At 67.9% G+C, this 55,854-nt stretch carries 54 protein-coding genes and 2 tRNA genes (1 of these 56 running past the window's edge); 26 read left to right on the plus strand and 30 right to left on the minus strand.

Features of this window, described 5'->3' with window-relative positions; translation table 11 throughout:
* Positions 1–239 precede the first annotated feature (239 nt).
* Both RH90_RS08715 and RH90_RS08720 read left to right on the plus strand, forming a co-directional pair.
* Complete coding sequence (locus tag RH90_RS08715) at positions 240–1,172, plus strand: 50S ribosomal protein L11 methyltransferase (RefSeq protein WP_010185165.1); 933 nt, start codon at positions 240–242, stop codon at positions 1,170–1,172.
* Complete coding sequence (locus tag RH90_RS08720) at positions 1,150–2,679, plus strand: hypothetical protein (protein WP_010185167.1); 1,530 nt, start codon at positions 1,150–1,152, stop codon at positions 2,677–2,679. The genes RH90_RS08715 and RH90_RS08720 overlap by 23 nt, the downstream gene beginning before the upstream one ends.
* A 2-nt stretch (positions 2,680–2,681) precedes the next feature.
* On the opposite strand, the gene lptG is transcribed toward RH90_RS08720, so the two are convergent.
* The 10 genes from lptG to RH90_RS08770 form a co-directional block, all read right to left on the minus strand.
* Complete coding sequence (lptG, locus tag RH90_RS08725) at positions 2,682–3,779, minus strand: LPS export ABC transporter permease LptG (protein WP_010185168.1); 1,098 nt, start codon at positions 3,777–3,779, stop codon at positions 2,682–2,684.
* Positions 3,776–4,975, minus strand: coding sequence for an LPS export ABC transporter permease LptF (gene lptF / locus RH90_RS08730; protein ID WP_010185169.1), 1,200 nt, complete (start codon positions 4,973–4,975; stop codon positions 3,776–3,778). The genes lptG and lptF overlap by 4 nt, the downstream gene beginning before the upstream one ends.
* A 105-nt stretch (positions 4,976–5,080) precedes the next feature.
* On the minus strand, positions 5,081–7,030 hold the full coding sequence (locus tag RH90_RS08735) for an ATP-binding protein (protein ID WP_010185170.1): 1,950 nt from the start codon (positions 7,028–7,030) through the stop codon (positions 5,081–5,083).
* 50 nt (positions 7,031–7,080) lie between these two features.
* Positions 7,081–8,343: a serine palmitoyltransferase gene (gene spt, locus RH90_RS08740; protein ID WP_010185173.1), complete on the minus strand. Its 1,263-nt coding sequence runs from the start codon at positions 8,341–8,343 to the stop codon at positions 7,081–7,083.
* 4 nt (positions 8,344–8,347) lie between these two features.
* Positions 8,348–8,590, minus strand: coding sequence for an acyl carrier protein (locus tag RH90_RS08745; protein ID WP_010185174.1), 243 nt, complete (start codon positions 8,588–8,590; stop codon positions 8,348–8,350).
* A gap of 61 nt (positions 8,591–8,651) precedes the next feature.
* Positions 8,652–9,560, minus strand: coding sequence for an NAD-dependent epimerase/dehydratase family protein (locus tag RH90_RS08750; RefSeq protein WP_010185175.1), 909 nt, complete (start codon positions 9,558–9,560; stop codon positions 8,652–8,654).
* Positions 9,561–9,602: 42 nt separating this feature from the next.
* Positions 9,603–10,721: a glutamate 5-kinase gene (gene proB / locus RH90_RS08755; protein WP_010185176.1), complete on the minus strand. Its 1,119-nt coding sequence runs from the start codon at positions 10,719–10,721 to the stop codon at positions 9,603–9,605.
* A 43-nt stretch (positions 10,722–10,764) separates the two neighbouring features.
* On the minus strand, positions 10,765–11,322 hold the full coding sequence (locus RH90_RS08760) for a Uma2 family endonuclease (RefSeq protein ID WP_010185177.1): 558 nt from the start codon (positions 11,320–11,322) through the stop codon (positions 10,765–10,767).
* Positions 11,323–11,352: 30 nt separating this feature from the next.
* Complete coding sequence (obgE, locus tag RH90_RS08765) at positions 11,353–12,393, minus strand: GTPase ObgE (protein WP_010185178.1); 1,041 nt, start codon at positions 12,391–12,393, stop codon at positions 11,353–11,355.
* A 28-nt stretch (positions 12,394–12,421) separates the two neighbouring features.
* Positions 12,422–13,018 carry a TetR/AcrR family transcriptional regulator gene (locus tag RH90_RS08770; protein WP_010185179.1) on the minus strand — a complete coding sequence of 199 codons (597 nt, stop codon included), beginning with the start codon at positions 13,016–13,018 and terminating at the stop codon, positions 12,422–12,424.
* Positions 13,019–13,073: 55 nt separating this feature from the next.
* Between RH90_RS08770 and RH90_RS08775 the strand changes: the two genes are divergently transcribed.
* Entirely contained in the window at positions 13,074–13,934 is an 861-nt protein-coding gene (locus RH90_RS08775; RefSeq protein WP_010185180.1) for a metal-dependent hydrolase, read from the plus strand.
* 114 nt (positions 13,935–14,048) lie between these two features.
* On the opposite strand, the gene RH90_RS08780 is transcribed toward RH90_RS08775, so the two are convergent.
* The 3 genes from RH90_RS08780 to rplU form a co-directional block, all read right to left on the minus strand.
* Positions 14,049–14,594: a GNAT family N-acetyltransferase gene (locus RH90_RS08780; protein WP_010185181.1), complete on the minus strand. Its 546-nt coding sequence runs from the start codon at positions 14,592–14,594 to the stop codon at positions 14,049–14,051.
* Positions 14,595–14,761: 167 nt separating this feature from the next.
* A complete protein-coding gene (gene rpmA / locus RH90_RS08785; protein ID WP_010185182.1) occupies positions 14,762–15,034 on the minus strand; it encodes a 50S ribosomal protein L27 in 273 nt (90 codons plus the stop codon).
* A gap of 13 nt (positions 15,035–15,047) precedes the next feature.
* On the minus strand, positions 15,048–15,410 hold the full coding sequence (gene rplU / locus RH90_RS08790; RefSeq protein WP_010185183.1) for a 50S ribosomal protein L21: 363 nt from the start codon (positions 15,408–15,410) through the stop codon (positions 15,048–15,050).
* Positions 15,411–15,895: 485 nt separating this feature from the next.
* Here rplU and RH90_RS08795 point away from each other — a divergent pair, with 485 nt between their 5' ends.
* Positions 15,896–18,550, plus strand: a complete 2,655-nt coding sequence (locus RH90_RS08795; RefSeq protein WP_010185184.1) for a TonB-dependent receptor plug domain-containing protein — start codon at positions 15,896–15,898, stop codon at positions 18,548–18,550.
* Positions 18,551–18,712: 162 nt separating this feature from the next.
* Here RH90_RS08795 and hspQ read toward each other — a convergent pair whose 3' ends face one another.
* Positions 18,713–19,093 (minus strand): heat shock protein HspQ, encoded by a 381-nt coding sequence (hspQ, locus tag RH90_RS08800; protein ID WP_010185185.1) that lies wholly within the window; start codon positions 19,091–19,093, stop codon positions 18,713–18,715.
* Between the two features lie 146 nt (positions 19,094–19,239).
* On the opposite strand from hspQ, the gene RH90_RS08805 reads away from it, so the two are divergent.
* The 4 genes from RH90_RS08805 to RH90_RS08820 all read left to right on the plus strand — a co-directional run bounded on the left by RH90_RS08805 (position 19,240) and on the right by RH90_RS08820 (position 21,399).
* Positions 19,240–19,329, plus strand: a tRNA-Ser gene (locus tag RH90_RS08805).
* A 36-nt stretch (positions 19,330–19,365) separates the two neighbouring features.
* Positions 19,366–19,698: a DUF6481 family protein gene (locus RH90_RS08810; RefSeq protein ID WP_010185186.1), complete on the plus strand. Its 333-nt coding sequence runs from the start codon at positions 19,366–19,368 to the stop codon at positions 19,696–19,698.
* 136 nt (positions 19,699–19,834) lie between these two features.
* On the plus strand, positions 19,835–20,941 hold the full coding sequence (locus RH90_RS08815; RefSeq protein ID WP_010185187.1) for a histidine kinase dimerization/phosphoacceptor domain -containing protein: 1,107 nt from the start codon (positions 19,835–19,837) through the stop codon (positions 20,939–20,941).
* Positions 20,938–21,399 (plus strand): response regulator, encoded by a 462-nt coding sequence (locus tag RH90_RS08820; protein ID WP_010185188.1) that lies wholly within the window; start codon positions 20,938–20,940, stop codon positions 21,397–21,399. Before RH90_RS08815 ends, RH90_RS08820 begins: the two co-directional genes overlap by 4 nt.
* A gap of 28 nt (positions 21,400–21,427) precedes the next feature.
* On the opposite strand, the gene RH90_RS08825 is transcribed toward RH90_RS08820, so the two are convergent.
* A complete protein-coding gene (locus tag RH90_RS08825) occupies positions 21,428–23,485 on the minus strand; it encodes an NAD(+) synthase (RefSeq protein ID WP_010185189.1) in 2,058 nt (685 codons plus the stop codon).
* Between the two features lie 116 nt (positions 23,486–23,601).
* On the opposite strand from RH90_RS08825, the gene RH90_RS08830 reads away from it, so the two are divergent.
* Positions 23,602–23,988 (plus strand): winged helix-turn-helix domain-containing protein, encoded by a 387-nt coding sequence (locus RH90_RS08830; RefSeq protein WP_010185190.1) that lies wholly within the window; start codon positions 23,602–23,604, stop codon positions 23,986–23,988.
* On the opposite strand, the gene RH90_RS08835 is transcribed toward RH90_RS08830, so the two are convergent.
* From RH90_RS08835 to hpnI, 7 genes are all read right to left on the minus strand, one after another.
* A complete protein-coding gene (locus RH90_RS08835; RefSeq protein ID WP_010185191.1) occupies positions 23,972–24,490 on the minus strand; it encodes a hypothetical protein in 519 nt (172 codons plus the stop codon). The two genes, RH90_RS08830 and RH90_RS08835, sit on opposite strands and share 17 nt — an antisense overlap.
* Before the next feature lie 62 nt (positions 24,491–24,552).
* Positions 24,553–25,527, minus strand: a complete 975-nt coding sequence (locus tag RH90_RS08840; protein ID WP_010185192.1) for a lysylphosphatidylglycerol synthase domain-containing protein — start codon at positions 25,525–25,527, stop codon at positions 24,553–24,555.
* A 371-nt stretch (positions 25,528–25,898) separates the two neighbouring features.
* A complete protein-coding gene (locus tag RH90_RS08845; RefSeq protein ID WP_010185193.1) occupies positions 25,899–26,801 on the minus strand; it encodes a hypothetical protein in 903 nt (300 codons plus the stop codon).
* Positions 26,802–26,815: 14 nt separating this feature from the next.
* The gene (gene hpnK, locus RH90_RS08850; protein WP_010185195.1) at positions 26,816–27,640 is read right to left on the minus strand and encodes a hopanoid biosynthesis-associated protein HpnK; all 825 of its coding nucleotides are present in this window, start codon (positions 27,638–27,640) and stop codon (positions 26,816–26,818) included.
* The gene (locus tag RH90_RS08855; protein WP_029625165.1) at positions 27,637–27,834 is read right to left on the minus strand and encodes a hypothetical protein; all 198 of its coding nucleotides are present in this window, start codon (positions 27,832–27,834) and stop codon (positions 27,637–27,639) included. Before RH90_RS08855 ends, hpnK begins: the two co-directional genes overlap by 4 nt.
* Positions 27,835–27,928: 94 nt before the next feature.
* Positions 27,929–29,353: a hopanoid biosynthesis associated radical SAM protein HpnJ gene (gene hpnJ / locus RH90_RS08860; RefSeq protein WP_010185196.1), complete on the minus strand. Its 1,425-nt coding sequence runs from the start codon at positions 29,351–29,353 to the stop codon at positions 27,929–27,931.
* Between the two features lie 3 nt (positions 29,354–29,356).
* Positions 29,357–30,514, minus strand: a complete 1,158-nt coding sequence (gene hpnI / locus RH90_RS08865; RefSeq protein ID WP_010185197.1) for a bacteriohopanetetrol glucosamine biosynthesis glycosyltransferase HpnI — start codon at positions 30,512–30,514, stop codon at positions 29,357–29,359.
* 405 nt (positions 30,515–30,919) lie between these two features.
* On the opposite strand from hpnI, the gene hpnA reads away from it, so the two are divergent.
* The 7 genes from hpnA to RH90_RS08900 are packed head-to-tail and all read left to right on the plus strand — an operon-like array spanning position 30,920 to position 38,966.
* Positions 30,920–31,918, plus strand: coding sequence for a hopanoid-associated sugar epimerase (gene hpnA, locus RH90_RS08870; RefSeq protein WP_010185198.1), 999 nt, complete (start codon positions 30,920–30,922; stop codon positions 31,916–31,918).
* Positions 31,915–33,141: a glycosyltransferase gene (locus RH90_RS08875; protein ID WP_029625167.1), complete on the plus strand. Its 1,227-nt coding sequence runs from the start codon at positions 31,915–31,917 to the stop codon at positions 33,139–33,141. Before hpnA ends, RH90_RS08875 begins: the two co-directional genes overlap by 4 nt.
* A complete protein-coding gene (gene hpnC, locus RH90_RS08880; protein ID WP_010185201.1) occupies positions 33,138–33,986 on the plus strand; it encodes a squalene synthase HpnC in 849 nt (282 codons plus the stop codon). The genes RH90_RS08875 and hpnC overlap by 4 nt, the downstream gene beginning before the upstream one ends.
* Positions 33,983–34,822 carry a presqualene diphosphate synthase HpnD gene (gene hpnD, locus RH90_RS08885; protein WP_010185202.1) on the plus strand — a complete coding sequence of 280 codons (840 nt, stop codon included), beginning with the start codon at positions 33,983–33,985 and terminating at the stop codon, positions 34,820–34,822. Before hpnC ends, hpnD begins: the two co-directional genes overlap by 4 nt.
* A 29-nt stretch (positions 34,823–34,851) precedes the next feature.
* Positions 34,852–36,072, plus strand: coding sequence for a hydroxysqualene dehydroxylase HpnE (gene hpnE, locus RH90_RS08890; RefSeq protein ID WP_010185203.1), 1,221 nt, complete (start codon positions 34,852–34,854; stop codon positions 36,070–36,072).
* A 9-nt stretch (positions 36,073–36,081) separates the two neighbouring features.
* A complete protein-coding gene (locus RH90_RS08895; RefSeq protein ID WP_010185204.1) occupies positions 36,082–38,196 on the plus strand; it encodes a terpene cyclase/mutase family protein in 2,115 nt (704 codons plus the stop codon).
* On the plus strand, positions 38,193–38,966 hold the full coding sequence (locus RH90_RS08900) for a phosphorylase family protein (RefSeq protein WP_051124650.1): 774 nt from the start codon (positions 38,193–38,195) through the stop codon (positions 38,964–38,966). The genes RH90_RS08895 and RH90_RS08900 overlap by 4 nt, the downstream gene beginning before the upstream one ends.
* Here RH90_RS08900 and RH90_RS22555 read toward each other — a convergent pair.
* The 4 genes from RH90_RS22555 to ispH are packed head-to-tail and all read right to left on the minus strand — an operon-like array spanning position 38,938 to position 41,625.
* A complete protein-coding gene (locus RH90_RS22555; protein WP_010185206.1) occupies positions 38,938–39,276 on the minus strand; it encodes a DUF6883 domain-containing protein in 339 nt (112 codons plus the stop codon). The two genes, RH90_RS08900 and RH90_RS22555, sit on opposite strands and share 29 nt — an antisense overlap.
* The gene (locus RH90_RS08910; RefSeq protein WP_010185207.1) at positions 39,269–39,505 is read right to left on the minus strand and encodes a DUF4926 domain-containing protein; all 237 of its coding nucleotides are present in this window, start codon (positions 39,503–39,505) and stop codon (positions 39,269–39,271) included. Before RH90_RS08910 ends, RH90_RS22555 begins: the two co-directional genes overlap by 8 nt.
* Positions 39,506–39,514: 9 nt before the next feature.
* On the minus strand, positions 39,515–40,660 hold the full coding sequence (gene hpnH / locus RH90_RS08915) for an adenosyl-hopene transferase HpnH (protein ID WP_010185208.1): 1,146 nt from the start codon (positions 40,658–40,660) through the stop codon (positions 39,515–39,517).
* A gap of 8 nt (positions 40,661–40,668) precedes the next feature.
* Positions 40,669–41,625 (minus strand): 4-hydroxy-3-methylbut-2-enyl diphosphate reductase, encoded by a 957-nt coding sequence (gene ispH, locus RH90_RS08920; RefSeq protein ID WP_010185210.1) that lies wholly within the window; start codon positions 41,623–41,625, stop codon positions 40,669–40,671.
* A 283-nt stretch (positions 41,626–41,908) separates the two neighbouring features.
* Between ispH and RH90_RS08925 the strand changes: the two genes are divergently transcribed.
* Both RH90_RS08925 and RH90_RS24605 read left to right on the plus strand, forming a co-directional pair.
* Positions 41,909–42,514: an ABC transporter substrate-binding protein gene (locus tag RH90_RS08925; protein ID WP_010185211.1), complete on the plus strand. Its 606-nt coding sequence runs from the start codon at positions 41,909–41,911 to the stop codon at positions 42,512–42,514.
* A gap of 35 nt (positions 42,515–42,549) precedes the next feature.
* Positions 42,550–43,578 carry an MlaA family lipoprotein gene (locus RH90_RS24605; RefSeq protein ID WP_010185212.1) on the plus strand — a complete coding sequence of 343 codons (1,029 nt, stop codon included), beginning with the start codon at positions 42,550–42,552 and terminating at the stop codon, positions 43,576–43,578.
* Positions 43,579–43,730: 152 nt separating this feature from the next.
* Here RH90_RS24605 and RH90_RS08935 read toward each other — a convergent pair whose 3' ends face one another.
* Together RH90_RS08935 and RH90_RS08940 are read right to left on the minus strand one after the other, a co-directional pair.
* Positions 43,731–46,325 carry an MMPL family transporter gene (locus RH90_RS08935; protein WP_010185213.1) on the minus strand — a complete coding sequence of 865 codons (2,595 nt, stop codon included), beginning with the start codon at positions 46,323–46,325 and terminating at the stop codon, positions 43,731–43,733.
* Entirely contained in the window at positions 46,322–46,792 is a 471-nt protein-coding gene (locus tag RH90_RS08940) for a DUF2141 domain-containing protein (protein ID WP_010185214.1), read from the minus strand. The genes RH90_RS08935 and RH90_RS08940 overlap by 4 nt, the downstream gene beginning before the upstream one ends.
* Positions 46,793–47,007: 215 nt before the next feature.
* On the opposite strand from RH90_RS08940, the gene RH90_RS08945 reads away from it, so the two are divergent.
* From RH90_RS08945 to RH90_RS08975, 7 genes are all read left to right on the plus strand, one after another.
* Entirely contained in the window at positions 47,008–47,688 is a 681-nt protein-coding gene (locus RH90_RS08945; RefSeq protein ID WP_232280333.1) for a DUF4129 domain-containing protein, read from the plus strand.
* Positions 47,685–48,902: a hypothetical protein gene (locus tag RH90_RS08950; protein WP_029625172.1), complete on the plus strand. Its 1,218-nt coding sequence runs from the start codon at positions 47,685–47,687 to the stop codon at positions 48,900–48,902. The genes RH90_RS08945 and RH90_RS08950 overlap by 4 nt, the downstream gene beginning before the upstream one ends.
* The gene (locus RH90_RS08955; RefSeq protein WP_029625173.1) at positions 48,884–49,864 is read left to right on the plus strand and encodes an AAA family ATPase; all 981 of its coding nucleotides are present in this window, start codon (positions 48,884–48,886) and stop codon (positions 49,862–49,864) included. The genes RH90_RS08950 and RH90_RS08955 overlap by 19 nt, the downstream gene beginning before the upstream one ends.
* A 121-nt stretch (positions 49,865–49,985) precedes the next feature.
* Positions 49,986–51,296 (plus strand): DUF58 domain-containing protein, encoded by a 1,311-nt coding sequence (locus RH90_RS08960; protein WP_010185218.1) that lies wholly within the window; start codon positions 49,986–49,988, stop codon positions 51,294–51,296.
* Positions 51,296–52,333, plus strand: a complete 1,038-nt coding sequence (locus tag RH90_RS08965) for a stage II sporulation protein M (RefSeq protein WP_010185219.1) — start codon at positions 51,296–51,298, stop codon at positions 52,331–52,333. Before RH90_RS08960 ends, RH90_RS08965 begins: the two co-directional genes overlap by 1 nt.
* Positions 52,317–53,171 (plus strand): RDD family protein, encoded by an 855-nt coding sequence (locus RH90_RS08970; protein WP_010185220.1) that lies wholly within the window; start codon positions 52,317–52,319, stop codon positions 53,169–53,171. Before RH90_RS08965 ends, RH90_RS08970 begins: the two co-directional genes overlap by 17 nt.
* 44 nt (positions 53,172–53,215) lie before the next feature.
* The gene (locus RH90_RS08975; protein ID WP_010185221.1) at positions 53,216–54,214 is read left to right on the plus strand and encodes an MBL fold metallo-hydrolase; all 999 of its coding nucleotides are present in this window, start codon (positions 53,216–53,218) and stop codon (positions 54,212–54,214) included.
* Between the two features lie 8 nt (positions 54,215–54,222).
* Here RH90_RS08975 and RH90_RS08980 read toward each other — a convergent pair.
* Positions 54,223–54,299 (minus strand) — tRNA-Arg (locus RH90_RS08980).
* Between the two features lie 82 nt (positions 54,300–54,381).
* Here RH90_RS08980 and RH90_RS08985 point away from each other — a divergent pair.
* Positions 54,382–55,146, plus strand: a complete 765-nt coding sequence (locus RH90_RS08985) for a queuosine precursor transporter (protein ID WP_010185222.1) — start codon at positions 54,382–54,384, stop codon at positions 55,144–55,146.
* A 130-nt stretch (positions 55,147–55,276) separates the two neighbouring features.
* Here RH90_RS08985 and purQ read toward each other — a convergent pair whose 3' ends face one another.
* Positions 55,277–55,854, minus strand: partial view of a phosphoribosylformylglycinamidine synthase subunit PurQ gene (gene purQ / locus RH90_RS08990; protein ID WP_010185223.1) — the 3' portion only. The gene runs 94 nt beyond the window's last position; only the last 578 of its 672 coding nucleotides appear in the window; its start codon lies off the right edge, out of view; it ends in the stop codon at positions 55,277–55,279.

A 55,854-nucleotide genomic window follows, 5' to 3' on the forward strand; every position in this document is an offset into this window, starting at 1 on the left:
CCTCCCCTCCCTGAAAGGGAGGGGATCGAGGGGTGGGTCGGCCTCAATGGGAACGTCCGCCCGACTACGGGCCGACCCACCCCCAGCCCAGCGTCAGGTCGGTCATCCCCCCGGGATGACTTGAACCATGCGGGGCATGGTTCACCTGACGCTCTTCCAGGGAGGGAGTCGCGTTGCGTAGGGCGCGCCCGACAATCGGGCGCTTGCGCCGGGAGAGGGCGGCGGGCAGGACGCTGCGAATGACCAGCTGGAAAGTGACGCTCCCCTGCACCCGCGCCGAGGCCGAGGCGATCGATGCCGCCGATGATCTGGCCGAGGGCATGGTGCTGATGACCACCGAGCTCGAGGAGGACGATCGCGAGCATTGGCGGCTCGACGCCTATCTCGAAGCCGAACCGACGCCCGAGACGATCGCCGCGATCCGCGCACTCGCACCGAGTGCGGGCGAGGCCAGGCCCGAAATCGTGCAGCTCCCCGACGAGGATTGGGTGACGCGCAGCCAGGACGGGCTCGAGCCGATCGCCGAAGGGCGCTTCCTCGTCCATACCAGCGCGCATCCGGTCGCCGCGCCCGAGGGGGGCCGCGCCTTCCTGATCGAGGCGGGGCAGGCGTTCGGGACCGGGCATCATGCCACCACCTCGGGTTGTCTCGCGATGCTCGACCGGCTCGCCGAGCGGGCGTTCACGCGGATCATCGATATCGGGACGGGCACCGGGCTGCTCGCCTTCGCCGCGCAGCATCTGTGGCCGGCGGCAGAAATCGTCGCGACCGATATCGACCCGCGCGCGATCGTCGTCACGCGCGAGAATGCCGCGCTCAACGGCCTCGACGGGATCGCGCTGATCGTCGCCGACGGTGCGCTCGACGATACGATCACCGCGCGTGCGCCGTACGATCTGGTGATCGCCAACATCCTGGCAGGGCCGCTCGTGTCGATGGCGCCCGAACTCGCCGCGATCGCCGCGCCCGGCGCGACGATCGTGCTCGCCGGTCTGCTCGAGACGCAGCGCGGCGACGTCGTCGCGGCGTTTGCCGACTGTGGCTGCGCGCTTGCCGAAAGCGATCGGCGCGGCGACTGGACGATCCTGCGGCTGGTGGCGGGGGACGCACGCTACGTGCCGAGCCGGCCGATAGATCCGAAGGGGCGCGATGGCTGGGCGCTCGACCTCTAGCCACCCGCACGAACCGCGCATCGCGCTGTGGCTCGGGGCAATGGCGCTGCTCGCGCTGCTGCCCTTCGCCGTGGCGCAGACTCCATCGATGACCGACTGGGCGGGGCATGTCGGGCGCTATCACGTGATGCTCGCGGCCGGGCACTCGCCGTGGCTCAACCGGTTCTATGCGTTCGACTGGCATCTGGTCGGCAATCTCGGGGTCGATCTGCTCGTCTGGTGGATCGGCCCGTGGCTCGGCGTCGAGCGCGCTGCCTGGGCGATCGCCGCCTTGCTGCCGGTGCTGACGATCGCGGGGATCGCGGCGGTCGCGCGCGCCGCTTATGGGCGCGTCGGGCCCGGCGCGGTGATCGCCGGATGCTGCGTGTTCGGCAATGCGATGCTGTTCGGCTTCCTCAATTTCTGCCTCGCTCAGGCGCTCGCCTTGCTCGCCTTCGCGGCCTGGATCGCGCTGCGCGAGCGCACCTGGTGGGTACATCTCGCGCTGCTCGCGCCGATTGGGGTCGTCGTTTGGCTGGCGCATACGATGGGATGGGGGGTGCTCGTCCTGCTCGCGATCGGCTTCGAACTCGAACGGCTATGGCGCCGCCGTGTGGCGCGGCTGCCCGCGCTCGGCGATGCCGCGCTGCGCGGGCTGGCGCTGGCACCGCCGCTCGTGCTGACGCTGCTGTGGCGCAGTGGCGGTGCGGGGGCGTCGTTCGGGTATGGCGCCGACCTGCTCCAGCGCAAGCTGATGAATTGGGTGGTCGTGCTCCGCGGTGGGTCGCCGCTGCTCGATATCGGCAGCGTGCTGTTGCTCGGCGCGCTCGTCGTGCTGCTCGCGTGGCGCGGAAAATGGCGAGTCGACTGGCGGATCGGCAATGGCGCGGTGCTGCTCGTGCTGGCGTGCCTGCTGATGCCCTCGACGGTGTTCAACAGCTGGGGCGCGGACGAGCGCCTCGCCCCGCTCGCAGTCCTGGTCGCGGCGTTGGCGCTTCGCTGGCGGGGAAGTGCGTTCGGCGCGGCGCGACTGGCGCTGCTCGCGACGCTGCTGTTCGCTGTCCGCATCGGCGTCATCGCGTGGGGCTGGCACGCACTCGACATGCAATATCGCTCGAACCTCGCCGCGCTCGACCTTGTGCCGCGCGGTAGCCGGATCGAGGCGATGGTGCTGACCAACGGCTGCCATGCCGGCTGGCGCAAGACCGCCTACCCGCATCTCCCCGCGCTCGCGATCGTGCGGCGCGATGCGTTCGTCAACGCCGAATGGCCGATCGTCGGCGCGCCGTTGCTGCGCGTCACCTATCCGGTGCCCGATGCGCTGCGCTACGATCCGTCGCAGATGATCGACGCGTTCGATTGCGCCGGGCGGCCGACCACCGCTGCGATCACTGCACGGTTGGCGCAGCTCAGCCCGCAAAAGTTCGACTTCGTCTGGGTGCTCGACACGCATGGCCGAACCGACCTGTGGCCCGGCCATACCCCACTCTATCGCGATGCGAGCAGCGCGCTCTATCGGATGCGCTGAGCCTATTCCTCGGTGCGGATCAGCACCGCTTCGCCGATCATCAGGAACAGCAGGAACGGCGCCCAGGCGGCGAGGAAGGGCGGGTAGGCGCCGAGATTGCCCATCGCCAGCGCGAAATTGTCGGCGACGAAGTAGAAGAAGCCGAGCATCATCCCGATCACCGCGCGGACGAACAATTTGCCCGAGCGCGCCAGCCCGAATGCCGCGACCGCGCCGAGCAGCGGCATCAGCATCGACGAGAGCGGGCCGGATAGCTTGTGCCACATCGCGCCCTCGAGCGCCTTGGTCGGACGGCCCCCCGCCTTAAGATCAGCGATCGCAGCGTGGAGCCCGCCGAACGACAGGCCGTTGGCGTCGATCGAGGCGAGCGTGAACTGGTCGGGCCGTACGTCGCGGCCGATGACGATCGAAGCGAAGTGCGTCAGCTTGCCGCTCGCGACGTCGAAGCGTGTCGCCGGACCGATCTTCCACCCTTGGGGATCGCGCACGCCGGTCTTGGCCGAGACGATCGCGATCAGGCTGCCGCCCTCGCGGTCGAACAGCGTGATCCCGCCGAGCTTGGCGGCGTCGCCGTGGCCGCGGACCTGTTCGACCTGGATCAGATCGTCGCCGTCGCGCACCCACACATTGGCGCGGTCGCCGCGGTCGATCGGCAGCGGGCCGTAATCGACCTTCTGCCACTGGTTGAGCGTCGCGGTCGCGCGGCTGACGATCCGGTCGTTGAAGCTGAACGAGATGATCGCGACGCCGAGGCTCGCGACGAGCAACGGCGCGAGGATCTGGTGCGCCGACAGGCCCGAGGCCTTGAGCGCGATGACCTCGCTGTTCTGGTTGAGCGTCGAGAGCGTGATGATCGTGCCGAGCAAGACCGAGAAGGGCAGGAAGGTCGCGATGATCTCGGGGATGCGCAGCGTCAGATAGCGCGTGATCTCGGCCTGGCCGTTACCGGCATAGGCGAGGATGTGCCCACTCTCGCTCAGCAGATCGAGCGCCTGGAGCACGAGCACGAACATCGCCAGCACCGCGAAGGTGCGGATCAGGAACATCTTGCCCATGTAGAGCGAGACGGTGCGCGACGGGAACAGCTCGAACGAGATCATGCCTTGGCGCCCTTGTCGCGACGGCCCGGGAGCAGCTTGCGGACGGCCTTGGCAAGCACCGAGAAGACCCGCTCGAGCGCGCCGATCGGCTGGCCGCCGGGGACATAGGCGATCGTGTAGAACATCCACAGCGTAAGGCCCGCGAACACCGTGAACGGGATCCAGATCGCCATGACCGGATCGATCTTGCCCAGGCCGCCGACTGCCTGCGCATATTCGTTCACCTTGTGATAGGCGACGATCATGATGATCGCGAGGAACACGCCGAGCGCCGAGGTCGAGCGCTTGGGCGGGACGCCGAGCGCGAGCGCGAGCAAGGGCAGCAACAGGATCGACAGCACTTCGGCGGTACGGAAGTGGAAAGCGGCGCGGCTGGTGTCGCGCAGTTCCTTGTCGGCCTTGCGGTCGCTGCCGATGCGCGCGAGCTCGGGCAGCGTGCGCTCGAGATTCTCGCCGCCGCGAACGCGGAAATTCTCGGTCTTGGGCAGCGGGATCGGCAGGTCGTTGCTGCTGAAGCGCAGCACGCGCGGCGTCGCGACCTTGGCTTCGGTGCGCACCAGGGTGCCGTTGGTCAGGCGGAAGATGATCTCGTCGGGATTGTCGGTTGCGAAGAACTGGCCGTTTTCGGCGGTCACCGCGATCGAGCCGCCCTTATTGTCGTCCTTGCGCAGGAAGATGCCCGACAGCTTGCGGCCACTCTCATGGCTCTGCTCGATCCGGAGCGTCATGTCGTTGCCGAAATGGGTGAATTCGCCGACCTTGATCGAGGCGCCGAGCGCGCCGGTGCGCAGTTCGAAGCGCAGTTTTTCGTAATTGTACCGTGCGTCGGGCTGGACGAAGCCGACGATCGCAAAGTTGAGCAGGCAGAGCGCGACCGCGTACATATAGGGCACGCGTAGCATCCGCGTGTAGCTCATGCCGACCGCGCGCATCACGTCGAGCTCGGACGAGGTCGCGAGCTTGCGAAACGCGAGCAGCGTGCCGAGCAGCAGCCCGACCGGGATGCCGAGCCCGAAATATTCGGGCAGCAGATTGGCGAGCATCCGCCACACCACGCTGACCGGCCCGCCCTCGGTCGCGACGAAATCGAACAGTCGCAGCATGCGGTCGAGCACGAGCAGCATCGCGAAGATGACCAGCGTCGAAAACAGCGGCACCGCGATCAATCGCGCGAGATAGCGGTCGATGGATTTCATGAGCAGGGACGAAGGGCTTTGTGGCGAAGGGCTTTGGGCCGGAGGGAAGGGAACACCCGCATCGCGCGGCTATATCGAGGCGCGGAGGCCGCGTCAGCTACCAAATCACTCCGCCGCGATACGGTCTGGCGCCGCCGTGCCGCGTGCGGAGATCGCCGCGGCGACCGCACGTTCGAGCGCGACGAGCGTGAACGGCTTGCGCAGCACGTGGTGGCCGCCAAACTCGGCCTCGCCGCCCGCCTCGCCGGCATAACCCGTGACGAACAGTACCGCGAGCGCGGGATGGAGCGGGAGCAAGGCGGCGACCATTTCGGGGCCGGTCTGCCCCGGCATCAACACGTCGGAGACGAGCAGATCGACATGCCCGACCTTGGCGAGCATGCCCGGTGCGGTCAGCGGATCATCGCACGCGATCGGGCGATGCCCGAGTTCGGCGAGCGCGCCCATCGTCGCGGCGAGCACGCGGGGGTCGTCCTCGACCACCAGAATGTCGAGTGCGGGCTGATCGACCGGCGTTTCGGGCGTGGCGTGCGCAAGCTGTGCGACGACCGGGTCGGCGTGATAGCGCGGCAGGTACATCGTCACGGTAGTCCCGTGGCCGACGACCGATTCGAGCCCGACCTGGCCATCGGCCTGGCGGACGAAGGCGAACACCTGGCTCAAGCCCAGCCCGGTGCCCTTGCCGGCGGGCTTGGTGGTGAAAAACGGTTCGAACACGCGCTCGAGCACGTCGGGGGTCATCCCGCAGCCGGTGTCGGCGACGCTCAGCGCGACGTATTCGCCTGCATGGCAGGTGCCGATCGCGCCCTCGACGAGCGTCACGCCGGCTGCCGTGATCGTCAGTCGGCCGCGTCCGTTCATCGCGTCGCGCGCGTTGACCGCGAGGTTGAGCACGGCGTTTTCGAGCTGGTGCCGGTCCGAGCGCACCAGCCAAGCCGAATCCTGCGCGGCGTCGACCGCGACCGAGACGCCATCGCCGAGCGTGCGATCGAGCAGGTCCGACATGCCGCGCACCAAGGCGACGGGCTCGATCGGTTCGGTACGCAGCGCTTCCTCGCGCGAGAAAGCGAGCAATTGCCGCGTCAACGCGGCGGCGCGATTGGCGCCTTCGGTGGCATTGTCGATATGGCGCTGCGCGGCGATCGGGTCGGTCGCGAGTTGCCGTTTGGCGAGCTCGAGCCCGCCGAGCACTACCGCGAGCATATTGTTGAAATCGTGTGCGATGCCGCCGGTAAGCTGCCCCACCGCTTCCATCTTCTGGACCTGGCGCAGCTTGCTCTCCTGCGCGAGCAGCACTGCGGACGCGCGCTCGACCGCCGCCTCGAGCTCGATCGCGCGATCGCGCTCGGCATCGGCCTCGGCGCGCGCGACGGCGCGTTGGCCGAGCGCGGTCACGGTCAGCCACCCCAGAGCGACCGCGCCGACCAGCAGCAGGATACCGAGCACCGACAGGGCGCTGGCCAGCCCGCTCGAGCGCGCGACCGAGCGCATCGCTTCGCCGGTACGATCGGCGAGCAGCGCGCGTTCCTGCGTCCCGATCTGGTCGAGCAGCGTGGCGATCTCGGTCAGCGAGGCCGACTGGCGCGCCTTGTAATAGAGCGGGATCGCCTGGCCGTTGCGCTTGTAGAAGGTGTTGAGCGCGATCGTCGACAGTTCGGTACCACGCGCATCGAACGCGCGGCGCAGCGGGCCGATCAGCGCCTGCTGCTCGCGATTGTCGCGCGTGATCTGGTCGAGCCGCGCGAGCTGCTGCCCCGCCAATTGCCAGTCGGCCGAATAGGTCTGGCCGAGATTGGTGTCGGCGCTGATCACGTAGCGCCCGAGCGAGGCCTCGGCCCGCGCGATAGTGCCCGATAGATTCGCCGAGAGGATCATCACCTCATAGCTGTGCGTCTGTAGCTTGAGCGCGCGGTCGCGCTGGCGGTTGGCCTCGCCGAGCGTCAGGATCAGCGCGACGAGCACGGCAACGCCGAGCGCCGCCAGCACGACGAGCGTGATGGTGCGCCAGATCGACCGTGCCAGATCGTCTCCTGCTTCGCCCGCTGTCCCGCTCATCGCATCAGTCTAACCTGTGGCAAGACCCGTGGATAGGCTTGGGCGACGCTTCAGCCGATCACACCCAGGCTTCGGCCCGCTGCCTCGAACATTTCGAGCACGCGGGCGATCTGTTCGGGGGTATGTTCGGCGCAAAGCGAGCAGCGCAGCAGAAAGGTGCCCGCAGGGGTCGCGGGCGGGCGTGCCATGTTGACGTAGAGCCCACCGTCGAGCAGCGCCTGCCACATCGCGACCGCGCGTTCCTGATCATCGAGGATGATCGCAATGATCGCGCTGTCGGGATTCTCGGTGCCGAGCTGGAAGCCGAGTGCCTTGAGGCCGCCGTGCAGCGAGCGCGCATTGTCCCACAGCTGCGCGCGCTTCTGGTGCGCGTGCTTGAGCTTGCGGATCGAGGTTGCCGCCGTCGCGACGACCGAGGGCGGCAGCGAGGCGGTGAAGATGTAGGGGCGGCAGGCGAGGCGGATCGCCTCGAACTTGGGATGGTTCGACACGCAGAAGCCGCCGACGGTGCCGACCGACTTGGAGAAGGTGCCGATGATGAAATCGACATCGGCCTCGCAACCCTGGTCCTCGTACACGCCGCGGCCGTTGGGGCCGTAAAAGCCCATCGAATGCGCTTCGTCGCTCAGCACCATCGCGCCGTGCTTCTTGGCGACCGCGACCATCTCCTTGAGCGGGGCGATATCGCCGAGCATCGAATAGACGCCCTCGAGGATGACGAGCTTGCCGGCTTCCTTGGGCAGGCGGCCGAGGCGCTTGTCGAGATCGGCGACGTCGTTGTGGCGGAAGCGGACGATCTCGGCATTGCCCTGCTTGCAGCCGTCATAGATCGAGGCATGGCTGTCGGCGTCGAGGATGACGTACTCGCCCTTGCCGGCAAGCGTCGAGATCATCCCGAGATTGGCCATATAGCCGGTCGAGAAGACGATCGCGCCCGACACGTCGTAGAAATCGCGCAGCGCATCCTCGACCTCGATATGGTCGCGGAAGGTGCCGTTGAGCATCCGGCTGCCGTTGGTGCCCGAGCCGAACTGGTCGAGCGCGTCCTTGCCCGCCTGGATCACGTCGGCGTCGAAGGTCATGCCCATGTAATTGTAGGTGCCGAGCAGGATCGTGTCCTTGCCGGCGATCACCGCTTCGGTCGGCGATTTGACCTGTTCCATCACGATCGCGAACGGATCGGTGACGCCGGTATCGATCAGCGCCTGGCGTTCGGCGATCAGCGCGTCGAACTTCGACATCAAGTCGCGCTCTGGTGCGACCTCCACGGGGTCGGCGGTCAGCTTTTCGGTGACGAGGCCGGCATCGCTCATCGGATCAACCCTTCAGCTTGGCGACGGCGTCGACGAGCTGGCCGACGGTTTCGATCTCGGCCTGCATGTTCATCGTGATGATGATGTCGAATTCGTCCTCGATCGCCGCGACGAAATCCATGACCGTCAGGCTGTCCCATTCGAGATCGCCCTGGAAGGTCGTCGCGTCGCTCAGCGTCACGCCCTTTTTGTTGAAGGGTTCGATCTGTGCCGTGACGGTGTCGTAAATGGCCTGGCGGTCGCTCATGGTCGGTCCTTGATCACTCTTGTCGTCGATGCCGCATAAATGCGGCAGCTTTGTAGCACGCCTATAGCAAGCCGTTCGCGCGATACCATGCCACCGTCTCGGCAAAGCCTGTCGCGGTATCGACCTTTGGGCGCCATAGCGCCGGATCGGGGCGGTTCGCCGGATTGGCGACCCAGTCGGAATGCGAGAGATAGCCTGCGCGGTCGGCAGTCAGTTTCGCACCGCTGCCGCGAAAGGCGTGGTCGAGCTTTGCGCCGAGCATCAGCACGGCCTTTGGCAGCGCGATCGGAATGACGCTACGGCGTCCGGCGGCGACACCCATGGCGCGCACCATTTCGGCGTGGCTCCAGCCATTCGGCCGGCCGTCATCGGGTTCGATGATGAGGCGCGGCGTTGCGTGCGTGGCGAGCACGATCAGCAGATCGGCGATATCGTCCGCGGCGATCACCGAAGTGCGGCCGCCCGGGGGCAGCAGCGCGATGCCGTGTGACGCCATGCGGAACAGGTCGCGCATCTCCATGTCGCCGGGGCCGTAGATCGCGGGCGGCCGGACGATGACCCAGTCGAGGTCCGAGGCAGCGAGGACGCGTTCCGATTCGGCCTTCGACCAGCCGTAGTTGGACAGCAAAGGTTCGCGCCCGGCGATCGACGAGACGTGGACGAAGCGCTGGACACCCGCCTGGGTCGCGGCGTCGATCATCGCCTGCGTGCCGGCGATGTTGCCCGCAGCGAAACCAGCGCGATCGGGCGCGTTGACGACACCGGCGATGTGAACGACGGCATCCGCCCCCATCACGAGGCGATCGAGCGCGTCGTGCGTGTCGAGCGCACCTTCGATCCAGGTCACGCCAGCGCGCGGCGGTTGCGGCCGGCGGGTGAGGGCGCGGACTTCGTGCCCGGCGGCGAGCGCGAGCGTGATCGCATGCGATCCGACGAAGCCGGTGCCGCCGGTAAGGGCCAGAACGCTCATCGATTGGGTTCCTTTATCCTGCTCGCAGCAAGGTGGGGCGCGTCACAGCAGCGCCATGTGATTGCGGTGGATCAGCGCGGCGCGCGGCGCGTAACCGAGGATCGCGGCGTGATCGGCGCTGCGCTTGCCGGTGATCGCGGCGGCGTCGGCCATGTCATATTCGCTCAGGCCGCGCGCGAGCGTGCGTCCGTCGGGGCCGATTACCGCGACCAGATCGCCGCGCGCGAAGCCGCCCGACACGGTGGTCGCGCCGGCCGCGAGTAGACTCTTGCCGCTCGCCAGCGCGGCGGCGGCGCCAGCGTCGATCGCGATCTCGCCCTTCGCGGTAAGCCCGCCAGCGAGCCACGCCTTGCGCGCTGGCGCGGTTTTCTCCGCAACGAACACCGTGCCGCGCCCGGTCGCATCATAGGAGGCGAGCGGGTGATCGACTTGCCCCGACACGATCGCGAGATGCGCGCCTGCCGCAGTCGCTATCCGCGCGGCGGCGATCTTCGAGACCATCCCGCCCGAGCCCATGCCCGAGCCCGACCCGCCATCGGCCATCGCCTCGATCCGCGCATCGATCCGCTCGACGCGCGGGATCAGCGTGGCGTTGGGGTTGGTCTTGGGGTTGGCGTCGTACAGCCCGTCGATGTCCGACAGCAGGATCACGCCCTGCGCCCCCGCCGCCTGCGCGACGCGCGCGGCGAGCCGGTCGTTGTCGCCGAAGCGGATCTCGGCGGTGGCGACGCTGTCATTCTCGTTTATCACCGGCACGACGCCGAGCGACAGCAGCCGCCCGAGCGTCGCCGAGGCGTTGAGATAGCGCCGGCGATCCTCGAGATCGTCGAGCGTGACGAGCATCTGCGCCGCGGTCAGCCCTTCGGCGCCGAGCAGTTCGGCCCACACCTGCGACAGCGCGATCTGCCCGGTCGCGGCGGCGGCCTGTGCGTCTTCGAGGCTGGCGCGCCCGCCCTTGGGGAGCTTCAAGCGCCGCGCTCCGAGCGCGATCGCGCCGGAGGACACGACCGCGATCTCCTGTCCGGCGCGGGCGCGTGCGGCGATGTCGCCGACGAGGCTCTTCAGCCAGGCACGCCGTACCGTACCGTCGGGCGCGACGAGCAGCGACGAGCCCACCTTGACGATCAAGCGCGGGGTCGAGGCGGGGGCAAAAGCGGACATTGCCACGAGCGTTAGCGCGCAGCGACGCGTGCGCCAACCGCGTTCAGTCGCGTGCGAAGATCTCGTCGTGCGGGATGGTCACACCAAGCGCGGGCAGGGGGAGGTCGATCGCGACGTCATGCGTCACGTCGTTCCACCCGCTGGGTCCGGTACGCTGAACGATCCGCAATCGTTCGACACCGATATCGACAAACACGATCGTGTCGATGCTCGGCAGTGCCATATATTCGTTCAGCTTGACGCGCAGATCCGTCCGAGACGTTCCATCGGACAGAACTTCGAAGACCACGCGCGGGTCATCGAAAGCGGTGGCGCGGTCGTTAGACGGGTCGCCACGTCCGCAATAGACGCTGACGTCAGGATATCGCACCGACCTGTCGTGCGTCCGCGCCGCCATGTCGGATGCATAGGCGCTGCACCCGCTGCCCCGCAAACGCACGCGAAGGGCTGCGGCAATATTCACCTGCACTTGGGCATGACGGGCGGTCCCGCCCGCCATCATGCGAATCACGCCGTTGTCGAGTTCTGCCTTTTGATCGCCGAAGTCGATCTCGAGAAATTGCTCGGCGGTCAGCAGCGGGTAGACGGGTTGCGTGGCCATGGTCGTCTTATACCAGACCGCGCACCCGGTTCAAACAGGTGACCATTCGCCCGGCGAATCATCGTCGCGCGCGGGTGCGCCTTCGGGCGGGCCGATCTCGTCGATCAGCCGCTCGACCACGGCCTCGATGCCGGTGCCGCCTGCGCCCGACATCGGCAGCACGTCGGCCTTGCTCGCGCGCTTCAACTTGGTGACGAGCTTCTTGACCTCGGCGGGCTCCAAGGCGTCGATCTTGTTGAGCCCGATCACCTGCGGCTTATCCACAAGCCCCGCGCCGTACGCGTCGAGTTCTCCACGGACGATCCGGTAGTTACCCACAGGGTCTTCCTCGGTCGCATCAACCAGGTGGAGCAGCACTTTGCAGCGCTCGATATGCCCGAGGAAGCGGTCGCCGATCCCGGCGCCGTCGGCCGCGCCCTCGATCAGACCGGGAATGTCGGCGATGACGAATTCGCGATTGTGGCGACTCACCACGCCCAATTGCGGGCGAACGGTGGTGAAGGGATAGGCGCCGACCTTGGCCTGCGCGTTGGTCACGGCGTTGATGAAGGTCGACTTGCCGGCGTTGGGCAGCCCGACGAGACCCGCATCGGCGAGCAGCTTGAGCCGCAGCCATATCCACATCTCTTCATACGGCCAGCCGGTCCCGTGCTGGCGCGGCGCGCGGTTAGTCGAGGTCTTGTAGGTCGCGTTGCCACGGCCGCCATCGCCGCCGCGCAGGAACACGACGCGTTCGCCCGGCACGGTGAAGTCGGCGAGCACCTCTTCCTTGTCCTCGGAGAGCACCTGCGTGCCGACGGGAACGCGGATGATCAGATCGTCGCCACCCGCGCCGGTGCGGTTCGAGCCCGACCCGCCATGCCCGCGCGGCGCGCGGAAATGCTGGGTGTAGCGGAAGTCGATCAGCGTGTTGAGACCGGGGACGGCCTCGAAGATGATGTCGCCGCCCTTGCCGCCATTGCCGCCGTCGGGGCCGCCATATTCCATGAACTTTTCGCGGCGGAAGCTGACGGCGCCCTGGCCACCCGCGCCCGACCGGACGAAGATCTTTGCTTGGTCTAGAAAATGCATCGGCGGCCCTTAGCCGAAGATGCGATTTTTAGCCAGTCGCTGCAGGAAGCGCCACGCGCGCCGAAACGAGCTGTTCGAGCGCAAGCTCGCGCGCCTTGCCTGGCGGCAGGCCGAGCGCCTTCGCCATCGGTCCGCCGAGCAGCGAATCGCCCAGCGCCATCAGTACCAGTTGCAGCGTTTCCTCGTGGATCGGCTTGTTGCCGGCCATGTCGGGATCCGCGGCGAGATCGTCGACCAGCCGGTGGATTGCCTCGAGGATCGGGTCGAGCGCATCCTCGTTGCCGGTCAGGATCATCCAGCTCGCCATCGCGCCCGCGCCCTGCGCGAAGGCGTCGAAGGTCATGTCGACCACGACGCGCGGGTCCTGCTCGCCCGCCCGTGCGCGCTTGGCCGCGGCGCCGATCTGCGCGGTGATCGTATCGGCGAGGTGCGTGATCAGCGCCTTTTGCAGGTCCGCCGCCGAACCGAAATGATGGAGCAGATTGGCATGCGTCCGCCCGACCCGCGTCGCGACCGCCTTGAGCGTGACGGCTTGCGGCCCCTGCTCGACAAGCAGAGCGCGGGCGGCTTCGATCGCGGCATCACGCGACTCTTCTGGACTAAGACGTTTGCGAACTATTGACACTGATGTAAGTAACGCTTAATTCGAGGGCTAGTTCTCTCGTTGTTTGGAGGTTTTCGTGGCGAAAGCAACCAGTCCCGCCGATCTCACCATCACCCCGCGCGATCTGCGCTTCGGGCGCGGCGTCCAGATGCGGCGCTGGTGGCTCAACGACGATCCGTTCGGCACCGCATTCTACAACGCGCTGTCGGTGACCTTCCCGAAGGGGGAGGGGTTCTTCGTCGACAGCGTCCGCAATTTCCGCGAGGGCACGCCGCCGCGGCTGCACGGCGAGATCCAGGCGTTCATCAAGCAGGAAGTGATCCACACGCGCGAGCATGTCGCGTTCAACCGCCATGTCACCGACCAGGGCTATGACACCCGCCTGCTCGAACAGCATATCGACGAGGCGCTGGCGCTGACCAAGGGCCGCCCGCCGATCGCGAGTCTTGCCGCGACCATGGCGCTCGAGCATTTTACCGCGATGCTGGCGCACGAGCTGATCGCCGATCCGCGGCATTTGGCGGGCGGGGACGAGCAGGCCGCGGCGCTGTGGCGCTGGCACGCCGCCGAGGAGATCGAGCATAAGGGCGTCGCCTACGACACCTGGCTGCATGCGACGCGCGACTGGAGCCGCTGGATGCGCTGGAAGGTCAAGGCGCTGGTGATGATCGGCACGACCAAGAAGTTTTTCGCCGGGCGCTACAAGGGAATGCTCGAACTGCTCCGGCAGGACGGGATCACCGGCTGGCGCGCGCATCGCGGGATCCTGTGGTACGCACTCGGCAAGCCGGGGATGGCGCGGAAAATCCTGGGTGCGTGGGTCGCCTTCTTCCTGCCGGGCTTTCACCCATGGAAGCACGATGACCGCAAGCTGATCGCGCTTGCCGAGAGCGATTATGCCGATGCCATTCTGCCGCGCGCGGCGGTTGCGGCCTGAGCCCACTTTCCGTCATGCCGGGCCTGTTCCAGCATCCACCGTGCCGCCGCGATCTGCGGCGGTTAGGTCCGGACGACGGTGGACCCCGGCACGAGGTCGGGGTGACGGGTAGGGTCAGGCCGCCAAGCTAAAAGTCGGGGTTTGCTCCTCGACGATCAGGTCGATCTCCATCGTCACGCATGGCGCCTCCGTCCCACGCGCAGCGCTGTAGAGAAGCTTTTCGCCAGTGCGACGGAAGCCGAGCTTGCTCAGCACCTTGCCCGACGCCGGATTGTCGAGGAAATAGCTCGAGCGCAACCGCTTCAGCCCCAAGGCATGGCGCGCCATGTCGAGCATTGCGTTGCCCGCCTCCGTCGCATAGCCGCGACCCCAGGCCGATGGCGTCAACCAGTAGCCAAGTTCGTTGCCGCCGCCCCGCTCCGTGATGGAGATCGCGCCGATCAGGTCGGGATAGGCCGATTCATGGCGCAGGATCAGGCAATAGGGATCGGTTACCGCGCGCGGCTGCGACAGGAAGTTCTCTGCGTCGCCGAGCGTATAGGGCCAGGGTGGACTCGACAGCATCGTCACGACGCTTTCGTGCGCTACCGCCTGCGCCATGGCAGGCGCGTCCTCCGGCCAGCCGGGCCGCAGCGTCAGTCTCGGGGTCCGAGCGAACATCGATACTCTCCTCGTCGCCGCCCTTTGCCCGTCTTGCGTGACGAACGAAGGACAATGGGTGGGGAGGGAGCATGAAAAAAGGGAGCCGGGGCGACCCGTCTCCCTTGTTCGGTCCGCTTGCGCGGTCCCGGGTCGCCCTGGTGGGCAACCCGTCCGGTTACCCGATGTTATTCGGCGGCAATCGCCTGCGGCATCTCTACCGAGCAGAATTTGCGACCGAGCTTGCCCTGGTGGAAGGTCACGCGACCTTCGGTCAGCGCGAACAGGGTGTGATCCTTGCCGATGCCGACGTTGACGCCCGGGTAGAATTTGGTGCCGCGCTGACGCACGAGAATGTTGCCCGGAATGACGGCTTCGCCACCGAACTTCTTGACGCCGAGGCGACGGCCTGCCGAATCGCGACCGTTGCGCGAAGAGCCGCCTGCTTTCTTATGTGCCATCTGGGATTACTCCTTACGCCTGAGCGGCCGACGCTTCGGGCGCGGCTGCTTCGGTGGACTTGTTGTGCTCGGCCTTGTGGTCGCCGATCGCGGTGATGCGCAGGATCGTGTGACGCTGGCGATGACCGTTCTTGCGACGATAGTTGTGGCGACGGCGCTTCTTGAAGACGATGACCTTGTCGGCCTTCGCCTGCGCGATGATCTCTGCGGTGACCGTCAGGCCCTCGAGCGATGCCATCTCCGAGCCTTCGCCCGCGAGCAGAATGTCCCCGAGCGTAATCGACGCCCCAGCTTCGCCATCGAGCTTCTCGACGACGATCTTGTCTCCGGCGGCAACGCGATACTGCTTGCCGCCTGTGCGCACGATTGCGAACATGGCCCTCATCACTTTCAAAAATACCTGTGCCCCACGCACGGCGGACCGGGCGCGGGAAAGAAGCGCCAGCTATGCGAGACGAGGCGCGCTGTCAACCGTCGAGGTGCACGACGCCCGTCGCAAAACCGTTGCTCAAACGCAATAGTAGGTCCGCAATCGTCCTAATCCGTGCCCGTTCGCGGCCGAACGTGAACTTTATGTTGCATCGCCAAACGACCTGTGGCGCAATCCGATTCGGAACAGATGTGGCGAAGACGAGTCCGGTGGACATACGCCGTCGGTGAGTCTTCAGCGGCACGACGTGTCCAGAACGCAGGATGCGGCACAGATGTGTTTGTGCTCGCCGAAGATGTGCGTGTCAGATGTTTGGCAAGAAATCTGGAAATGCCGAGCTTTACGGCAGGGGGAACTGCGTCCGTCCGCTCTGGACGGCGCATGCGACGGGATCGAAACACCGAAACCTACCGAACCTTGGGGGATTAGCCGTGATTTTCAGACAGTCCATTTCGACGCTGGCGCTTATTGCCGGCCTGGGCGCTTCGCCTGCCATTGCCGCACCGATCGCCGCGCCCGCAGCGCCCGCCGCCGCTCCCGATGCGGCAGAACCGCAGGAGCCGCCGAGCGACATCGTCGTGATCGGCACGCGCCGCACCGACCGCACGCTCACCAATTCGGCCTCGCCGATCGACGTGATCAGCGCGGCCGAGCTTACCGCGCAGCCCGCCGCCAACATGCTCGACGCGGTCAAGAACATCGTGCCGTCCTTCTATGTCGGGCAGAACACGATATCCGACGCCTCGACCTTCGTCCGCTCGCCCTCGCTGCGCGGCCTGCCGGGCGACGAGATTCTCGTGATGCTCAACGGCAAGCGCTACAACCGCTCGGCGCTGGTGCAGGTCTATGGCGGCTCCGATTCGGGGCTGTCGTTCGGCTCGCAAGGCGCCGACATCTCGGCGATCCCCGCGCTGGCGATCGGCAGCCTGCAGGTGCTGCGCGAGGGCGCGACCGCGCAATATGGCTCGGACGCGATCGGCGGGGTGCTTAATTACGGGCTGAAGGAGAAATCCGGGCTCGAACTGGTCGCGCGCTATGGCCAATATTATCAGAACGGTGACGGCAAGAGCGTCCAGGTCGCCGGCAATGTCGGCGTCGGGATCGGCGATATCGGCTTCATCAACGTCACCGGCGAATATGACGATGACGGCCAGACCAGTCGCGGCGCGACTCGGCCCGCGGCCGCCAATTTCGCGGCGGCCTTCCCGGCGCTTGCGCCGCAGATCCCGAACTATCCGGGGCCGGCGCAGATCTGGGGATCGTCGCCCTCCCATGGCTATAAAGGCGTGGTCAATGCGGCGATCGACGTCACCGACAGCAGCAAGCTCTATCTCTTCGTCAATTACGCGCACAGCCGCGCGGTCGAGAGCTTCAACTACCGGCCATCCGTGGGGAGCACCGCGATCGACACGACCGGCGTCACGCGCACGCTCGGCGCGAACGGCGCGTTCAACCCGATCTATCTGACCGCCTGCCCGACCGGCAACGCCACCTGTCCGGCGGGCGGGTTCGTACGCGACACCAACACCTTCACCTTCCGGTCGATCTATCCGGCTGGCTTCACCCCGCAATTCGTCGGCGTGACCGAGGAACTGTACGGGACGCTCGGCTATAAGGGGAAGTTTGCCAACGGGCTGACCTATGACCTGTCGGGCTCGCTCAGCCGCAATACGCTCGACCTGTCGATGTATCAGTCGCTCAACGCGTCGTACGGCCCGCTGTCGCAGACCGCGTTCAAGTTCGGCAAGATCACGCAGGAGGAGGCCGACGCCAATCTCGACTTGAGCTATCCGCTCGAGGTCGGCCTGGCGAGCCCGCTGACGCTGGCGGCGGGCGGGGAGTTCCGCAAGGAGACCTACAAGCTCGTCGCGGGCGACGTGCAGTCGTACGGCGCCGGGCCCTTCGGGACCCAGCCGCTCTACGATCTCGTCTCGCCGGGCGTCTATCGCCGCGCGCTCAACGGCACGACGCCGGTCAGCGCGTCGCAATCGCCCGGCGCGAGCGGCTATGGCGGCACCAGCCCGGCGGCGGCGGGGTCGTGGAGCCAGACCAGCTATGCGCTCTACGGCGCGATCGAGACCGACATCACCAAGGCGCTGAGCGTCGGCGTTGCCGGGCGGTACGAGCATTACAACACGTTCGGCGGCTCATGGGTCGGCAAGTTCAATGCGCTCTACCGCTTCTCGGAGGCGTTCTCGCTGCGCGGCACGATCGGCAGTGGCTTCCATGCGCCATCACCCGGCCAGCAGCACAATTCGATCCTGACGACCTCGTTCAACAACGGCAACCAGGTGCAGACCGGCACCTATCCGGTCGATACGGCGATCTCCAGATTCTACGGCGCGGTGCCGCTGAAACCCGAAACCTCGACCAATTACGGGGTCGGCTTCATCGTCAAACCGGTCCGGGCGCTGACGCTGACGGTCGATGGCTATCGCATCGACGTCGACAGCCGAATCGGCATCTCGCAGACCTTCAACGTCACCGCGGCCGATCTCGCGGCGCAACCGGCGCTCGCGGCGGTCGGGGTCGGTGGTGCGGTGACCTACTTCACCAACGGCTTCAGCACGCGCACGCAAGGCGTCGACGTCGTCGGCACCTATCATACCAAGCTCAGCGGCGCGGAGCTCAACTTCACGCTGGCGTACAATTACAACAAGAGCACGGTGCGCCGCTTCAACCCGGGCGTGATCAGCGCGGCGCAGATCATCGACGTCCAGCATCTCGCGCCGAATCATCGCGCGATCTTCACGACCAACTGGACGCGCGGTCCGCTCAGCATCAATTTTCGCGAGAATTACTATAGCTGGTGGTCGAGCGCGGTCGATTACGGCGTCACCAGCCAGCATTTCGGCGCCAAGGCGACGACCGATCTCGATATGAGCTATACCTTTGCCAAGCATTATACCGTCACGGTCGGCGGGACCAACATCCTCGACGAGCGGCCCGACAAGCTGACGAGCGCATCGCAAGTGCTGTATCCGCTGACGGGGAGCTCGGCCGACGGGCAGATCTATCCGCGCAACGGCGGTCCGTTCGGCTTCAACGGTGGCTTCTGGTACGCGCGGATTCGCGTGAAGTATTGAGCGGGCGGGGGGCGAGCGCTTAGCGGCGTTCGCCCTTCGGACGTCACCCCGGCCTTGTGCCGGGGTCCACCGTAACCACGCGCCTGCGGCGGCAACTCCTGCGGCACGGCGGGCCCCGCTACGAGTCCGGGGTGACGGTCGCGCCTGTACGAGCCCCGCGAATCAGTGGCGGTGTTCGCGCCGCAACGGGTATTTCCCATCCTCATACTCGCCGAACAGCCCCGAGATCGCGGGGTGATCGACCGGCTCGTCGAGATCGTCGGGCACCAGATTCTGCTGGCTGACATAGGCGACGTAGCTCGACTCCATATTCTCGGCGAGCAGGTGGTAGAAGGGCTGGTCCTTGCGCGGCCGGATGTTCTCCGGAATCGCGTCGTACCATTCGTCGCTGTTGGCGAAGACCGGGTCGACATCGAACACCACGCCGCGGAAATCGAACATGCGGTGGCGCACGACATCGCCGATCGCGAAGCGCGCATGGCTGATCGGCGGCAGCGGGATTTCGGCGGAGAAGGGCGGGGAGGTAATCGGGGTGCGGTGCATGGGTCTAACTTAAGGCGTGTTCCGCGCTGCACAAGAGAATGCTGCGGCAAAGCCTTGCGCTCCCCGAACGACTGCGTTAGTGGCCCCCGCTCACCGACCGGTGCCGCTTTATGGGGTTCCCCGCAAAGCGCATCATATGACCTCGCGGAGAGGTGGCAGAGTGGTCGAATGTACCGCACTCGAAATGCGGCGTGCCCTCACGGGTACCGTGGGTTCGAATCCCACCCTCTCCGCCATTTCCTTATCTGCAAGACAAGGCTAAAGCCCGCCACATGGCATCCTACAAAGAACCTTCCTTCAAAGACCGCGCCGCCCTGTCGGCCGACGCCAAGCAGCGCGCCCTCGAGAAGTTGAAGGCCAAGCCGCCGGTCGATCCCGCGGTCGTCGCCGCCCGCACCGCGGCGCGCGAAGCGAAGGAAGAGGCCGAAGCCAAGAAGCGCGAAGAGAAGAAGGCCGCACTCGAACAGGCCCGGCTCGACAAGCTCGCCAAGGCCGCCGCCGCCGAGCAGGCGATCAAGGATGCCGAGCAGGCCGCGATCCAGGCCGAGATCGACAAGAAGGCGGCGCGCGACGCGCGTTACGCCGCGCGCAAGAGCCGCAAGTAAGCGCAGCGGGGTGCCAGGCCCCGTTCGACCGACATCGCGCTGGACCAGCCTGACGGATTGCTCTGTCAGGAACACATTCTATTGATCGACGTTACGTTTCGCAGCGCAGCCATCCGGGCCTACGCCGGAGGTAGCTTTGAGACAACGCGACGACTGGCACCTTACCGACGCCCTTGAGTACGAACATGGCCGCGGCGATCCGTTCGCCGCCGCCGTGCGTGCGACGCGCATGCCGATGGTCATCACCGACCCGGCACAGCCCGACAATCCGATCGTCTTCTGCAACGTCGCGTTCCAGCGACTGACGGGGTACGCCCGCGAGGAAATCATCGGCCGCAATTGCCGCTTCCTGCAGGGGCCCGACACCGACCCCGCCAGGATCGCCGAAATCCGCGAGGGGATCGAAGCCGGTCATGCCGTCGACGTCGACCTGCTCAACTATCGCAAGGACGGCACGACCTTCTGGAACGCGCTCTATCTGTCGCCGGTCCGCGATCGCGAAGGCGTGGTGCGCTTCTTCTTCGCCTCGCAACTCGACGTAACCGATCGGATCGAGGCGCAGAACATCATCAACGACCAGAAAGCCCTGGTCGAACGCGAGGTGGAGCGCCGCACCGCCGATCTGCGCGCCGCGCTCGACGCGAAGACGCTGCTGCTCCACGAGGTCGATCACCGGGTGAAGAACAACCTGACGATGATCGGCTCGCTGCTGCGCCTGCAGGTCCGGACGATCGACGATCCGGCGGTCGCGGCCAAGCTCGATTCGATGCTCGAACGCGTCGATGCGCTCGCCGTGGTGCATCGCCAACTCTATCAATCCTCCGATATCGCGCGGTTCGACATCGGCAGCTTCGCCGAAAGCCTGATCTCCGACGTCGTCGGGTCGAGCGGGCGGAGCGATATCGACCTCGATATCACGGCGCAGCCGCTGTTCATTGACGCGGCGAATGCTTCGGCGCTGGGGCTGATCCTCAACGAAATCCTCACCAACGCCGTCAAGCACGCCTTTGCCGACGGTCGTTCGGGGCGGCTCAGCCTGGTGGTCGAGGGCGAAGACGATCACGGGATCATCAAGATCTGCGACGATGGACCCGGCATGCCATCGACGCAGCGCAACAAGAGCATCGGCACGTCGCTCATCACGCGACTCGCGCGGCAGGCGCGCGCCGAGGCGACGTGGAGCAACCACCAGCCCGGAACCTGTGTGACGATCACCTTTCCGCGAACCGAGGAACGGGAATGACCAACGTCATGGAAGTCCTGATCGTCGAAGACGAGATGCTCCTCGCAATGGATATCGAGGCGATGATCGAGGATAGCGGGCATCACGTGCTCGCCGAGGCGGCGAGCCTGCAGGATGTCGAGGCGCTGCCCGCGGACCTCAACCCGCAACTCGCTTTCGTCGATATTCATCTGGCGCAGAATTCGAACGGGCTCGACGTCTGCCGCTATATCCGCGCGCATTGGCCCGACGCCTTGATCATCTTCGTCACCGCCAATGTCGCGAAGATCCCGGCCGATTTTTCGGGCGCGCACGGCGTGATCGCCAAGCCGTTTTCGCAGGCCGGGGTGGTCAACGCGATCAAATATCTCGCCGAAGGGATGTTCGATCCGCCGCCCAGCATCCCGCGGCCCGCCAGCCTGCTGCCGTCGCCGCATCTCAGGGTTCGCTGGGGGGACGAAGCGCTCGGAGCCGCGTGATCGCAGCGCCCTGACCCGGGCGGTGCGATCAGACCGGCGGGAGCCCGCGCGCCAGTTCCGCGAGCCAGACGCGCGCCGTGCCATCCGAGGGCGCGCGCCAGTCGCCGCGTGGGCTGAGCGCGCCGCTTGACGAGACCTTCGGGCCGTTGGGGATCGCCGAACGCTTGAACTGGCTCGTCATGAAGAAGCGCACCAGGAATTTCTCGAGCCAGCTGGCGATCGTCGGCAGATCATAGGCGACTCGGCCCGCCACGGGGAAATCGCGCGGCCAGCGCCCTGCGTTCGCGTCGCGCCAGGCGTGGAGCGCGAGAAAGGCGATCTTCGACGGCGCCATGCCGTGCCGCACGATGTGATGCAGGAAGAAATCGTTGAGCGCGTACGGCCCGATTCGCGCCTCGGTGCTCTGGATCGCGCCGTCGGCGCCGGCGGGGACGAGTTCGGGCGAAATCTCGGTGGCGAGGATCGCTTCGAGGATCGCGTCGGTCGCGCCGTCATACTGATTCGTGCGGATGCACCAGCGGATCAGGAACTGGATCAACGTTTTCGGCACGCCTGCGTTGACCGCGTAATGGCTCATCTGGTCGCCGACGCCGTAGGTGCACCAGCCGAGCGCGAGTTCGGACAGGTCGCCGGTGCCGACCACCAGCCCGCCGCGCTGGTTGGCGAGGCGGAAGAGGTAATCGGTGCGCAGGCCCGCCTGGACGTTCTCGAAGGTCACGTCGTAGGTCGGCTCGCCGTCCGCGAAAGGGTGGCCCATGTCGCCGAGCATCTGGCGCGCGGCGGGGCGGATGTCGATCTCGTCGCCGGTCACGCCGAGCGCGCGCATCAGCGCCCAGGCGTTGTCCTTCGTGCCGTCGCTGGTCGCGAAGCCGGGCATGGTGAAACCCAGGATATGGTCGCGCGGGCGCCCAAGCCGGTCCATCGCCTTGGCGGCGACGATCAGCGCGTGGGTCGAATCGAGCCCGCCCGACACGCCGATGACGAGCCGCTCGGCATGCGCGGCCTCAAAGCGCTTGAGGATGCCCTCGACCTGGATGTTGAACGCCTCGTAGCAATCCTCGTCGAGCTTCTCGGGCGTGTTGGGGACGAACGGGAAGCGGCGCTGCTCGCGGAGCAGGCCGATGTCGGCGAAATCGGGCTGGTGGGTGAAGCCGATCCGCCGGAAGCGCGTCTCGGGATCGCCGGCGAGCCGTGCCGAATCGTTGAACGTGCCGACCCGCATCCGCTCCTGCGCGATCCGGCCGACGTCGACATCGGCGAGGACGAGCTCCGAGTCGCGCCCGAAGCGTGTCGATTCGGCGAGCAGCTCGCCGAGTTCGTGGACCATGCCTTGGCCGTCCCAGGCGAGATCGGTCGTGCTCTCGCCCGATCCGGCGGCGGAGAAGACATAGGCGCACACCGCGCGCGCGGATTGCGAGGCGCAGAGCATCGCGCGTTCGCGGGCCTTGCCGACGACGATGTTCGAGGCGGACAGATTGCAGCAGATCAGCGCGCCGGCGAGCGCGCCCATCGTCGAGGGCGGGGTCGGCGCCCAATAATCCTCGCAGATTTCAGCATGGAGCACGAAATCGGCGAGATCGTCGGCGGCGAAGAGCAGGTCGGTGCCAAACGCAGCGGTCTGCCCGGCGAGCGTGATCTCGCCGACCGGCAATCCGGCGCCACTCGCGAACCAGCGCTTCTCATAATATTCGCGGTAATTGGGGAGGAAGGTCTTGGGCACGACGCCGAGGATCCGCCCGCGCGCCATAACCACCGCGCAATTGTAGAGCCGCCCGTTGCGGACCAAAGCCGCGCCGAGCACGAGCACGGGGCGCAGCTTGGCCGTCGCCTCTGCGACGGTGGCGATCGCGGCCTCGCTCGCGCGCTGCTGCGCGGTCTGCAGGTGGAGATCGTCGATCGCGTAGGAGGTGAGGTTGAGCTCGGGGAAGACGAGCAGGTCGGCGCCCTTGGTGTGGCCGTCCTTGGCGAGGGCGATTGTCGCTTCCGCATTGGCGGCGCAATCGCCGACGGTCGCGCGCGGGGTCGCTGCGCCGACACGGATCAGCCCGTGGCTGTGGATCGAATGGAACGGGTGCGCCTTCGCCATGACCCATGCGCTTAACGGGCTTTGCTTTTGAAAGCGACACCCTGCACGGTCGGTTGGCCATCACCAGGAGGTTCGATAATGAAGATCCGCGTACGCGCGCGCCTCGGGCTGGCGCGATGAGCCGGATCGGCCGCCTCAAGATCAAGGCGCAGCTCTATTGCGGCGACGAGCTCGCGATGGGGCCGGGCAAGGCCGATCTGCTCGAGGCGATCGCGCGCGAGGGGTCGATCTCGGCGGCGGGGCGCGCGATGGGGATGAGCTATCGGCGCAGCTGGCTGCTGGTCGACAGCATGAACCGGTGTTTCGTCGAGCGATTGGTCGAGACCGTCGCCGGCGGCGGGGCAGGGCGGGGGGCGTCGCTCACGCCGACCGGGGCGGCGGCGCTCGCGGCCTATCGCGCGTTGGAGGCGGCGCTTGCCGAATCGGCGGGGAGCGGGGCGATGGCGGAGCTCGATGCGCTGCTGCGGGCGGTGCCGCTGCCGCCGGTCAGGGACGATTCGTGATCAGCACCGGCGCGGCGGCGGCCTTGCTGCCCGCGATCTGGAGCGTGTAGCGGCCGGGCGTCAGCTTGAAATCGACCATCTTGGCGATGCCGCTGCACGCTGCGCCGTGTGCGTGCGCGGTGGAGGTCTGCGCTTTGCGGCCTTTGACCACATCGATCCACGCCGGAGTTCCGAGCATCACGCGATACGTACCCGCGCGCGCGACCGAAAAGCTCGCCATGCCGCCGAGGCTGGTCGGCTCGCCCGGCTTGGCCGGGGTGAAGGGGTACCGGACGGTATCGCTCGGCGCGAGCATCAGCTCGATGCGACGGCCGACGGTCAACCGCGTGCGGGCGAGCGTATTGCGGTCGGTCGCGGCGGCGAGGCTCGGGCCGGTCTTCCAGGCCGTTAGACCGGCGGGGAGCGGCGCGGCGGGGGTCGGGCAGGTCTCGGGCGCATGCTCCTTCGGTGCGGCCTGCGCGGCGGCGAGGACGGGGGCGAACAGCAGGAACAGGGAACGCATCGAATGGTCGCCTTGGCCGGAGGATCGCCCCGGCTATACGGGGACGCGCCGAGGCGGGCAATTCACGAGACGGCGCGCCGCGCCTCGCCGACCTGCCAGGCGAGCAGCGCCGGCACCGCGATGATCACGTCGCGCGCGCGCTTGAGCAGCGACAGCGCGAGCGCGGTCGCGGGCGGCAGGCCGACGAGCGGACCGATCAGCACATAGGCCGCCTCCTGCACGCCGATCGCGCCGGGGATCGCGAAGGCGACGCTGCGTAGCGTGAAGATCAGCGCCTCGATCATCAGCACCGCCCAGAGGGGGACGTGCGAGCCCATGAACTGCAGCGCGATCCACGCGCCTGCCGCGCTTGCCAGCCAGGCGGCGAGGTTGAACGCGAAGGCCAGGAGGACGCGCTTGGGTTCGCGATAGATCGCATCGAGCTGGTCGCGCACCGCCGCCATCGCCGCGACCGATCCGGGCAGCATCCGCGCGCCGAGCGAGCCGGCGAGCTTCAGCACCGGCTTCTGCGCGAAGACGAACAGCGCCATCAGCGCGATCATCGCCGCGACCCCGCCGAGCGCGAGGGGCACGAGGCCCTGCTGTACCGGCGCATGGGACAGGATCATCAGCAACACCGCGACGCCGCCCAAGGTGAAAATCAGCTGCGCGGCCATCTCGGTCGTCATGTCGGCGATCATCGAGGCGTAGATCACCGGCTGCGGCACGCCGAACGCGGCAAGCGTGCGCGCGCCGACGACGAGGCCGCCGAGCTGCGAGAAGGGCAGGATATCGGTCGCCGCCTCGCGCGTGGTGCGCGCCCAGACGAACAGCCACAGCCGGTCGCTCGGCTGGTCGGTCGCGACCGCGAGCCACGCCATGCCGAGCAGGCCGAGCACGCCGCCCGACCAGATCACGAAGGTCGCCATGCCGATCCAGCCGATCGAGCCCATCGCGGTCAGGACCTGGCCAAGCCCCACGGTGCCGACGGTCCCGGCGGCAACCACAAGGCCGACGATCGTCGCGAGCAGGAGGCCGATGCGGGCTGAGCGGTTCATGCCGCGCCCGATACTGGAGCGCCGCCGACCAAGCTCCGACCCTCGCCGTCACCCCAGGCTTGTCCCGGGGTCCACCGGGATGTGCGTCCTGCGGGTTTAGCGAACGCGGCACGGTGGACCCCGGCACGAGGCCGGGGTGACGGGCGTGGGGAGGCGGGGGCGCGGTATTCCAGGCGGTCTGTTTGGTTTGGCCGTGGAAGGGTTCGCGCAGAGGCGCAGAGGCGCAGAGCGGGAGCGCGTGCTATGCGCCAAGCGCTCTTCTTCAGCCCGGCAAGAGCAAAATCGCTTCGCGACGCGCGCAACCCCTCTGCGCCTCTGCGCCTCTGCGCGAACACATCAACAGACGCCACGTATCGCCACCCCGAAATGAGTTAAGCCGCTGTGGCAGCTTTCTTCTTCCCCATAAAGCGCAACACCAGCCGAATCGCGCCGGGCACGAACTTGGGGCGAATCAGCCGCTCGTCATAGACCGACAAACGCCGGTCGTTTTCGGCAAGACAGATCGCCGCGAGCTCGGGGAATTCGATCTCGACGCCCAGCTCCTTCGAGCCGTTGAGCGTGAAATTGTTCTCCTGTGCCTTGGTGTTGTCCTCGCCCATGCCCTTGGCCATGTCGATCCGTTCCCAGATCAGCGCGATCCACACCGCCCACACCTTGAGCTCGAACCACGGACGGCGCCACAGCGGCATAGTGCGGCGGTGCCACGCGACCCAGTTGACGAAGAACAGGATGTGCCGTCCTTCCTCGCGCATCACCGGCTCGAACGTCTCGACCAGTTCCTCGGGGAAGAAGCCGGTGTCCTTGGCGATCTTGAACAGCCCGAAGCCGAAAAAGCTGTCGATGCACTCGGAAAAGCCCGTCCGCATGAAGGCGAACTCGGGGTCGCGCGGGCGCTTATACTCTTCCTCGGGCTGGAGCTCGATGCCGTAGAAGGTGACCATGTCGGCGAGCACGATCTTGTGGCGGCTCTCCTCGTACGCATTCATGTCGATCGCGTCGCGCAGCAGCGGATCGGCGATCTGCTCGCCATAGGTCTTGACGTTCATGCCCGCGCGACCCTCGGTCGCGACCGCGATGTCCCAGATCGGCAGCGACACGATCCGCTGCCGCGTTTCCTCGTCGATCACCGGCCAGTCGATCAGCGCGGGGCGATACGGATCGTGCGTGTCGAGCATGGTGCGGCAGAACAAGGTCTTGTGCGCATCACTGCCGAGCGGGACGCGCGCGCCGGGGGCGGGGCCGGCGGGGGCCATGGATTTGGGGATGAAGTTCATCGGGTCTCTCCCGGTTACAAATCGGCGAAACGCGCAAGGGTTATACCACGCTCGACGACGATCGCGCGCGCGTTGGAATCGAGCAGGGCGGCGAATTCGGCCTCGTATTGATAGCCCGGCGCCGAGAGTGGATAGGGGCCGGTGGCGGGGTGGAGATAGATTTCGCTGACGCCCTCGGGCAGATGCGCGAGCACGCCGCGCAGCCGCTCGGCATGCATCGCGCCCGACCAGGCAAGACCGAAGACGCGGTCGGGAACCTTGACCCCGCGCTTGCGCGCCGCGACCTGGACGAGCTTGGCAAAGGGGCGGGCGATGTCGACGCCGCCGACGGGCTCGAACTTCGCCAGCGTCGTGCGATCCTCGATCGGCGCGCGCATCGCCGTCATGCCGTGCCGCAAGCCGACGTCGAGCAGCACGCCGGCGATCACCGGGTGCATGTGCATGTGCTTGTGCGTGTTGACGTGATCGAGCGGCAGGCCGGTCGCTTCGAACAGCGCGAATTGCGCTTCGATCTCGGCCTCGAGCTGGCGGCGGACCGATTTCAGCCCGACGAGTTTCAGCGCGACCGGAAGCGACTCGATCCGGAACGCGCCATTGGCATCGACCAGATCGGGGATTTGCGCCGGCGAGAGCGCGGGCGGCGTCTCGGCGAGCGCGACGTGCAGCCCGACCCCGAGCGTCGGTGTCCGCCGCGCGCGCTCGACCGCGTCCGCCGCGCCTGCGCCCGTGACCATCAGGCTGGTGACGGTCAGCACGCCTTCGCGATGCGCCTGCTCGACCGCGGCGTTGACCTCGGTCGAGACGCCGAAATCGTCGGCGGTGATGATCGCTATTTTCACGCCGGCGCGAAGCCGTAGAACACCGGGTCGGCGAGCACCGCGTCGGCGACGTTCTGCGGGTTGGGCACGGCGATGCGGCGCAGCAGCGCGATCATCGCGCCGCGGTCGCGCGCGCGCACCGCGTCTTCCCACAGTTCCGTCCGGCCCGTCGCGGCGAGCCGCTCATTGACCGTCATTCCTGCCAGTGTCGTCATAGCCAGAACCACATTCTACTCTTCGGGAAGCCGGCCCCGTTCGCCCCGCACCGTTTCGACGGGCGCAGCCGGCACGGGCCTGTCCCCGCCCTTGTTACGCGGGCTCTTTGCGGCGGCGCAGGAAGTCGAAGAATTCGACGCCTTCGCGCAGGCGGCGCTTCATCATCTGCCAGTCGGTCAGCATCTCGCGGACGATGTCCCAGATCTTCGACGGGCGGAAATAGAAGCGCTTGTAGAACTCCTCGACCTTGTCGAAGATCAGCGCCGAGGGGAGATGCGGGTAGGACAGCTGCGCGATCTGCGTGCCGCCGTCGGTCAGCAGATGGTCGCCACCGTCGAACCAATTGTTCTCGACCGCCTGCTTGTAGAGGAACGTCCCCGGATAGGGCGCCGCGAGCGAGACCTGGATCGTGTGCGGATCGATCTCCTTGGCGTAGTTGATCGTCTCCTCGATCGTCTCTTCGGTCTCGCCCGGGAGCCCCAGGATGAAGGTGCCGTGGATGACGATGCCGAGTTCGTGGCAATCCTTGGTGAACTGCCGCGCGACATCGACGCGCAGGCCCTTCTTGATGTTGTGCAGGATCTGCTGGTTGCCGCTCTCATAGCCGACGAGCAGCAGGCGCAGGCCGTTGTCCTTGAGGATCTTCAGCGTCTTGTACGGCACGTTGGCCTTGGCGTTGCACGACCAGGTCACGCCCAATTTGCCGAGCTCGATCGCGAGCTCTTCGACGCGCGGGAGGTTGTCGGTCAGCGTGTCGTCGTCGAAGAAGATTTCCTTGTTCTGCGGGAAAGCCTCCATCACGTACTTCACTTCCTCGATCACATGGCCGATCGAGCGCGTGCGGTAGTTATGCCCGCCGACGGTCTGTGGCCACAGGCAGAAGGTGCAGCGGCTCTTGCAGCCGCGGCCGGTGTAGAACGAGACATAGGGGTGGAGCAGATAGCCGCCGAAATACTTCTCCATCTGCAGATCGCGCTTGTAGATCGGCGAGACGAAGGGGAGGCTGTCCATGTCCTCGATGACCTTGCGGTCCTTGTTGTGGATGATCGCGCCGTCATCGTCGCGCCACGAAATGCCCTCGACTTCGCGCAGCGGCATGCCGTTGGCGACATCGACGATCGTGAAGTCGAACTCGTTGCGCGCGACGAAGTCGATCGCGGTCGAGGTCTCGAGCACCTTGGTCGATTCGACCGCGGCCTTGGCGCCGATGAAGCCGATCTTGATGCGCGGGTTGCGCTGCTTGATCAGCTCGGCGGTGTGGACGTCCTGGCGGAACGACGGGGTCGAGGTGTGGAGAATGACGAGGTCGCGCTCGTCCATCTCATGCGCGATGTCGTCCCACGACTGATCGTGCGCGGGGGCGTCGATCAGTTTCGAGCCTTCGACCATCGCGGCGGGCTGGGCGAGCCAGGTCGGATACCAGAACGACTTCACTTCGCGCTTCATCTGATAGCGCGCGCCGGCACCGCCGTCATAGCCGTCGAAGGAAGGTGCCTGGAGAAAAAGGGTCCGCAACATCGTTCAGTGCTCCGTGGCCGCTACGATGCGGCCGTCCTGCTTCATTGTAAGGGTCGCCCCGCGCCAATCAACCGACCGGACGAAGAAGCTGGCGATATAGACCGCAAAAGCGGCGAAATCATGCAGCAACGCGATTCCGAACGACGCGACCGGTCTCCCTACCGCTGCATCGACGCTTCGCACAACCACCCAGCGCGCGAAAATTGCTGCAAGTGCGAGGATGAGCCCGGCGGCGGGCCAATAGAGCGCGGCCAGTACCGCGACGGGGAGCGGCAGGCCGACGATGCTGCCGACATAGGGCCAGAAGGTCAGATCGCGCACCGTCGCGGCCCAGCGCAGCTCGTGGCGCCATACGGCGCGGGCGCTGTCTTCGTCGCAGGCATGGGTGACGAGCATCGGCGGGACCGCGACTTGAAGGCCGAGCGCGCGCACGCTTTCGCCGATCGTATAATCGTCGGCCAGCACGTCGGCGAAGCGCGCGAAGCCGCCGATCGCGTCGAGCGTCTCGCGCCGCAGCGCGATCGTCGAGCCCATGCACGGCGTCGCGAGCCGCTTGGCGACGCCGAAGGTCGCGCCGAGCAGGAATTGATAGCTGACGCCGGCGGCGGCCATAAGCGACCAGAAGCCGGCGTCGCCGCGCCCGCGATAGAGGCAGGTCACGGCTCCGACGCCGGGCGCATCGAGCGCCGCGAGCAGCTGCGCGAGATAATCGGGCGCGACCGCGATATCGCTGTCGCTGAGGATCACGATCGGGTGGCGCGCCACGCGGTCCATGTTGATCAGGTTCGACAGCTTGCCGCTCGCGCCGTGGACGGTGGCGTCGATGACGAGGTCGATATCCGCTTGCGGGTGCGCTGCCTTGAGCGCGGCGACCACGCCGATCGCGGGATCGTCCGCACGCTGCACGCCGAGGACAAGCTGAACGGGGCCGTCGTGCGTCTGTGCGAGGAAGGTCGCGAGGTTGTCGAACAGCCGCGGCTCGGCGCCGTAGAGCGGCTTGAGGAGGGTGACGGCTTCGTTGCGCACCGGCGCGGGGTGGTGCGCGCCGAAGAAGCGGCGGAACGTGCGCGCGGAGACGAGCAGGAAGCCGATCCCGCATGCGGCGAGCGCAATCGCCAGCCAGCCGAGCGCTGTGCCGATGAGGAATGGGAAATGCTGCACGATGATCGCCCTTACGCTGCCGGACAGGGGCGGGCTAGGCGGTGGGCGGGTGAAAAGCGCGTCATGTCCTTGCGCTTCCCGCCGTCACCCCGGCCTTGTGCCGGGGCCCACCGGGCAACGACGCTGTGTATTGACGTCCCGGCCTGCGCGCGCGTCGCGGTGGACCCCGGCACAAGGCCGGGGTGACGGCGAGCGGCATTTCATCCTCCCCCGCTAGGGGGAGGTGGCAGCCGCAGGCTGACGGAGGGGGCGGAAGCGCGGCGCCCTAGCATTGAGCGCTCGCTTGCCTCCCCCTCCGGCGCATACGCGCCACCTCCCCCTGGCGGGGGAGGATTGCCGGGGAACGCATCGCGGAGGTTTGACTGGACGCCGCGGCGTTCTACAGCGCGGCGGCAAGGAGATACGGTGGCGGACGCAGACATCATACTCGTGACCGGGGTTTCGGGCTTCGTCGGTTCGGCGGTCGCGCTCAAGCTCGCCGAATCGGGCGCGCGCGTGCGCGGGCTGGTGCGCGCGAGCAGCGCACGGACCAACCTCCGCGCTTTCCCCGGCGAGCTGGTCGAGGGCGATGCGCGCGATCCCGTGGCGATGGCGCGGGCGATGGCGGGGGCACGCCAGCTCTATCACGTCGCCGCCGACTATCGCATCTGGGCGCGCGATCCCGAGGAGATCGTCCGCAACAACCGCGCGAGCACCGCGGCGGTGATGGAGGCGGCGCTTGCCGCCGGGGTCGAGCGGATCGTCTATACCAGCAGCGTCGCGACCTTGCTGCCTGATCATGGCCGCCCGTCCGATGAGACTCGCCCCGCAACGCCCGAGCAGGCGGTCGGCGCCTACAAGCGCAGCAAGGTGGTCGCCGAGCGGCTGGTCGAGGCGATGGTCGCTACGCAGGGGCTCCCCGCGGTGATCGTCAATCCCTCGACGCCGATCGGCCCGCGCGATGCGCGCCCGACGCCGACCGGGCGGATCATCGTCGAGGCGGCGAGCGGGCGGATGCCGGCGTTCGTCGAGAGCGGGCTCAACCTCGTCCATGTCGACGACGTCGCCGACGGGCATATCGCGGCGATGGCCAGGGGGCGGATCGGCGAGCGCTATGTGCTCGGCGGGCAGGATGTGGCGTTGCGCGATATGCTGGCGAGCGTGGCGGGGATCGTCGGGCGCAAGCCGCCGACGGTGCGGATTCCCCGCGCACCGCTGTTTCCGCTGGCGTGGGTCAATGAGCAGGTTGCGCGGGTGACGGGCAAGGACCCGTTCCTGACGCTCGATTCGCTGCGGATGGCGGCGCACGACATGTATTATTCGAGCGCAAAGGCCGAGTCCGAGCTGGGCTATCGCGCGCGGCCGTACCGGGAGGCGCTCGCCGAGGCGATCGCGTGGTTCGCGCAGGCGGGGATGCTGGCGTGATCGTGCTGGGTGTTGCGCTGGCGTCGCTGGCGATCTGGCTGGTGCTGGTGTTCGCGCGCGACGGGTTTTGGCTGACAAGGGAGCGCGACTCGCTTCCTCCCCTCCCTGGAAGGGAGGGGGCGGGGGTGGGTTGGCCTAATGCGGGCGTCGACCTCTCCACGGGCCGACCCACCCCCAGCCCCTCCCTTTCAGGGAGGGGAGCAGCAGGGGATTGGCCGTCGGTCACGGCAATCGTTCCGGCGCGGGACGAGGCCGATGTGATCGCGCGGTCGATCGGGAGTCTGGCCGCGCAGGACTATCCCGGCGATTTTCGCATCGTGCTGGTCGATGATTCGAGCAGCGACGGCACCGCCGATATCGCGCGCGCGCTTGGATCAGAGCGGCTGAGTATCGTCTCCGGCGCCCCCCTCGCGCCCGGCTGGACCGGCAAGCTCTGGGCCGTCTCGCAAGGCATCGCCGCCGCGGGCGACGCGCCCGATTACCTCCTCCTCACCGACGCCGACATCGCGCACGCCCCCGACACGCTGCGCAGCCTAATCGCCCGCGCGGTCGAGGACGACCGCGTGCTCGTCTCGCTGATGGCGCGGCTGCGCTGCGACAGCCTCGCCGAGCGCGCGCTGATCCCGGCGTTCGTCTGGTTCTTCCAGATGCTCTACCCGTTCGCCACTGTAAACCGCCGCGGGCGCGGTCTCGGTGCCGCCGCCGGGGGCGTCATGCTGGTCGAGCGCCGCGCGCTCGAAGCGGCGGGCGGCATCGCCGCTGTCCGCTCGGCGCTGATCGACGATTGCGCGTTCGGCGCGCTGCTCAAGACGCAAGGCGCGGTGTGGCTCGGGCTGACCGACCGCGCGCTGAGCATCCGGCGCTACGACAGCTGGGGCTCGGTCGCGGCGATGATCTCGCGCTCGGCCTATGCCCAGCTAGGATATTCGCCGCTGCTGCTCGCCGGCACGACGCTCGGGCTCGCGCTGACCTATCTCGCGCCGCCGGTCTTGGCGATTGCCGCGCGCGGCCCCGCACAATATGCTGCGATCGCCGCGTGGGCGCTGATGGCGCTGGCGTTCCAGCCGATGTTGCGCTTCTACCGCCGCTCACCACTTTGGGGACTGCTCTTGCCGGCTATCGCGACTTTCTATGCTGGATGCACGCTGCTCTCGGCGTGGCAGCATATCCGCGGCCGTGGCGGGCTGTGGAAGGGCCGCGTCCAGGCGGATCTAGCGGCATGAGCGCCGCCGCCGCCGCCGATCTCGCCTCGGGCAAGGGGCATAAGGACGAGAATTTCCCCGTCGCCTCGGTCCTGCTCAAGCCCGAGCATCGCGCGCCCGTGATGGCGTTCTACCGCTTCGCGCGGGGAGCGGACGACGTGGCGGACAATCCGGCGGTCTCGGCCGACGAAAAGCTCGCGCTGCTCGGCGCGATGCGCGCGACGATCCTGGGGACGCGCGACGCCGATGTCGCGTCGGTCGCGCTGCGCACGACGATGGAGTCGCACCGGATCAGCCCGCAACACGCGCTCGATTTGCTCACCGCGTTCGAGCGCGATTGCACCGTCGACCGCTGCGCCGACTGGGCGGCGCTGATCGACTATTGCCGCTATTCGGCGATGCCGGTCGGGCGCTACGTGCTCGACGTGCACGGCGAGGACCAGGCGACCTGGCCGGCTTCGGACGCGCTGTGCGCGGCGCTGCAGGTCATCAACCACACGCAGGACTGCGCGAAGGATTATCGCGCGATTGGCCGAGTCTATCTCCCGCTCGATCTGATGGCGCGGCACGGCGCGAGGCTCGAAGACCTCGAAAAGCCGGTCGCCTCGCCGGGCCTGCTTGCGACGATCCGCGATCTTGCCGCGCGCAGTGCGCAGTTGCTCGACGAGTCGGCCGGGTTTGCCGGGCAGATCCGCGATCGCCGCCTCGCCGTCGAAGTCGCGATCATCCACCGACTCGCGGTGAGCCTGACGCAGCGGCTCAGGACGCGCGATCCTTTGTCGCAGCGTGTCCACCACCGCCCATATGAGGCGCTTGGCCTCGCGGCGTTGGCGGCGGCGTCGCAAGTGGTTAAGGGGCGGGGATGAACCCCAAGGCGACCCCCGCGCAGCTCCAGGCGCAAGTCTCGGGCAGCTCCTTCTACGCCGGCATGCGCGTGCTGCCCAAGGTGCAGCGCGAGGCGATGTACGCGGTCTACGGCTTTTGCCGCGAGGTCGACGACATCGCCGATGACGAGGTCGGCGACCGGCCCGAACGCGCCGTCGCGCTCGATGCGTGGCGCGCCGATATCGAGTCGCTCTATGCCGGTGGTGATCCCGGGCGCGCGGTGCTGGTGGCCGAGGCGGTGCGCCGCTTCGCGCTCGACAAGGCCGATTTCCTCGCGGTGATCGACGGCATGGCGATGGACGTCGAGCGCGACATTCGCTGGCCGACGATGGCCGAGCTCGAGCTGTACTGCGACCGCGTCGCGTCCGCGGTCGGACGGCTTTCGGTCAAGATCTTCGGGATGGAGGACGCGGTCGGCATCGCCCTCGCGCACCATCTCGGGCTCGCGCTGCAATACACCAACATCCTGCGCGACGTGGACGAGGATGCCGCGATCGGGCGCGTCTATCTGCCGCGCGAGGCGCTGCTGGGAGCAGGCATCGCGCTGCTCGATCCGATCACCGTGGTCGGCGATCCGCGAGTCGATGCGGCGTGCCGCGTGCTCGCGGCCAAGGCGCGCCAGCATTTCACTGCAGCGCAGGCGATCCTCGATCAGCGCCCGCGCGGTCACCTCATCGCGCCGCGGTTGATGGCGGCGGTCTATGCGCCGATCCTGACACGGATGGAGGCCGAGGGCTGGGCGCCGCCGCGGACGCGGATCAAGGTCAACAAGCCGGCGCTGATCTTCACCGTGCTGCGGCTGATGCTGTTCCGTTGAGCGCGCGCGTCCGGATCATCGGGGCTGGCATGGCGGGGCTCGGCGCTGCGGTCGATCTCGCGCGTGCGGGCGTCGCCGCCGAGCTGATCGACGGGGCGGCGCAGGCCGGCGGGCGCTGCCGCTCGTATCACGATCCGCAGCTCGGCCGCACGATCGACAATGGCAACCATCTCGTCCTGTCGGGCAACCGCGCGGTCGCCGACTATCTGGGTGCGATCGGCGCGAGCGACCGGCTGAGCGGGCCGCTCCACGCCGATTTCGCGTTCGTCGATCGCAAGACGGGCGCACGCTGGGCGGTCCGCGTCAATGACGGGCGGCTGCCGTGGTGGATCTTCCGCGACGGACGGCGCGTGCCCGGCACGCGCGCGATGGACTATCTCCGGTTCGGCGGGCTGCTCGGCGGCGGGGCGGGGGAGACTGTGGCCGACCGCGTCGCGCCGCGCGGCGCGGTATGGGACAAATTGATCGAGCCGATCCTGCTCGCGGTGCTCAATACCGCGGCGGCGGATGGCTCGGCGCGCCTGACCGCAGCGGTGATGCGCGAATCGCTCGCCATGGGCGGGCGCGCGAGCCGGCCGCGGATCGCCGAGCCGACGCTGGCGGCGGCGTTCGTCGATCCGGCGCTGACGTGGCTCGAGCGGCAGGGGACGCGGCTGACGCTCGGGCGGCGACTGCGCGCGTTGAAATTCGCCGATGACCGCGTCGTCGCGCTCGATTTCGGCGCGGGCGAGGAACCGGTGGCGCCGGGCGAATCGGTGATCCTCGCGGTGCCGCCCTGGGTTGCCGAGTCGCTGGTGCCGGGTCTCGTCGTGCCCGACGCGTTCCGGTCGATCGTCAACGCGCATTTTGCTTACACCCCGCCGGCGGGGGTCGCGCCGATGCTCGGGGTGATCGGCGGGACGGCGGAATGGATCTTCGCTTTCCCGGACCGGCTATCGGTGACGGTCAGCGCCGCGGACCATCTCGTCGATACCGATCGCGCCGAGCTCGCGGCGACCTTCTGGGCGGATATCGCCGCGATCCACGGGCTGCCCGCGACGCTGCCGCCGTGGCAGATCGTCAAGGAAAAGCGCGCCACCTTCGCGGCGACGCCCGAGCAGGACGCCAAGCGCCCGCCCGCGCGCACCCGCTGGAGCAACCTGTTCCTGGCAGGCGACTGGACGCAGACCGGGCTGCCGGCGACGATCGAGGGCGCTTTGCGCTCGGGCGAGACCGCTGCCCGCTTGGCGCGTGGGCGCGCACTCGGCTAAGGGCGGGGGATGACTATCGAGACGATCGACCGCGCGAGCCTGGTGAACGAGGCGGACGCCACCGCGACCCGTGCCGCGGCGGCTCTGGGCGCGCTGCAGCGCGCCGATGGGCATTGGGTGTTCGAACTCGAGGCCGATGCGACGATCCCGGCGGAATATGTGCTGCTCCGGCACTATCTGGGTGAGCCGCGCGATGCCGAGATCGAGCGCAAGATCGGCAATTATCTGCGCCGTATCCAGTCGGCGAGCCATCACGGCTGGGGGCTGTTCCACGGCGGCGCGTTCGATGTCAGCGCGAGCGTGAAGGCCTATTTTGCACTGAAGATGATCGGCGATCCGCTCGATGCGCCGCACATGGCGCAGGCCCGCGCCGCCATCCACAAGGCGGGCGGGGCGGCCGCGGTCAATGTGTTCACGCGGATCCAGCTTGCCTTGTTCGATTGCGCCGACTGGCGGACGGTGCCGACGCTGCCGGTCGAATTGATCCTGCTGCCGCGCTGGTTTCCGGTGCATCTCTCGAAGATGTCGTATTGGGCGCGGACGGTGATCGTGCCGTTGTTGGTGCTTGCAGTGAAGAAGCCGGTCGCGCGGAACCTTTCGGGCGTGCGGGTCGACGAGCTCTACACGCACAAGCGCGCGCCGCTCGAGAGCCGCGCGGCGGGGACCAAGCGCGCCTGGACGAAATTCTTCAACGGGCTCGACGTCGTGCTCAAGGCGGCCGAGCCGCTCTGGCCAAAGCGCACGCGGCGGCGTGCGATCCGCGCGTGCCTCGATTTCGTCACCGAGCGGCTGAACGGCGAGGACGGGTTGGGCGCGATCTATCCGGCGATGGCGAACAGCGTGATGATGCTCGATTGCCTGGGCTGCCCGGCCGACGATCCGATGCGCATGGTCGCGCGCGAATCGGTAGAGCGGCTGCTCGTCATCAAGGACGACGAAGCGTATTGCCAGCCGTGCGTCTCGCCGGTGTGGGACACCGCGCTCGCCGCGCACGCGATGCTCGAGGCGGGCGGCGACGACGCCGAGGCGCGCGCGATGGCGGGGCTCGCCTGGCTCAAGCCATTGCAGGTGCTCGACGTGAAGGGCGACTGGGCAGAGGAGAAACCCGACGTCCGCCCCGGCGGCTGGGCGTTCCAGTACAACAACGCGCATTATCCCGATCTCGACGACACCGCGGTCGTGGTGATGGCGATGGACCGTGCGAAGGATCGCGCGCCCTTAAGCCCCTCCCCGTCAGGAGTGTCGGGTCGGCCATCCCCCCGGGATGGCCTGAAGGATGCGGGGCATCCTTCACCCGACACTGGGTTGGGGTGGGGCCGTGCCTTCAGTCTGACGCTGGAGTCCGCAGGCACGCCCCCAGCCCCTCCCCTGAAGGGGAGGGGAGAGGACTATGCCGAGGCGATCGCGCGCGGGGTCGAATGGACCGTGGGCCTGCAGAGCAAGGACGGCGGCTGGGGCGCGTTCGATGCCGACAACAGCTATCATTACCTCAACAACATCCCGTTCGCCGACCATGGCGCGCTGCTCGACCCGCCGACCAGCGACGTCACCGCGCGCGTCGTGTCGATGCTCGCGCAATTGGGCGAGACCGATTCGCCGCGGATGAAGGCGGCTTTGGCCTTCCTCGAAAAGGAGCAGATGCCCGACGGCAGCTGGTTCGGGCGCTGGGGGGTGAATTACATTTACGGCACCTGGTCGGTGCTGTGCGCGCTCAATGCCGCGGGGCTCGATGCGAAGCATCCGATGGTACGCAAGGGCGCCGACTGGCTGCTCCACATCCAGAACCTCGACGGCGGCTGGGGCGAGGATTGCGAGAGCTATGCGCTCGACTACAAGGGCTATACGCCCGCGCCGTCGACCGCATCGCAGACGGGGTGGGCGCTGCTCGCTTTGATGGCGGCGGGCAAGGTCGATCATCCCGCGGTCGAGCGCGGGGTGCGGCATTTGATCGCGACGCAGGCGGCCGATGGGCTGTGGGGGCAGGAGAAGTACACGGGCGGCGGGTTCCCGCGCGTTTTCTACCTGCGCTATCACGGCTATCCAGCGTATTTTCCGCTGTGGGCGGTGGCGCGGTATCGCAATCTGAAGCGCTCGAACGCGGGCCGGCCGGCGTTCGGGATGTGAACCTGCTCGTCGCCTGCGGGCTGCACCGCGAGGCGGCGATCATCGCGCGGCCGGGCGTCGTGGTGGTCGCTGGCGGCGGGGATTCGGCGCGGTTGGAGCGCGAGCTCGAAGCGGCGGTTGCGGGGGCGACTGCGATCCTGTCGTGCGGTGTGGCGGGTGCGCTTGATCCGGCATTGCGCGCCGGGGACGTGGTGGTGGGCACCCTCCACGACAGCCGTCACCCCGGACTTGTTCCGGGGTCCACCGTGCCGCAAAATCTACGGCCCGAGCACGCGCGGCACGGTGGACCCCGGGACGAGCCCGGGGTGACGGATAGGGTGGGGGCTGGGCGCGAACTCATGGGATGGCTCGCGCACCATCTTCCCGAAGCGCACACCGGCACGATCGTCGGTGCGGACAGCATCATCGCTTCCGCCGCGGAAAAGGCCGCGCTGTATGCCCAGACTGGTGCAATCGCGGTCGATATGGAGTCGCACATCGCCGCCCGCGTCGCCGCACGTCACAACGTGCCCTTCGCGATCTTGCGCACCATTTCCGACAGCGCCGACCACGCGCTCCCCCCAGCAGCGCTCGTCGGCATGAACCCCGACGGCAGCATCGCGCTAGGCGCCATCGTCAAATCGCTGGCACAAAATCCCGCGCAACTCCGCGCCCTCCTCCGCACGGGGCGCGATGCAAGTCGGGCGTTTGCGTCGCTAAAGCGCGCCTGCGCAGCGATCGCCGAGATCGACGGTGGTGCGTTCAGCCGCCCTGAAACGGATAGGCCGTGACGAGCCGCTGAAGCCTCGACCCGGTCTCCAGAAACCAGACGGAGCGAACACAGGGGTTCCGGCCGTCGGGGGTATCGAGGCGGCATTGGACGACGCTTTTGATACCGTAAGCGGACTCGGCAACATCCACGACCGCATTGGCTTCCGGATGGGCGAGCAATGCCTCCAGCAGCTCAACAGGCCGATCGACCGAAAAACCGAAGCGCTCGAAAAAGGCGGCTTTCGATCTGCCGACGGCGTGTGCAGGGTTGAGCAGATAGTCGGTGACTTTCGCCTCGGAGATGAGGCGACCGCCTGACAGTCTAGCCATGCAACGCTGTAAGTTCGCTCGCGCGCAGCGTCACGACCACCGGGAAAGGTTCGATGAACTCGACCTCGAACGCCTCGCCGTCGCGATGGCGATACACGGCGGTGCCCATTGCCCCGATCGGCAGCCGCCCTTCATCGAGCTTCACTTCCGCCAGAAGGCGCACGACGTCGAGCTCGCGAATCGAACGCCCGGCATCGTCGGGCGTTCGTTTCGCGGGAGCCTGCGCCATGACGCTTTCCTACGCCGCGCGCTGGGTGCGCTTGAAGCCGTCGGGATCGGCCGCCTTGATCTTCGCGAGCTCGGCCTCGACATGCGTTGAGTGGACGTCCTCGGCCTTGCGTGCATGGCTGAGATCGATGTCGGGTGCCATCGGCCCCTCGGTGCGGATGCCCTTGCGGCCGACGGTGAACATCTTGAGCGGGTTGCGCACGGCGTCCGCCGCAGCGGTGCCCTCGAAGCCGCAATGCACCATGCAGTTCGAGCATTTCTCATACTTGCCGACGCCGTACTGATCCCAGTCGGTGCCTTCCATCAGCTCGGCGAACGTCGGCACATAGCCCTCGCCGACCAAGTAGCATGGCTTCTGCCAGCCGAACACGGTGCGCAGCGGCATCGACCACGGCGTGCACTCATAGGTCTGGTTGCCCGCGAGGAAATCTAGGAACAGCGGCGAGTTGGTGAAGCTCCACGCGCGCGCGCCATCGCCGCGCGAGAAGACGTCGCGGAAGAAGTTCTTGGTGCGCTCGCGCGTCAGGAAATGCTCCTGGTCGGCGGCGCGCTCGTACGAATAGCCCGGCGAGATGGTGATCTCGACGCCCAATTCTTCCATGATGTCGAAGAAGCCGGCGAGCCGCTCGGCCGAGGCGCCGTCGAACACCGTGCAATTGACCTGGACGCGGAAGCCCTTCGACTTGGCGAGCTTGATCGCGTCGATCGCGATCTCGTACGTCCCGTCCTGGTCGACGGCGTGATCGTGCATGCCCTTGTCGCCATCGAGATGGATCGACCAGGTGAAATAGGGCGACGGCTTGTAGTCGTCGATCTTCTTCTTGAGCAGCAGCGCGTTGGTGCAGAAGATCACGAACTTCTTCTTCGCGATATAGCCCTCGACGATGCGCGGCATGTCGCGGTGGAGGAGCGGCTCGCCACCCGCGATCGACACGGCGGGGGCGCCGCAGTCTTCGATCGCTTCCATGCACTGCTCGTAGCTCAGGCGCTGGTTAAGGATCGCGTCGGGATAATCGATCTTGCCGCAGCCGGGGCAAGCGAGGTTGCAGCGCAGCAGCGGCTCGAGCATCAGCACGAGCGGATATTTGCCGCCCTTGATCTGGTTCTTGAGCGTGTAGGCGCCGATGCGCATGAGCGGAGCGAGGGGAAGCGTCATGGCTGTTCCTATGCGCCCACTGCGGCGCGCTTGATAGGGGCGGGGTCGCGAAGTTCGCGCGGGAGGCCGAATTCGAGCGATTCGACGACGCCCGACAGTTGCGTCACCTCGACCGGGCCGAGCCTGCGCAAAGCGGCGATCACGCTCTCGACGAGTTCGTCGGGGGCAGAAGCGCCTGCGGTCAGGCCGACGCGCTCGACACCATCGAACCAGGCCGGATCGATCGCGCTGCCATCGGCGACGAGATAGCTCGGCAGGCCTTCGTCGGTGCCGAGATCGCGCAGGCGGCTCGAGTTCGAGCTGTTTTCCGAGCCGACAACGAGCAGCAGATCGGCAACCTTGCACAGGTCGCGCACCGCGCTCTGGCGGTTCTGCGTCGCGTAGCAGATCTCGGAAACGTCGGGCCCGACGAGATTGGTGAAGCGGCGGCCGAGCGAGGCGATGACGTTCTTGGTGTCGTCGACGCTGAGCGTGGTCTGCGTGATATACGCCATCGGCGTATCGATCGGCAGGTCGAGCGCGGCGACATCGGCCTCGGTCGAGACGAGATGCACCGGCGCATCGACCTGACCGCGCGTGCCGACGACTTCGGCATGGCCCTCATGCCCGATCATCACCAGCGTGCGGCCGTCCTTGGCGTAGCGGCGGCCCTGGAGATGGACCTTGGTGACGAGCGGGCAGGTCGCGTCGAACACCGGCAGCTTGCGCGCCCTGGCTTCTTCCTCGACCGAGCGCGCGACGCCGTGCGCCGAGAAGACCGTCATCGCGCCCTCGGGCACGTCGGACAATTCCTCGACGAACACCGCGCCTTTCGCGCGCAGCGTGTCGACGACGTGGCGGTTATGGACGATTTCGTGGCGGACATAGACGGGCGCGCCGTAGCGATCGATCGCCCGTTCGACGATCTCGATAGCCCGTACGACCCCAGCGCAAAAACCGCGTGGGTTGGCGAGAATGACCTGCAAACACCGTTCCTTCCGTCCGCTCGAATGCCGAACCGGGCACGCATGCCCTACAGCATCCGCGCGAATTCGTCATCTATGCCTCCCAGATAGAGATCTTAGCCGCGTTGCAACATGAGGGGAACGTAAAAAAGCCGGTGATGCGGGGCGAAGGTCGGACGAATGCGGTGCAACCCGCCCGGTGCGAGCGCGTTCATCGCCGCTACAGCCGTTTGTGCTAGCGACCAGACGGTGGTACCGGCGCTGCCCAAGCGGGCCCTCCGGAATGTCCCAACAGGAGCTTTCGATGACGTTTTCTCTCAGAGTGATCGTGCCCGCCGTGGCGCTCGTGCTCGCCGCACCGCTCTCCGCCCAGGCCGGTGATCCTGCGCGCGCGCCGGTTCAGACGCTCGACGACGGGCTGCTCGCGATCATGAAGGGCGGCAAGACGCTCGGCGCTGCCGGCCGCGCGGCGCGGATCGCGCCGGTGGTCGACCAGACCTTCGACGTCGCGCTGATCACGCGGCTGTCGGTCGGCCTCGACTGGCTCAAGGTCGCGCCGGCAGACCAGACCGCACTCGTCGCGGCGATGCGGCGGCTGACGGTCGCGCAATATGCGTCGAATTTCGACAGCTACAGCGGCGAGAGCTTCAAGATCGACCCCAATGTCGAGACGCGCGGCACCGACAAGGTGGTTCGCACGACGCTTGCAGCGCCGAAGGGCGACCCGGTCCCGATCGGCTATCGCCTGCGCCAGAGCGGCGGCGCGTGGCGGATCGTCGACGTCTATTACAAGAATGCGATCAGCCAGCTCGCGACGCGCCGCGCCGATTTCGCGAGCATCTTCGCCAAGGGTGGGGCGAAGGCGCTGATCAGCCATCTGAACGACCTTTCGGCCAAGGGCGGACGCTGATCTTGCGGCTGGGGGGCACGAGCAGCGTGGTGGCGATGGCGCTCGCGCTGTTCGCGGCGCAGGGGGCGATGGCGCAGGACGTCGCGGCGCCGACGCAGGCGGTCGCGAACGGGACGGCCGCCCCGGCGACGCCGCCTGCCGGCCCGCCCGCGGCGCGACCGCGGCATCACCGGACCAAGGGCGATCCGCTCGAGGGCTTCAACCGGACGATGTTCTCGCTCCACCAGTTCCTCGATCGGATCGCGTTCCGGCCGTTGGCGATGCTCTACAAGACCGTGTTTCCGAAGCCGCTGCGCACCGGAATCCGCCACGTCTTCTCGAACGTCGGCGAGCCGCTGGTGTTTGCCAACGATGTGCTGCAACTGAAGCCAAAGCGCGCGCTCAAGACGGCCGGGCGCTTCCTCGTCAATTCGACGATCGGGATCGGCGGCGTGCTCGATGTCGCCAAGACGCGCGATTTCAACCTGCCGCATCACGACAACAGTTTCGGCACCACGCTCGGCCATTACGGCCTGGGCCCGGGACCCTACATCTTCCTTCCGCTGGTCGGCCCGAGCGACTTCCGCGATTTCGGCGCCGGGATCGCGCAGGGGCAGACCTATGCCTTCACGATCGGCACGCCGTTCGACCGCGCCGAATATCGCGTATCCGAAGCGGTGCTGACCGGGCTCGATCTGCGTGTCGAATCGGATGGGGCGTTGAAGGCGCTGCTCGGCGGCGCGGTCGATCCGTATGCGACGCTGCGCTCGGCCTATCTGCAGGATCGCGCGGTGAGCATCGCCGAGACGCACAGTGCCAAGGCCGCAGCGGCGAGCGCGCTCGACGATCCGCTGACCGATCCGGCGGCGGATCCGCTCAAGGACCCGGCGGCGGGGGCCGCGCCGACTAGCGCTGCGCCGACGCCGAAGCCAGCTGCGGACGACTTCCCGGCCGATCCTGCGGCTGCGCCGACGGCCAGCCCGATGGCGCCGCCCGCCGCCAAGCCTGCCGTCGATGATTTTCCGGCTGATCCCGCGGCGCCCGCTAGCGCGCCGCCGGTCGCGACGTCCCCGGCGAAGCGGTAACGCCGCTGCCCACCACGCGCAGCGCCAGCTTCGGAACCTCCCCTCCCGCTTGCGGGAGGGGTTAGGGGTGGGGCGTGCCGCGAGCGCAGCGCAGGGGATCCAGGTCGTTCCCTCCCCCAGCCCCTCCCGCAAGCGGGAGGGGAGCAAGAGGGCTACGCCTTCTTCGCGCGCGGGGGCCCCAAGAGCGCGGGCTCGAAGATCAGCGCGCATACCAGCGTCCACGCCAGCGAGATCATCAAAATCTTGCCCATGCTCGCGGTGCCGGGATGGTGCGACAGCCACAGGCTGCCGAACGCGCTGCCGGTCGCGAGCGCGCTGAACAGCACCGCGCGCGCGAGGCTCGACTGCAGCAGGTCGGTGGCCCCGGCGCGCCAGGCCATCACGAAATAGATGTGGAACGCGACCCCCACGCCGAACAGCAGCGGAAAGGCGATGATGTTGGCGAAGTTGATCGGCTGGCCGATCAGCACGCAGCTTCCCAGCGTCAGGAAGCCCGACAGGACGACCGGCGCGAGCGTGAAGGCGACTTCTTTCAGATCGCGCAGCACGACGAACAGCAGGCCGCTGACCAGCACGAGCGCAAGGATCCCCGCCTCGACGAACGCCCAGGCGACGGTGCCGGCGGCCTCCTGCGTCGCGACGGGCAAGCCGCTCGCGGTCGGCGCGACCGCGCGCACGGCTCGCGTGAAGCGGCGCAGCACGGCATTGTCGTTGCTGTCGCCCTTGGGGAAGACCTGCACCAAGGCGCGGCCGTCCTTCGACACCCAATCGCCCGCGATCTCGGGCGGCAGCGTCGCGCGCGTTACCGGCTCGGCCTGGAGCAGGCTGCGAATCTGGTCGAGCATCGTGCCGAGCGGGGTGACGAGCAGGGCGGTCGCGTTGGTCCGCTGCGTCGTCGCGGCGCGCGCGAGCCGATCGAACGCGCTCGCGAGCCGACGGGCGTCGCCAGCGGCGGGGCCGGGATGCGCGGTCGCGGCGGCGCGGAGTTCGCCTGCGGTCTTCATCAGCGCCGCACTTGCCGCGGCGTCGCTTGGCGGCGGCGTCACGTCGAACGGGTTGACCGCTGCATCGAGCAACAAGGCCGCATCCTGCACCACCGCGAGCTTGGCCGGCTGGTCCTCGGGCACGAAGCCATCGACCGACACCGCCTCGGCAACCTCGGGCAACGCGCTCAGCTTCGCGGCAAGCGCCTTCGCCGCATCGGCATTGGGCGCGAGCACGTTGATCGTGTTGGGCGTGCGCAGCGGATCGCGCATCAGATCGGTCAGCGCGCGCATCGCCGGGCCGTCCTTGGCGCGCAGGTGGAGCGGATTGAAGTCGAACTGAACGAAGGGGAGCAGCGCGATGCTCCCCGCCATCGACGCGGCGAACGCCCAGAGTACCGTCTTGCGATGCGTGTGCAGCCAGCGGTCGAGCGGCGCCGCCGCGCTGAAGCCGACCTCGCGCCGCGGCGCGCCGGGCTTGAGCAGCATCAGCATCGCGGGCAGCAGCGTGACGCTCGCGACGAGTGCGACGATCATCCCGAGCCCGGCAATGATGCCGAGCTCGGCAATCCCGATATAATCGGTCGGCAGGAACGCGCCGAAACCGAGGAACACCGCCCCCGCCGCCAGCGCGAGCGGCGCGCCGAGCGCGGTGGCGGCGCGTTGGAGCGCGGCGGCGGTGTCGGCGCCGTCGAGCCGCTCGGCATTGAAGCGCACCGAGATCTGGATTCCGAAATCGACCCCAAGCCCGACGAACAACGGAATGAAAGCGACCGAGATCAGATTGAGCGCCCCGACCGCGAGCAGCCCGAGCGCGGTCGTCAGCACGAGCCCCGCAATGATGGTGACGACGATCCCCGCGACGATCTTCACCGAACGCGTCGCGAACCACAGCGTCAGCAGCATCGCCGCGGCCATCACCAGCCCGACGAAACCGATATTCTCCTCGAGCGTCGCAAACTCCTCGTCGGCAAGCGGGACTTCGCCCGTCGTGCGCACGGTCACGCCGTGCGCCGGATCGAGCCCCAGCTTGTCCGCTTGCGCGACGATCGCGGCGACCGCATCCTCGCCGGGCTGGAGCGCGCCGTAATCGAGCTTGGGCTGCGCAAGGATCAAGCGACGCCGCGGCGGGGTGGTGCCCGAGCCCGGCTCGGCGAACAGCTCCTGCCACGAGAAATAGGCGGGCTTGCCCGCCGCCGAAGCGTCGAGCGCATCGGCCATCGTCCGCATCGGCCGCGCGATCCGCGTCAATGGGACGTCGCCGCGCGCGACCCCGGTCAGCATCGTCGAAAAGGCATTCGCGATGCCGCGTAGCGACGGGTCGCTGGCGAGCGGGCCGAGCAGTGGCTGCGCGTCGATCAGCGCCTTGGTCGAGGCCTGGACCTCGGCGGTCGAACCGAACAGCAGCCCCTCACGGTCGAAATAAGCGCCGCCATCGGGGCGCTGGACGCGGCGGAAGTGCGTCGTGTCGGTGGCCAAGGCGGCAGAGAGTTTCGCTGCCCCCGCTTCGGCGAGCTCGGGCGTCTTGCCGTCGACCACGACGAGCAGCACGTCGGACAGTTGCGGGAACGCCGTCTCGACGGCTTTCTCGTTCTGCCGCCACGCGATCTTGGGCGAGATCAATGCCGCGGTATCGGTGGTCATCGCGAAATGCCCGGCGGCATAGACGGCCGCGCCCGCGACCAAGGCGAGGCACAAAGCGAGCACCGCGAACGGGCGGCGCACGCCGAGCGCGACGAGCCGCTGGAGCAGGGTTGCGATCACTGGCTGCCCGAGCCTGGTCCGATGAAGTAGCGCAGCTTCAGCCGAATGGTCTTTTCCTGGCCGTCATAATCGAACACGGCTTCCTCCCACTTCGGCGGGGCGAGCTTGATCCTGGCGTCGTTGGAGAAGCCGACGCCCTCCTTGGGCACGCCGAACAACGCGCGGTCGATCTTGTTGTTGCCGTTCTGGTCGTAGAACACCTGCGCGGCATAGCGGCCGGGCTTGAGACCGCTGAGCGTGACGGTCGTCTCGCCGAGATGCGCGGGGGCGTTGCCGGTGATCGGGCAATCCTTGAGGAACTGCGCCTGGGTGCACAGGTCGACATGGACGTGCCCGGTATGATCGCGGACGTTGTCGACCGCGACATGGAGCAGCCCGCTCGACCCCTGACCGGCGGTGAGCGCGAACAATGGCAGTGCTGCGACGAGAAGTTTTCCGACGCGCGCGAACGAGGAGATAGGATGCATGGCGGCCCTTTAGACCAGATTGAGGCCGGAATGGAACCGGCTCGACGCACGCGTCTTGTCGATTCGCGCTGAACCCGCGCTTAAGCTCCGCGGCGCTGCAGCAGGTCCGCTCGCGCGCGACGATTGGCGTTTGCGCAGGCGTCGCGTTGCTCTACGCTCAGCCGCAGCGCAGCAACGCGACGCAGGGGATTTTGGTGAGCGGAGGGACATCGCAGGTGGCGGCCGCCACCGATCGCTTTGCCGCCGCGCATGCCGCGCTCAGGGCCGATCCGAGCGTGCAATTCACGCTTCATAGCGTGCCCCCGCCGCCCAAGCCGCCCGAATGGCTGATGCAGGTCGGCAGATGGCTCGGCAAGCTGTTCGAGCCGGTCGGGCGCGGCCTGGTGTGGATCGCGCATCGGCTGCCGCATTGGCCGTATGCGAAGATCCTGTTGTGGGGCGTGCTCGCGCTGGTCGCGATCGCGATCCTTTGGGCGGTGTATCAGCGCGTGCGGCATGGCGAATGGCGCTGGCCGCGCTTCGGGTGGCGGCGCCCGGCGGTCTCGCAGCCCGTCGATGCCGCCTGGGCGCCCGAGGCCGCGCCGGTGCAGGAATGGCTGCGCGAGGCCGATCTGCTCGCGGGCGAAGGGCGCTATGCCGAGGCGGTGCATCACCTGCTGCGGCGCTCGATCGACGATATCGCGCGGCGCCGCCCGCAGCTCGTCCGTCCGGCGCTGACCAGCCGCGAGTTGAGCGCATCCGCCGCGATCCCGCTATCGGCGCGCGACCTGTTCGCGGGGATCGCCCGCCTGGTCGAACGCAGCCTGTTCGGCGGACGCGCGGTCGATGCGGCGGACTGGACGCAGGCGCGCGCCGCGTATCGCGATTTCGCGTTGCCCGGCGCGTGGCGCGGATGAGCGACCTGACGATGGGCGAGCCCGGAGCGGGTAATACGGGCGCGTTCAACGTGCGCACCGTCGCGATCCTGCTCGCGGTCGGCATTCTCGCCTTTATCGGGATGCTGGTGCTCGGGGCGTACGCCCCCGACCTGCGTTCGGGCCGCAATGGCGGGGCGCATGCGCTGTCGAACGCCGCGGTCGGGTATAGCGGGATCGTCCGGTTGGCCGAAGCGACCGGGCGCACCCCGCGGATCATCCGCAACGCGCGGCAGCTCGGCGGCGAGGACCTCGTCGTGCTCACCCCCGAATCGGGTGCGACCGACTTGACCAAGGTGCTCGCCGCGCGCGGCGCCAAGGCGACGCTCGTCATCCTGCCGAAATGGCAGACCGCCGCCGATCCGCTTCATCCCGGCTGGGCGAATTTCGTCGCGTTCCGGCCGGTCGGCGATGCCGAGGGCGTGCTCGCGCCGCAATACAAGCTCAAGGTCACGCGCTACACCAGCGGCGGGCAGCCGCTGCGCGCGTTAAGGTGGATGCCGCGCGGCATCGCCTTTGCCGCGCCGCGCCCGGTGCAGACGATCGCCGGCGTCGACCTCCGCCCGATCCTGACCGACGCGCAGGGGCATGTCGTGCTCGGCCAGATCGGGGATGCGGCTTTCTATGTTCTTGCCGATCCCGATCTGCTGTCGAACATCGGCATGCGCGATGCGGCGCAGGCGCGCGCGGCGCTCGAGCTGCTCGACTGGCTCAATTCGACCGGGGCGAAGACAATCGGCTTCGATGTCACGCTCAACGGCTTCGGCGCGTCGCCGAGCCCGCTGAAACTGCTGTTCGACCCGCCCTTTCTCGCGATGACGCTGACGCTCGCAGCGGCGGTGCTGCTCGCAGGCGTCCAGGCGACCGCGCGCTTCGGCCCGCCGCGGCGGCGCGCGCGGGCGATCGCGTTCGGCAAGACCGCGCTGATCGACAATGCCGCCGCGCTCGTCCGCAAGGCCGGGCGGCAGGGGCGGCTCGGCCCACGCTATGTCGATCTGGTGCGCGAGCGGGCGGGCGGCGTGTTCGGCGTGCCGGCGCGACTGCAGGGGGCTGCGGCCGACACCTATCTCGACGGCCTGCGCGGGCGGGCGCGTTTCACAGGATTGGCGGAACAGGCGCGCGACGCGCGCGACCCCCGCGACATGCTCGCGGCGGCGCAGGCGCTGCATCACTGGTTATGGGAGAAGACGCGGTGACATTCGAAACGGTCGAAGACGTGGCGGCACTCGCCGGCGCGATCCGCGCGGAAATCGGCAAGGCGGTGGTCGGGCAGGAGCAGACCGTCGAGATCCTGCTCGTCGCCTTGTTCGCAGGTGGGCACGTGCTGCTCGAAGGGCCGCCGGGGACCGCCAAGACGCTGCTCGCACGCAGCTTCGCGCGGGTGACGGGGCTCGCTTACGGGCGGATCCAGTTCACGCCCGATCTGATGCCCGGCGACATCATCGGCGCGAACCTGTTCAACTTCCAGACGAGCAGCTTCACGCTGACGCGCGGGCCGATCTTCACCGACCTGCTGCTCGCCGACGAGATCAACCGCACCCCGCCCAAGACACAGGCGGCGCTGCTCGAGGCGATGCAGGAACGCACCGTGACGATCGACGGCGAGAGCCTGTCGCTCGGCGAGCGCTTCATGGTGGTCGCGACGCAGAACCCGATCGAGCAGCAGGGGGTGTATCCGCTGCCCGAGGCGCAGCTCGATCGCTTCCTGTTCAAGCAGACGGTGGATTATCCGAGCGCTGCCGAGGAACGCCGGATCATCGCCGCGCACGGGAGCCAGGCGCATGCGATGGAGCCGGAGGAATGGGGTGTCGCGCGAGTCGCCGATGCCGCGATCATCGGCGCGGCGATCGCGACGGTCGGGCAAGTGCGGCTTGCCGACGAGGTGATCGACTATATCACCGCGCTGATCCGCGGCACGCGCGATGTCGCCGATCTGGAGAGCGGGGCGAGCCCGCGCGCGGGTGCGATGCTGGCCGGCGCGGCGCGCGCGCGGGCGGCGCTCGACGGGCGCGATTTCGTCATTCCCGACGATGTGAAGGCGCTCGCGCCGGCACTGCTGCGGCACCGGCTGATCCTGTCACCCGCGGCCGAGATCGACGGGCGTGCGATCGAGGATGTCGTCACGCACATCATCGAGACGATCGAAGCGCCGCGGTGATCTTGCGCGCTGCGTCCATCCCCCGTCACCCCCGCGAAAGCGGGGGTCCCGCTTCTTCTTCGGCGGCAGGAAGAAGCGGGATCCCCGCGTTCGCGGGGATGACGGGGGGAGCGCGCGCGCGATGATCTACCCGACACGCACCGCGGTCCTCGCCGCAGCCGCCGGTGCGCCGGTAGCGTTGTTCATCGCCGTCGCGTTGCCCGGTCGCTGGTATGTCGGGCTCGCCTGGCCGATCGCGGTGCTGCTGCTGACCGCGTTCGATGCATTGAGCGCGCGGCGCACCGGGACCGCCAGCCTGTCGGTCCCCACGACTGCGCCGGTCGGCGCCACAATCGACGCGATGATCCGCGTCACGATCGCAGGCGGCCGGCCACCGCGCAGCGCAGAGGTGGCGCTCGATGGCGGCCCGCTGCTCGCGCTCGAGAATGACGGACGGTTGTGGCTCACGCTGCACGACGGCCGCGGTGAAGCGCTGCTGCCGCTCGCCACGCTCCGGCGCGGCACCGCGCGGATCGACAAGCTCTGGCTGCGCTGGCGCGGCGCCTTCGGGCTGGCGTGGCAGCAACGCATCCTCCCCACCGACGTGACGCTCCCGATCCTCCCCGACATCCGCGCGCTCCACGACCGCGGTGCGCAGATCTTCCAGCGCCACGCGCTGTCGGGCCTGCTCGCGCAGATCAACCGCGGCGACGGCACCGATTTCGACGCTTTGGTCGAGTTCCGCGCAGGCATGGACCGCCGCGCGATCGACTGGAAGCAGTCGGCGCGCCAGACCAAGCTCCACGCCAAGGAATATCGCAGCGAGCGCAACAACCAGATCGTCTTCGCGGTCGACGCCGGACGGCAGATGTCCGAGCCCGTCGCCGGCCTGCCGCGCGTCGACCGCGCGGTGTCGGCGATGCTGCTCACCGCCTGGATCGCCTTGAAGCTCGGCGACCGCGTCGCGCTCCACGCATTCGATTCGCGCCCGCGCATCGCGAGCGGACTGGTGTCGGGAATGCCCGCCTTCGCCAATCTCCAGCGGCTCGCCGCGGCGATCGACTATAGCGGCGAGGAGACCAATTACAGCTTCGCGCTGACCACGCTCGCCGCCAAGCTGACGCGGCGCTCGATGATCGTTTTGTTCACCGAATTCACCGATCTGACCTCGGCCGATTTCCTCGTGCGCGCCGCCGCGCGGTTACTCGACGGGCATCTGCTGCTCGTCGTCGTGCTGCGCGACGAGGAGGTCGAGCGGCTGGTCGATGCCGCGCCCGCGACACCCGACGACGTGACCCGCGCGGTCACCGCCGCCGCCTTGCTGCGCGATCGCAAGCTCGTGCTCACCCGGCTCCAGCATCTCGGCGTGCATGTGATCGAAAGCGCGCACGACCGCGTCGGCGAGGAGCTCGTCGCGGGCTATGTCGCCTTGAAACGCAGGAACCTGCTCTGATGGCCACCGCCTTGCTCACCGCGCAGCCCGCCACGGTCAACGCCAGCCGTTTCCGCGCGGCGCATGCCGCCGACTGGCAGCGGCTCGAGACGCTGGTCACGCGGATCGAGAAACGCTCGATCTCGGCATTGAGCGATGACGATCTGCTCGCGCTTCCGCTGCTGTACCGCACCGCCTTGTCGTCGCTGTCGATCGCGCGCGAGACCTCGCTCGACCGTGCGCTGGTGACGTATCTCGAACAGCTCTGCACACGCGCCTATTTCCAGCTCTACGGCGTCCCGACCTCGGCGGTGCGGCAATTGCGCGATTTCTTCGTGCGCGCCTGGCCCGCCGCGGTGCGCGCGCTGTGGCGCGAGACGCTCGTCTCGCTGCTGCTGACGGTGGCGGGCACTGTGGTCGGCTATCTGCTGGTGCGCGGCGATCCCGGCTGGTTCTTCGGGCTGGTCGGCGAGAGCATGGCGGGCGGGCGCGATCCCTCAGCCTCGTTCGAATCGCTCTGGATCACGCTCTACGGCAAGCATAACGACATGCTGACGACCTTCGCCGCCTATCTCTTCACGCACAATGCGCAGATCGCGATCTTCTCGTTCGCGCTCGGTTTCGCCTTCGCGGTGCCGACCGCGCTGCTGATCGCGTATAACGGATTGATGCTCGGCGCCTTCCTCGCGGTGTTCGTGCCCAAGGGATTGGGCTTCGGCTTCACCGGCTGGATCCTGATCCACGGCACGACCGAATTGTTCGCGATCATCCTGTCGGGCGCGGCGGGGTTCCGCATCGGCACCGCGATCGCCTTTCCCGGCCGCGCGACGCGCGGCGACGCCGCGGTGCAGGCGGGCAAGACGGGGGCGACCGTGATGGGCGGGGCGGTGGTGATGCTGCTCGTCGCGGGGCTGCTCGAGGGGATCGGGCGGCAGACCGTGACGAACGATCTCGCGCGCTATGCGATCGGGCTGGCGATGCTGCTCGGCTGGCTGCTCTATTTCTATCTGCCCCGTTCCTATCTGCCGAGGAGCCGCCGCGATGGCGCTCCGGCGTAACGCGCGCACGGCGCTGCGGTCGCGCCGGCGCAGCTTCGTCACGCCCGAAGGCGTCGACCTGCAGATCGAGCTCGGCAGCGCGGGCGAACGCGCCGCGGCGTTCGTCATCGACGTGCTCGCGATCCTCGTCGTGCTCGTCGTCGCGACGATCGCGATCGCCTATCTCGCCTGGTCGAGCCATCAGGGCGCCTTGGCGGTGCTGTGGCTGCTCGGCTTCTTCGTGCTGCGCAACGGCTGGTTCGCGCTGTTCGAACTGAGCGGGAGCGGCGCGACGCCGGGCAAGCGGCTGCTGGGCTTGCGCGTCGTCGCGCGCGACGGCGCGCGGCTGACCGGCGGTGCGGTGGTCGCGCGCAACGCGATGCGCGAGATCGAACTGTTCCTGCCGCTGAGTTTTCTCGGCAGCCAGATCGCCAATAGCTGGGCCGATACCATGCTGACGCTGTTCGCGCTGGGCTGGAGCGGCATTTTCCTGCTTTTCCCGCTGTTCAACCGCGACCGGCTGCGCGTCGGTGACTTGCTCGCCGGGACATGGGTGGTGCGCACCGTGCGCGGCAAGCTCGGCTCGGACCTCGCGCTCCCGGTCGAACGCGAGCGCCGCGTGTTCAGCGAGGCGGCGCTCGGCCTGTACGGCGTGTACGAGCTGCAGATGCTCGAGGAGGTGCTGCGCAACGGCACCGACGAGGCGATCGTCACCGTCGCCGCGACGATCCGGCGCAAGGCGGGGCTGCCCGACGACCGCGACGACCGCGGCTTCCTCACCGATTATTACGCCGCATTGTGCGGGCGATTGGAGCGCGGGCTGCTCGTCGGGCGGCGCCGGGCGGATAAATTCGCGTGACGACGGAGGGTGCATTCTCCGCGATCCCCCTCTAGGTCCGCTGCATGGCCCGTAACCGCTATTATTCCGGCCCGCCGAGCGACCATTTCGACGGCGTGCGCTTCTTCAATCCTGGTCAGCCACCCAGCGATGCCGGGCTGGGCGCGGTGCTGCGCTGGAAGCTTGCGAACGGCGCGGCGCGCTGGCCGGCATCGGTGCCCGTCGCGCCCGCCAAGCCGGTCGCGCGGCACGCGGGCTTGCGCGTGACGATGGTCGGGCACGCGTCGCTGCTGATCCAGGCGGCGGGGGTCAACATCCTGACCGATCCCGTCTGGTCCGAGCGCGCGAGCCCGTTCTCCTTCCTCGGCCCCAAGCGCGTCACCGCGCCGGGGGTCGCGTTCGACGATCTGCCGCCGATCGACCTCGTGCTGCTCAGCCATTGCCATTACGACCATCTCGACCTCGCCACGCTGCGCCGTCTCCACGTCGCGCACGCGCCGCTGATGGCGATGCCGCTCGGCACCGATGCGATCGTCCGCGCGGGCGTTCCGGGCGCGCGCTGCGTGGTCGGCGACTGGTGGGACAGCCTCGCGCTCGCCAACGGCTTCGCGACGACGCTGACCCCGGCGCGGCACTGGGCGAATCGCTGGCCGAGCGACGTGCGCATGGCGCTGTGGGCGGGGCATTATCTGACGACGCCGGTCGGCACGCTGTGGTTCGTCGGCGACACCGGCTATGGCGACGGTGCGATCTTTCCGGCGATCCGCGCACGGCTCGGCGCGCCCGACGTCGCGCTGATCCCGATCGGCGCGTATGCGCCGCGCTGGTTCATGGCCGAACAGCATGTCGACCCGACCGAGGCCGTGCGGATCTTCCAGGATGTCGATGCGGGGCAGGCATTGGGCATCCACTGGGGGACGTTCCAGCTGACCGACGAAGCGCGGGATGCGCCGCGGCTGGCGCTTGACGATGCGGTTTCGGCAGCGGGTCTCGCGCGGTCGCGCTTCGTGGCGGCGGAACCGGGCGGCGTGTACGATTTCGACCAAGGCGGGCCGGCCGCCTGAGGCGGCGGTGGCGCGCCCGGAGGGAGTCGAACCCCCGACCGAGGAGGTAGAAGCTCCTTGCTCTATCCAACTGAGCTACGGGCGCGCACCGGCTTCGCCATTAGCGCGGATTGCGCGCGCGCGAAACCGGCTTCATAGCGGGCACGTCGATCAGGGGGCGAAACGACATGGCCGGTTTGAAGACGATCACCGCCGCCGAAACGCGCGGCCGCGAATTCCGCTATTTCGATTTCGTGATGGTCGCGTTCGTCGTGATCCTTCTGCTGTCGAACGTCGTCGGGGCGGGGAAGCGCTCGGTGATCGACTTGCCGGGAATCGGGCCGTGGCCGTTCGGTGCCGGCATCCTGTTCTTCCCGGTCAGCTATGTGATCGGCGACATCCTCACCGAGGTCTACGGCTATGCCCGCGCGCGGCGCTGCGTGTGGGCGGGGTTCGGCGCGTTGCTCTTCATGGCGCTGATGGAGCAGATCGTCGTCGCGTTGCCGCCCGCGGCGGCATGGAACGGGCAGGCGGCGTACGAATATGTCTTCGGCCGCTCGATCTTCGTCGATCCGGCCGCGGCGACGGGGCTGCGCATCATCCTCGCCTCGATCACCGCCTTTTGGGTCGGCGAGTTTGCCAACAGCTTCGTGCTGGCGAAGCTGAAGATCCTGACCGAGGGCCGGATGCTGTGGACGCGGACGATCGGCTCGACGGTTGTGGCGCAGGGGTTCGACAGCCTGATATTCTACCCGCTCGCCTTCTACGGCGCGCCCGACTGGCCCGTCGCGGCGATGCTCGCGGTGATGGTCAGCCAGTTCGTGCTCAAGGTGTCGTGGGAGGTGATCCTCACGCCGTTCACCTATCTCGTCGTCAACTTCCTCAAGCGCGGCGAGGGGGTCGACGTGTACGACCGCGGGACCGATTTCTCGCCGTTCCGGGCGCGGGTGTAGCGGCGTTTCGGGGACACCCTAAACCGTCACCCCGGCCTTGTGCCGGGGCCCACCGTGCCGCTCTCGCAGCGATCGCAGTACGCGCGGCCCGGTGGACCCCGGGACGAGCCCGGGGTGACGACCGGTGTGTTTATGCCCCCACAGCCTCGAACAGCCCTTCGAACATCCGCCGGCCGTCGTCGCCACCATGCGCGGCGGTTTCGATGCGGCGCTCGGGGTGCGGCATCAGGCCAAGCACGTTGCCGGCTGCGCTGAGCACGCCCGCAATGCCGCGCGCCGACCCGTTGACCGCGCCGGCATAGCGGAACGCGACACGGCCCTCGCCCTCGAGGCGGTCGAGCGTCTCGTCATCGGCCGAGTAATTGCCGTCGTGATGCGCGACCGGATAGACGATCTGCTCGCCGGCATCGTAGCGGCTGGTGAAGACGCTCTGGCTGTTCCCGACCGTCAGCGCGACTTCGCGGCAGACGAAATCGAGCCCGGCATTTCGCATCAAGGCGCCGGGCAGCAGCCCCGCTTCGGTGAGGATCTGGAAGCCGTTGCACACGCCGAGCACGGGAAGCCCACGCCCCGCCGCGTCGCTCACCGCACGCATGATCGGCGACCGCGCGCCGATCGCGCCCGAGCGCAGGTAATCGCCATAGGAGAAGCCGCCGGGGACGGCGATCACGCCGACGCCGTCGGGCAGCTCGGTCTCGGCGTGCCACA

Source organism: Sphingomonas sp. PAMC 26605 (assembly GCF_000241485.1).
Taxonomy (GTDB): domain Bacteria; phylum Pseudomonadota; class Alphaproteobacteria; order Sphingomonadales; family Sphingomonadaceae; genus Sphingomonas.

Excerpts from the sequence above, each read along its gene's own strand:
- RH90_RS08715 (WP_010185165.1), top strand. The coding sequence starts at position 240 with ATGACCAGCTGGAAAGTGACGCTCCCCTGCACCCGCGCCGAGGCCGAG.
- RH90_RS08720 (WP_010185167.1), top strand. The coding sequence starts at position 1,150 with ATGGCTGGGCGCTCGACCTCTAGCCACCCGCACGAACCGCGCATCGCG.
- lptG (WP_010185168.1), bottom strand. The coding sequence starts at position 3,779 with ATGATCTCGTTCGAGCTGTTCCCGTCGCGCACCGTCTCGCTCTACATG.
- lptF (WP_010185169.1), bottom strand. The coding sequence starts at position 4,975 with ATGAAATCCATCGACCGCTATCTCGCGCGATTGATCGCGGTGCCGCTG.
- RH90_RS08735 (WP_010185170.1), bottom strand. The coding sequence starts at position 7,030 with ATGAGCGGGACAGCGGGCGAAGCAGGAGACGATCTGGCACGGTCGATC.
- spt (WP_010185173.1), bottom strand. The coding sequence starts at position 8,343 with ATGAGCGATGCCGGCCTCGTCACCGAAAAGCTGACCGCCGACCCCGTG.
- RH90_RS08745 (WP_010185174.1), bottom strand. The coding sequence starts at position 8,590 with ATGAGCGACCGCCAGGCCATTTACGACACCGTCACGGCACAGATCGAA.
- RH90_RS08750 (WP_010185175.1), bottom strand. The coding sequence starts at position 9,560 with ATGAGCGTTCTGGCCCTTACCGGCGGCACCGGCTTCGTCGGATCGCAT.
- proB (WP_010185176.1), bottom strand. The coding sequence starts at position 10,721 with ATGTCCGCTTTTGCCCCCGCCTCGACCCCGCGCTTGATCGTCAAGGTG.
- RH90_RS08760 (WP_010185177.1), bottom strand. The coding sequence starts at position 11,322 with ATGGCCACGCAACCCGTCTACCCGCTGCTGACCGCCGAGCAATTTCTC.
- obgE (WP_010185178.1), bottom strand. The coding sequence starts at position 12,393 with ATGCATTTTCTAGACCAAGCAAAGATCTTCGTCCGGTCGGGCGCGGGT.
- RH90_RS08780 (WP_010185181.1), bottom strand. The coding sequence starts at position 14,594 with ATGTTCGCTCGGACCCCGAGACTGACGCTGCGGCCCGGCTGGCCGGAG.
- rpmA (WP_010185182.1), bottom strand. The coding sequence starts at position 15,034 with ATGGCACATAAGAAAGCAGGCGGCTCTTCGCGCAACGGTCGCGATTCG.
- rplU (WP_010185183.1), bottom strand. The coding sequence starts at position 15,410 with ATGTTCGCAATCGTGCGCACAGGCGGCAAGCAGTATCGCGTTGCCGCC.
- hspQ (WP_010185185.1), bottom strand. The coding sequence starts at position 19,093 with ATGCACCGCACCCCGATTACCTCCCCGCCCTTCTCCGCCGAAATCCCG.
- RH90_RS08810 (WP_010185186.1), top strand. The coding sequence starts at position 19,366 with ATGGCATCCTACAAAGAACCTTCCTTCAAAGACCGCGCCGCCCTGTCG.
- RH90_RS08820 (WP_010185188.1), top strand. The coding sequence starts at position 20,938 with ATGACCAACGTCATGGAAGTCCTGATCGTCGAAGACGAGATGCTCCTC.
- RH90_RS08825 (WP_010185189.1), bottom strand. The coding sequence starts at position 23,485 with ATGGCGAAGGCGCACCCGTTCCATTCGATCCACAGCCACGGGCTGATC.
- RH90_RS08830 (WP_010185190.1), top strand. The coding sequence starts at position 23,602 with ATGAGCCGGATCGGCCGCCTCAAGATCAAGGCGCAGCTCTATTGCGGC.
- RH90_RS08835 (WP_010185191.1), bottom strand. The coding sequence starts at position 24,490 with ATGCGTTCCCTGTTCCTGCTGTTCGCCCCCGTCCTCGCCGCCGCGCAG.
- RH90_RS08840 (WP_010185192.1), bottom strand. The coding sequence starts at position 25,527 with ATGAACCGCTCAGCCCGCATCGGCCTCCTGCTCGCGACGATCGTCGGC.
- RH90_RS08845 (WP_010185193.1), bottom strand. The coding sequence starts at position 26,801 with ATGAACTTCATCCCCAAATCCATGGCCCCCGCCGGCCCCGCCCCCGGC.
- RH90_RS08855 (WP_029625165.1), bottom strand. The coding sequence starts at position 27,834 with ATGACGACACTGGCAGGAATGACGGTCAATGAGCGGCTCGCCGCGACG.
- hpnJ (WP_010185196.1), bottom strand. The coding sequence starts at position 29,353 with ATGTTGCGGACCCTTTTTCTCCAGGCACCTTCCTTCGACGGCTATGAC.
- hpnC (WP_010185201.1), top strand. The coding sequence starts at position 33,138 with ATGAGCGCCGCCGCCGCCGCCGATCTCGCCTCGGGCAAGGGGCATAAG.
- hpnD (WP_010185202.1), top strand. The coding sequence starts at position 33,983 with ATGAACCCCAAGGCGACCCCCGCGCAGCTCCAGGCGCAAGTCTCGGGC.
- hpnE (WP_010185203.1), top strand. The coding sequence starts at position 34,852 with ATGGCGGGGCTCGGCGCTGCGGTCGATCTCGCGCGTGCGGGCGTCGCC.
- RH90_RS08895 (WP_010185204.1), top strand. The coding sequence starts at position 36,082 with ATGACTATCGAGACGATCGACCGCGCGAGCCTGGTGAACGAGGCGGAC.
- RH90_RS22555 (WP_010185206.1), bottom strand. The coding sequence starts at position 39,276 with ATGGCTAGACTGTCAGGCGGTCGCCTCATCTCCGAGGCGAAAGTCACC.
- RH90_RS08910 (WP_010185207.1), bottom strand. The coding sequence starts at position 39,505 with ATGGCGCAGGCTCCCGCGAAACGAACGCCCGACGATGCCGGGCGTTCG.
- hpnH (WP_010185208.1), bottom strand. The coding sequence starts at position 40,660 with ATGACGCTTCCCCTCGCTCCGCTCATGCGCATCGGCGCCTACACGCTC.
- RH90_RS08925 (WP_010185211.1), top strand. The coding sequence starts at position 41,909 with ATGACGTTTTCTCTCAGAGTGATCGTGCCCGCCGTGGCGCTCGTGCTC.
- RH90_RS24605 (WP_010185212.1), top strand. The coding sequence starts at position 42,550 with ATGGCGCTCGCGCTGTTCGCGGCGCAGGGGGCGATGGCGCAGGACGTC.
- RH90_RS08940 (WP_010185214.1), bottom strand. The coding sequence starts at position 46,792 with ATGCATCCTATCTCCTCGTTCGCGCGCGTCGGAAAACTTCTCGTCGCA.
- RH90_RS08950 (WP_029625172.1), top strand. The coding sequence starts at position 47,685 with ATGAGCGACCTGACGATGGGCGAGCCCGGAGCGGGTAATACGGGCGCG.
- RH90_RS08955 (WP_029625173.1), top strand. The coding sequence starts at position 48,884 with ATGGGAGAAGACGCGGTGACATTCGAAACGGTCGAAGACGTGGCGGCA.
- RH90_RS08960 (WP_010185218.1), top strand. The coding sequence starts at position 49,986 with ATGATCTACCCGACACGCACCGCGGTCCTCGCCGCAGCCGCCGGTGCG.
- RH90_RS08965 (WP_010185219.1), top strand. The coding sequence starts at position 51,296 with ATGGCCACCGCCTTGCTCACCGCGCAGCCCGCCACGGTCAACGCCAGC.
- RH90_RS08970 (WP_010185220.1), top strand. The coding sequence starts at position 52,317 with ATGGCGCTCCGGCGTAACGCGCGCACGGCGCTGCGGTCGCGCCGGCGC.
- RH90_RS08975 (WP_010185221.1), top strand. The coding sequence starts at position 53,216 with ATGGCCCGTAACCGCTATTATTCCGGCCCGCCGAGCGACCATTTCGAC.
- RH90_RS08985 (WP_010185222.1), top strand. The coding sequence starts at position 54,382 with ATGGCCGGTTTGAAGACGATCACCGCCGCCGAAACGCGCGGCCGCGAA.